The following is a 40,409-nucleotide window of genomic DNA, read 5'->3' as shown; positions in this document are numbered from 1 at the left end:
GAAAAAAGAAGCAGCCTAGCATTCAAAAGCTAGACTGTAGAAGCCCATTGATCGACACGTAGTGGCGTCGATGGGTAGTTCACAAAATGCTTACGAACTTTCTATCATTCAATTTTTGTCAAGTGTTTTAGGGCAATACAAAACACCATTTTTGTACTAAATGCTCTTTACACGGCAGCTAGTGAGTCCGTATAATACGCCACACATTTGACTCAGTGTTGTGTTATTTGTGTTTAAATTGTGTTTAAAAGATTCGCTGAAGGATTAGCATGAAAAAATGGTATTTAGTATTTTGCAAGCCTCGGCAAGAAGAACGAGCTAAAACAAACTTATTTAATCAAGGAATTGAAGCTTTTTACCCAAAATTAACCACCGAAACATTGGTTAGAGGTCGTAGGGTCGTCAAAAGCGCTGCTTTATTTCCAAACTACTTATTTGTTTGCCTAGATTCACAAAATGATAATTTTTCTTTTGTGAAAAATACACGCGGAATCAGTGGGTTTGTGTCTTATGGTGCAATATATCAGGTAGCTTCGGTAAAATTAATAAATATTTTAAAGACCAATTGTTCTCATACCAGCGAATCAAACATGCCAAAAGCAGGTGATGTAGTAAATATAAATAACAACTCATTTAACAGTATAGACGCCATATATAAAGAACCCGATGGTGACATGCGCAGTATTTTGTTAGTTAACTTACTTAATACACAAATAGAAATGAGCGTAGACAACAAAGAAATAAAAATAAAAAGTTAAACTGCTAAATAACAGTTAGCACAACATTAGCACAATCAAATTTGATATACGTAAGGTTACACCTTACCTAAAAGAGCATTAAAGCATAAAACCAGTACGTAGGAACTGCAACCTAGGGGCGGTAGCGTGCCTAAAACACTTGTAAACGCGCAGCTTGCCGGCGTGACGAGCAAAGCTCGTAATTTCTGCTTTTGAGTGTTTACTCACTTACTCGCATTAATTTTTTATGTAAAATATTTTAATTACATTTTTTATAAATATCTTAATGAAAATACTGATATAATTTAAGTGTTAATTAAAGCTCAGTAACAAAGCTTTTACAAAGCAAAGCCTATTGCTTCACAATGGTGCACATGTTTCAATTAACCTGTTAAAATACAAGTGCTCACCAAGGTAGGTGAGTAAGTGCAATATTTAAAAATAATTTTGGGATTCTACAATGGCGTTGAGCTATAAATCACTCGTTACTTCACTCGCATTTTTATCTATAACTGGGTGTACTATTATACCAGGTAGCCATTTTGAGGGGATTGACTCTGGCGAGCAAACACAAAATCTTGACAACGATCTCGAAAAAGTAAACATACAAATTATTGACTCATCACTAATAAGCCAACAAAAATTAACGCGTAAAGCGGCTAAACCATTATTAAATGCTAAAGAGTTAGACGTTAATGGTTACGAATATAAACTAGGCGTAGGTGACGTACTCACAATAGGCGTATGGGACCACCCAGAGCTAACTATTCCTGCGGCTGTACAACGTACGGCAGAATTTGATGGTTTCCGTGTTCAAAAAAATGGCACAATCACTTATGCATACGCTCCAAATATTGCTGCTGCAGGCAAAACGGTAGGGCAAGTACGCGAAGAGCTAGTTAAGCGCCTTGCACGAGTAATCGAAGACCCACAGGTAGACATAAAAGTAGTTGGTTTTAAAAGCCAAAAAGCTTACGTTACAGGTGAAGTAAACCAACCTGGTGTTTACCCTGTAACCGAGATCCCGCTAACACTTATTGATGCACTTAATCAAGCAGGTGGCCTAACGGCTGCCGCAGACTGGCGTACAGTTACATTTACTCGCGGTAATAAAACTGAAGTAATACAGCTAGAAGACTTTTATGCACACGGTGATATTTCGCAAAATCGTTTATTACAAAATGGCGATATAGTGCATGTAAATCGTAACGATCAACAAAAAGTATTTGTACTGGGCGATGTAAAAAAAGCAGGCTCAGTTACATTAACGCGTTATGGTTTAAATTTAGCTGAAGCATTAAGCGATACCGGTGGCTTAAATGAAGCAACTGCAGACGCCAACGGCGTATTTGTACTTCGTAAACGTAATTACGAACAAACAGGTATTTTAGCCGATGTATACCAACTACATGCAAAAAGTATTGCAGCACTCGTGTTAGCTGAGCAGTTTGAACTGCAACCACACGACATAGTTTATGTAACATCTGCACCACTAGCGCGTTGGAACCGTGTAATAAGCTTATTACTGCCTTCTATTGCTACTGTTGATAGCCTTGACGATATAAGCACTAATTAAGGGTTACAAGATGTTTGATGCTGTATTAGTGGTTTGTGCAGGTAATATTTGCCGTAGCCCAACGGGTGAGTATGTTTTAAAGCAAAAGCTTGATGGTAAAAATGTTAAAGTATCGTCTGCGGGGTTAACAGCACTTGAAGGTAAACCAGCTGACGCGACAGCAAAAAAAATTGCTCAGTTACATGGTATAAATATGGATGCCCACCAAGGGCAGCAGCTTACATCGAGTTTGGTAGCACAAAACAGCGTAATACTCGTAATGGAGCAACGCCATTTAAACGACGTACACGCTCGCTACCCAGAAGCACGCGGCAAAACTTTTTTATTAGGTAAATGGATTAATAACACAGAAATACCTGATCCCTACCGCCAAAGCCAAGAGGCTTTTGAACACGTTTACACATTAATCGACAGCGCCTGCAGCGCTTGGCAAAAGTATTTATAAGGAATGGCTAATTTAATGAATACCCAGCCGGATAACAGTTCTAATAGCGCTAGTAATAACAAAAATACAGCACAACTAACACAAGAAATCGATTTAATGGCGCTATTTGGCGCATTGCTCGATCGTAAATATTTTATAGTCGCAATTACCGCATTATTTATGTTTATAGGTATTGTATATGCCGTACTAAGCACACCTGTTTACCAAGCAACCGCGATGATACAGGTTGAAGACGGGAGTACCTCTGTACCAGGCTTTGATGATATGGCCGGCATGTTCGAAAGCACATCGGCTGCAGTAACCGAAATAGAGCTACTTAAATCACGCAGCATAATTGGCGAAGCAGTTGACACGCTAAATCTTGATGTAACAGCCGAACCTAAATTATACCCATTTATTGGTAGCCGAGCATTTCGTAAATTTGCCCCAACTGAAAACGGTGAGCTAGCAGAGCCAAGCTTTGGTGCTAGCAGCTATGCATGGGGTGGCGAAAGCATAAATGTATTTAGATTTGACGTACCGCGTTCAGCAATTAATCAAACATTTACTCTTGTAGTGCAAGTTAACAATAGCCTTGCACTTTTAAATGCAGACGGCGAGAAAGTGTTAGTCGGTAAAGTAGGTGAAGAACTTACAAACGGTAAGTTTAGTTTAACTATTCGTACTTTAAACGCGCGGCCTGGCACAGAGTTTACAATTACCCGAAGAGACCGCCTTAATACTATTTTAGATTTGCAAACGGCTATTAGCGCAAGTGAAAAGGGTAAAGATTCAGGTATTATAAACCTTAGCTTACAAAGCACTAACCCAAACTACGCTGAAAAAGTACTCGACAAAGTAGCCGCTATTTATGTACGCCGTAATGTAGAGCGTAATAGCGCTGAAGCTCAAAAGTCACTCGAGTTTTTAGAAGTACAATTACCTGAAATTAAAAAACAACTTGAGTACGCAGAAGAGCGCTTTAATAACTATCAAATAAAGCGCCAGTCAATAAACATAACGCTCGAAACCCAGGGTGTGCTTGAACAAGTAGTAAAGCTCGAAACCAAACTACAAGAGCTAAATTTAAAACGCCTAGAACTTGGCCGTAAGTTTAAAAAAGACCACCCAACATACCAAGGTATTTTAGAACAAATAGAAGCGGTTGAAAGCCAAAAACAAGAGCTTGTTGGTGAGGTAGGCAACCTACCCGAAACCCAACAAGAGCTACTGCGTTTGAAGCGTGACGTAGAAGTAAGTAACCAAATTTACACACTACTACTAAGTAAAACACAAGAGCTTGATATAGTTCGCGCAGGTACGGTAGGTAACGTGCGTATTATTGACTTCGCTGAGGTAAATACGAGTAAGCCAGTAAAACCTAAAAAAGCATTAATTGTAGTAATGGCAACTATGTTAGGTGGAATGTTAGCTGTAGCTATAGTGCTAGTACAAAAAGCAATGCACAAAGGGGTGGAAGATCCAGCCGAAATTGAAGCGTTAGGCCTACCTGTTTATGCAAGTATCCCGCACTCAGATTACCAAGATAAACTAAGTGGCTTTGCCGAACGAGCTCGTAAAAGCAAAACAAATAAACCTAAAAGTATACTCGCGATCGATAACCCAGCCGACTTAGCAATAGAGGCACTGCGTAGCTTACGTACCAGCTTACACTTTGCGATGATGGAAGCAAAAAATAACATTATTGCAATATCGGGCCCAAGCCCAAGTGTGGGTAAATCGTTTGTGTCGGTTAACTTGGCAAGTGTACTTGCACAAAGCGGTAAAAAAGTACTAATTATAGATGCCGATATGCGTAAAGGCTATTTACAAACTCAGTTTAATTTAAAGTCGGATGATGGCTTAAGTGACTACCTATCTGGTCGTTTAAACTTAGAGCAAGTTACAAAAACAACTAAAGTTGATGGTCTAAGCGTTATTACACGTGGACAAATACCGCCAAATCCTTCAGAACTACTAATGAACAGCAACTTTAGCAAATTAGTTGAAGAAGTAAGCGCCGCTTACGACATTATAATTATAGATACCCCCCCAATTTTAGCTGTAACCGACCCCGTAATAGTTAGTGCACAAACAGGTACTACATTACTTGTTGCACGTTTTGGCCAAAACCATATACGTGAAATAGAACTAACCCGTAATCGCTTTGAGCAAAATGGCATAGACGTAAAAGGTGTGGTTTTTAACGGTGTTGTTAAAAAAGCCAGTAATGCTTATGGGTATTATGGTTACTATAATTACGAATATAAAAGCGATAAATAGTATCCAATATATTTAAGGGCCTATTGGGCACTTTTTATAAAAAGTACAAAAACAAGCAATTACAATGAGATAGTTAAAACTGACTGTCTCAATTTAGAAAAAAGTGTCTCAGTGGGATATTAAATCACTGAGGTACTAAATTGCAAAAATGCAATTTTTTATAAATATTTAAGCTCAATTAAACGACATTTTAGGGTGTTATTTTGGCTAAAAAATGGATAATACGCCCCTTAATAGAACGGAAATGGATTTAGGATTCTATGTATCACATGCTCACATTGAGCCTTGCCTTACGTGCCTAATCATAGAACCAACTTCAATATTTAATTTGATAAGAAGCTTGAAGCTTTATCACTAACCAAAGAGAGTACATATATGCACGATTCATTAACGGACCTAAAAATTGGCATTATAGGTTTGGGCTATGTTGGCCTTCCATTAGCAGTTGAATTTGGTAAAAAATATCCAGTATTAGGGTTCGACATAAATAAAAATCGTGTTGATGCATTACAAAATGGTCATGATGCAACCTTAGAAGTGAGCGATAGCGAGCTTGCTGATGTGAAAAACTTAACATTCTCTTGTGATAAGCAAGAACTCGCTGAATGTAATATTTATATTGTTACTGTACCCACTCCTATTGATGACGGTAATGCGCCAGATTTAACACCACTTCGTAAAGCATCTGAATTGCTTGGTGAGTTTGTGAAAAAGGGTGACGTTGTTATTTATGAATCAACAGTATACCCCGGTGCAACAGAAGAAGTTTGCTTACCTATTATTGAAAAAGTATCAGGACTTATATTCAATCAAGATTTTTTTGCAGGTTATTCACCAGAGCGAATTAATCCGGGCGACAAAGTAAATACATTAACAAAAATAATGAAAATCACTTCAGGATCTACTCCAGAAGTTGGTCAGTTTGTAAATAATTTATATGGTTCAATAATTACTGCTGGTACACACTTAGCAGGATCTATAAAAGTGGCAGAAGCTGCAAAAGTAATTGAAAATACCCAGCGAGATTTAAATATTGCTATTGTTAATGAGTTTGCAAAAATATTTAATCGATTAGGTATCGACACAGAAGAAGTTTTGAATGCAGCCGGTACAAAGTGGAATTTCCTCAAATTTAAGCCTGGCCTAGTTGGCGGACATTGTATAAGTGTTGATCCATACTATTTAACTCATAAAGCACAAGAGGTTGGTTACCGCCCAGAAGTAATTTTAGCCGGTCGTCGTATTAACGATGGTATGGGTGAGTATGTTGCCACTCAATTAGTTAAAAAAATATCAAGCCAAAAAATACATGTGGATGAAGCAAAAATACTCGTACTCGGCTTTACTTTTAAAGGTGATTGCCCAGACGTACGTAATACAAAAATTATCGATATTGTTAAAGAACTGAAAGATTTCAACATGAGTGTTGATGTGTACGACGGTTGGGCAAATCCTGCTGAAGTTGAGCATGAATATGGATTATCATTAATTCACTCTCTTAAAGAGAACTATTACGACGGTATCGTTTTAGCGGTTGATCACAGTGAGTTTAAAAACATGGGTGTTGAAGAAATTCGAAAGCTCGGTAAACAAAAACATGTACTTTACGATGTGAAGCACGTATTTGGCCCTAAAGATTCAGACATTAGATTGTAATAAAGGATTTAAAATGAAAAACTTCGCACTTATAGGCGCCTCTGGTTACATTGCGCCACGTCACTTAAAAGCAATTAAAGAGACAGGCCATAATCTGTTAGTCGCAATGGATATTAATGATTCTGTTGGGATTATGGATAGCCACTTCCCCGACGCCGAATTTTTTACCGAGTTTGAAGACTTTACTGCCTTTGTTGAAGATTGTGCGATGAAAGGCCAGAAGTTAGATTATATTGCCATTTGTAGCCCTAATTATTTACACGCTCCACACATGAAGTACGCCCTGAAAAATGGCATAGACGTAATCTGTGAAAAACCATTAGTTTTGCATTCAGAAGATATGGATATTTTAAAAGAATATGAAGCCAAGTATGGCGCAAGTGTAAATTCAATACTGCAATTAAGATTACATCCTTCAATTATCGCTTTAAAAGAAAAAGTAGCAGCTGCTCCTGCCGATAAAGTGTTTGATGTTGATCTAACGTATATGACATCTCGTGGTAAATGGTACATGAAATCGTGGAAAGGGTTTGACCATAAGTCTGGTGGTATAGCGACTAATATCGGTGTACATTTTTACGATATGCTGCATTTTATTTTTGGTGATCTTAAGCATAATGAAGTCCACTTTAGAGATGAAAAAACCTCTAGCGGCTACCTTGAGTATGAACGTGCGCGCGTTAAGTGGTTTTTATCTATTGACTCTAACAACCTGCCTGAAAATGCGGTTAAAGGTGAAAAACTTACCTATCGTAGTATTATTATTAATGACGGTTCTAATACTGAAGAGCTAGAGTTTTCAGGTGGTTTTACTGACTTACACACTCAGAGCTATCAAAATATTTTAGCTGGCAACGGTTTTGGTATTGATGAAAACCGTGTAGCAATTGAGACAGTCGAAAAAATCCGTGAGATGCCTTTAGCTCAAGCGGGTAGCAAAACCCATCCATTACTTTCAAAGGTATTATAACCATGAATTATCATGTGCATGAAAGCGCTATTGTTGATGACGGCGCAAAAATAGGCTCTGACACACGTGTTTGGCATTTTGTGCATGTGTGTAGTGGTGCGCAAATTGGTGAAGGTTGCTCGTTAGGGCAAAATGTATTTGTCGGTAATAAAGTGACAATCGGTAATAACGTTAAGATACAAAATAACGTATCAGTTTACGATAACGTGCATATTGAAGATGATGTGTTTTGTGGGCCAAGTATGGTATTTACCAATGTATATAACCCGCGCTCATTCATTGAGCGAAAAACAGAATACCGCGACACATTAGTAAAGAAAGGCGCAACACTGGGTGCTAATTGTACTATTGTGTGCGGTGTAACTATAGGTGAGTATTCATTAGTAGGTGCTGGTGCCGTTATAAATAAAAATGTACCAGCATTTGCATTGATGGTTGGTGTACCTGCCAAGCAAATCGGTTGGATAAGTAAATATGGCGAACAACTGAATTTACCATTAGCTGGCAATGCCAGTACCACGTGTGAACACACCGGTGAAGAATATGTTTTAGAAGGGAATGTGTTACTTATTAAGTGACACACTTTTTTAAACATTGCCAATTATTAATTGTAGCTTGGGCTTTAGCCCATATTAAGCCATTAAATCTTTAGTGTTCAATGCTATAATTTAATAAGCTTATACAAATCAGCAATATTCCCTAATTTAAAGAATTTAAAATGACGATACAATTTATAGATTTAGCTGCGCAATACCAGCACTTAAAAACAAAAATAGATGCGCGCATTAAAACAGTTTTAGACCACGGTCACTATATCATGGGGCCAGAAGTACAAGAGCTTGAAGATGAACTTGCTAAATATGTGGGTGTTAAACATGCCATTACCTGTGGAAATGGTACTGATGCACTTACACTTGCCATGATGGTACTTGATATTAAGCCAGGCGACGCTGTTTTCTGTCCCACTTTTACTTTTTTTGCAACGGCAGAAGTAATCGCGTTTGAAGGTGCGACGCCAGTGTTTGTTGATTCAGATGAAGCAACATTTAACATTTGTCCAATTGACCTAGAAAAACGTATTCAAGCAACCATTACGGAAGGTAAATTAATCCCTAAAGCAATTATAGCTGTTGATTTATTTGGCTTGCCCGCGAACTACCCCGAAATTCAAAAAATTGCAGATAAGTACAATCTAAAATTGGTTGAAGATGCAGCGCAAGGGTTTGGTGGTAGCATCGATGGAAAGCGTGCTGGTAGTTTTGGTGATATAGCCACAACCAGTTTTTTCCCAGCAAAGCCACTAGGTTGTTACGGTGATGGCGGCGCAATTTTCACAGATAATGACGAGTATGCTGAACTACTAAAATCCTACCGTGTCCACGGCAAAGGTAAAGATAAATACGATAATGTACGCATAGGCATGAACAGTCGTTTAGATACCATTCAAGCTGCAATACTACTTGAAAAGCTCGCTGAGTTTCCAACAGAGCTTATTAATCGCAATAAAGCGGCGGACAACTACGAGCAAGCTTTATCTGCTAAATTTCAAACACCACAAGTGCCAGAAGGTTATATAAGCTCATGGGCACAATACACACTGGTATCAACAAATCGTGATGCAGTAATGGCAAAGTACAAAGAAGAAGGCATACCCACCATGATTTATTATGGAACGTGTATGCATGAACAGACCGCGTTTAGTTATTTAGGTCATCATGTTGGAGATTTTTTAATTGCCGAAAAGTTGGCTAAGTCGGTATTTAGTTTACCAATGCATGGATATATTTCGGAGTATGAAAAGCTTTGACTTATTGTGTGCCATTAAAAAGTAAGTATTGTTAAATGATCATAAAGAAGCTGCGTGAACTAAGAGATATCAAATTTGTTCGAAGTATTGGTATTCTTGTTGGAGGTACTGCTTTTTCTCAATTATTAGCATTAATCGTTTTACCATTATTAACTCGTATTTATACACCTGAAGATTTTACTATTTTAGCTACTTATGCTTCTCTTTTGGCCATTTTAACATCCATTGCATGCTTAAGGTTTGAAATAGGTATACCAATACCCGAAGAAAATGAGTCTGCAATTTATCTTTTTTTCTTATCTATAATTAGCGTAATTATTATATCTTCACTTACATTTTTTATTGTAGCCATTGGTGCTAATTGGATTAATAGTGTTACAAATAATCTCCTTAATGGCTATTTGTGGTTGTTACCATTAGGTGCTTTTTTTAGTGGGTCTTATAATGCTCTACAATATTGGATGACAAGAGATAGAGCATTTTCATTAATAGCAAAGACTCGTGTAAAACAAGCACTTGCTAGCAGTTCTGTGCAGTTAGGGGCTGGGTGGGTTGGTATAATGCCACTTGGGTTATTGCTGGGCCACCTCTTAAGTTCCTGCGCTGGTATAATAAGCTTACTAAATGTATTTTTAAAAGAGTTTAAATCATTATCTTTTAAGTTTAAATTTTCAAAACTTATAGATACGCTTAAAACCTATGATCGTTTCCCGAAGTATTCGACATGGGAAGCTTTAACAAATAGTGCTGGTGCTCAGGTGCCTATACTTATTATTGCAACATATGCTTTAGGTCCTGAAGCTGGTTTTTTGATGCTTGCTATGCGTTTAATTTCAGCACCAATGACTCTAGTTGGTAGAGCCGTAGGTCAAGTCTATTTAGCTGAAGCTGCACAAAAATATCATAAAGGCGAATTGAGGTTATTTACAACGAAGACTATCGTTATGTTGGCTAAAGTAGGTTTTATTCCACTGTTACTCGCTTGTGTTACCGCGCCTACTCTTGTTCCGATAGTATTCGGTTCAGGGTGGGAGCGCACAGGTGTTTTAATTTCTTGGATGGCACCTTGGTTTTTTATACAATTTATCACATCTCCTGTTTCTATGTCATTACACATTACTAATAACCAACATGTCGCTATGATGCTCCAAATCTCAGGCGTTTTAATACGCTGCATATCTATATGGATTGCAGTTAATTTTTTTAATGAATTTGTAGGTGAAATCTATGCTATTTCAGGGTTTATCTTTTATCTGTTATATTTGGGTGTTGTGTTTTTTACTGTGAAGGATAACTCCAGAAGTAGAAATTTATAATTAAGACTTTTACTGAATGTTAATAATTTTTCCGTACTGTAGTTGTGATTTATATTTGAGTTTCGAAACTAATTACATGTACCTATTGTTTTGATTTTGAAATAGGTATTCGATTTACTGTATATCTTAGGTGTTCTAAATTAAATGCAAAAATCAAATTTTAAAATTAATGATAAATTGTTTTTTATTTTTTTATTTTTTCAAATATTTTCTTTATTATATTATTTTTCCGTAAACATAAAAAACATCGGCGAAGGTGCCATATTAAATCAGGTTTTAATAGGGTACTTTTTATGTTCATCTTTAATTTTTATCTATATTTTAATAAAAAGTCGCTTGTTTTTTAATTTCAATTCTTTCTGTTTGTTTGTTTTTCTTATCTGGTTGACATTTAAAATTGTTTTTGATAGGCAAGATCTAGTCTATTTAAAAGAACATTTACTTGGTACTGGCGGTGGGATATTCTTTTTTCTTGCCTTAGGGTTTTCTTTATCTTTTAGTTTTGCAGAGCTTTTAAGAAGAGCAAGTTCAAAACCTAAATTCGTAGTGAGTTTTCTTCTATTTCTTTTTATACTAATTATTGCTGCCTATGTAGATATATTTTCTGCATTGATAAGTCGAAAAATCGAAGATCGTTTTATTATTAGCGGTCTAAACAATATGTATCAAAGACCCGGTGACTTTTCAACAGTCTTATTTATTATTTTTACCTCTATAACTTTTATAATAAATTTAATCTGTTTTTATATTTTTAATTTCAGGGCTGTAAGGTTGGTTGTTAACTATATATATCTATTTATGGCTCTAATGGTTGCTTTTATAGCTCAAATTATGGGGTCAAATAACTCATTTGTTATGGTTGCCGGGATTTCATTTATATTTTATTTAGTTAAAGGTTTTTTATGTACACAACAGTTGAAAGAATCTTTTACTAAAGATAATAATATACCGTTTCATTTTCTAATCATAAGAAAGTTTTTTAAATCTTTAGCGAAATTTACTTTCTTTTCAGTGATTTTTGTAAGCCTTGTTATTGCTTTGAGCGGTTTTGATTATACTAAGTCTAGATTTTTTAGCAGTAATAATAAAAGCTCAATAGAATCGAGGGTTGAAATTGTCAGGAATAACTTTTTGATACAATTATCTGATTCGCCATTAATTGGAAATTACAATGTGGATGTAGAAACCACAGGAGAGGGAACTTATACTCATAGTGTACTACTATTTGCACTTACACATACTGGTATTATTGGATTTATCTTAATATTTACCCTTCTATTTGGAGTGCTTAAAGGGCTCATAAAGAAAGATACTAAGCTTTACATTAATCAGGTTTTTATATTAGAGAGGCCCTTGTGCATATTTTATTTTTTTATATTATTATATGTAATTTTAATAGCAAATTTAGCCACAGCTTTACTTTGGTCTGTTTTGTGGTTTTCTATAGGTTTTCTTACATTTACAATAAGGTTTAAAAATAGTGAAGATAGCTAATGTCGTCTTGAATGATTTTACCAATGATAGTCGGGTTTTAAAAACATCAAAAACTCTAGGGCAATCCGGCTTTGATGTTACAGTATTTGCAATGCATAATATCGAGCTTCCCATATTTGAAAAATTATCATACTTTAATGTTGAGCGTATTCAGCTAACAACACGATATTGGATGAAATTCAAAATAATTCAGGTATTAAAGTATCTTGAATTTTTGATTAGAGCTGCTTTTAAAGTAAGAGGATATGATTTTGTCCATTGTAATGATTTATCGGCTCTGCCAATTGGTGTCATTGTAAAGTTGATGAGTAAAAAAACAAAAGTTATCTATGACGCACATGAATATCAAACGGAAATGAATGGTATCCATGGAATTGAAAAGTTTATCATAAAAATCATGGAGAAGTTTTTAATAAAATTCACTGATGATGTTATCACCGTTAGTGATTCAATTTCTAATGCCTATGTATCATTATATGGTATTGAAAAACCCAGTTTGATTCTTAATTGCCCTAACTACAATCAGGTAAGTAAGCAGAACATATTCAGGGAACAGTTAGGTATCAGTAAAGAACAGACAATTTTTCTTTACCAAGGAGCCCTAAATACTGGTCGTGGTATTGAACTATTAATTGAAGCATTTAATTCATTAGAGGGGAGCTCTAACGTTCTTGTTATTATGGGTTATGGTCGGCTAGAGTCATTAGTAAAAAATGCAGTAGCCAAATCGAATAATATTTTCTTTTTTCCAGCCGTAACTCCTAACGTCCTCCTTGACCATACATCCTCTGCTGATTTTGGAATATCTTTTATAGAAGACTCATGTCTCAGCTATAGATATTGTTTACCAAATAAAATGTTCGAATACTTAATGGCGGGCTTACCTGTGGTAGTTTCTAATCTAGTGGAAATGAGGAGTTTTGTTAATGAAAATCATGTTGGAGTTGTTGCCGATAACAATACTGTATCGGGTTTTATTCATGCGATAAATGATATTATAAAGAATGACTACTTATCGATGGAAGCCAATGTGAAAAAGGCTCGTTCAATTTACTCTTGGGAAAATCAAGAAAGTGTATTGTTAAATGTTTATAATAAATACAAATGAAAATTTTATTTTATTAAACCTTAAGGTTTTACATGATTAAAATATCCGTTTTAATGCCAGTGTACAATGAATCTAAATTTGTTAAGGCCGCTGTTAACAGCTTACTATCTCAAAGTGGAAATTTATTCATTGAGATAATTATAGTAGATGATTTTTCTACTGATGATACATTTGATTTAATTAGTAAATTTTCTTTAAATTACGATTGCGTAAAAGTGTTTAGGAATACTTCTAAAGGAAAAAACAATGCTTTCAATTTAGCTTATGAGAAATCAACAGGTGATTATTTTATTTTATTTGCTGGAGATGACTTACTCCCACAAAACAGTGTCTCCTTAAGGCTCGAGCCCATTATAAATCATAAAGGTCCTGCAGTCTCACTTTGTAAATTAAAGATGTTTTCTGAGGAAAAAAAATACGATGGAATAGTTTTGCCAAAAGACCCGAATAAAGGAAATGTTTCGGGTGGTACAATGTTATTTAACATTGAGTTTTCTCGTTTAGTTTTTCCTTTGCCAAATCATTTGGCTAACGAAGATATGTGGATACTTTGCGGGTTAAAATATTTCGATGGTATTACTTGCTTTCATATCCCCATGATCGGCATAAATTATAGAATACATGAAAATAACTCAGTTTCTTTTATGGATAATTTCGATAAAAAAAATATTAATATGCATAAACGAAATATTGTTTATTCCTGTTTCTTAGAGAAATACAGACTTATACTGAATGATGAAAAAATAAGAGAGCTATCAAACTTGGCAGCAATTGAGTCATTAAGGTATCAGGGGAACTTTTTAAGCATAGTATTCATGAAAAACTTAAGTTTTACTGATAAAGCAAGGTGTTTAGTACATAGTTCTAAATTTTTGTATTTTGTTCGGACTGTTTTTTTTAAACTTTTTAGTGGGAGAGGTTGATATGTCTGGTTTTTTACCAGTTTCAGTATTGATGTCATTATATCATGCAGAATGCCCTCTTAATTTAGATAAGTCGATGAGTAGTTTATATACTCAAACTCAGCTGCCTCATGAAGTCTTACTTGTGATAGATGGACCTATAGGTGATAAACTAGAGCTAATAGTTACGAAATGGAAGGCTTTTTTACCGATAAAATGTCTCTACTTACCAGAAAATGTTGGGCTGTCCTCCGCATTAAATATTGGCCTTAACGAGTGTGAAAATGAATTAATTGCTAGGTTTGACACCGATGATGTATGTTTTCCAGAAAGATTTCACACTCAATCTCTATTTATGACAAATAATCCAACGATAGATATTTGCGGTGGTTTTGCAAAGTTTATAGATTCGAATGGTTCCGAGTATTCTCAGAGGACTTTGCCAACAGAGCATGAAAAAATAAAAAAATTAATTTGGGCGTGCCCTATGATACATCCATCAGTCATGTTTCGTAAAAGTAGTATACTAGGTATTGGAAGCTATTCTTTAAGCGCACCTTATAGACAAGACGATTACGAATTGTGGATAAGAGCTATAGATTCAGGCCTCATATTTCATAATTTACCAGAATACCTTATACAGTACAGATATAATATTGATGATTTTAAAAAGAATACGTTTAGCGTAGGTTGGAATCGTTTTAAAATAGGGCTCAAGCCTTGGTTTAGGTACGATAGAGGAGGGATAGCTTTCCTTGGCCTTCTTTACCCGCTGATAAGGGCTTCTTTACCGAATATTATTGCTGTTAAACTGAGTACTTTAGTTAGAAACTATGATCCAAGAGTAAAAGGTTAATTTATGTTACTAATAACTGGCTATTCTGGTTTTGTAGGTTCACTCCTAGTTCAGGTATTGAAAAATGAATATTCTCTTAATTTGTTAGGTCGCGAAGACTCGCAATTGGGAACTTTTTTTAAGCACGATATTGATGGTGTATCAAATTATTCGAGCGCTTTAAATATGGTGAATACAGTAATTCATATTGCTGCTCGAGTTCACGTAATGAATGAGAACTCAAAAAAATCTTTAGAACAATTCAGAGCAGTAAATACTGAGGGTACTTTAAATTTAGCGCGTCAAGCGGCCGCCGCAGGAGTCAAGCGCTTTATATTTGTAAGTTCAATAAAAGTTAATGGAGAATCGACTTCAGATGAAGATCCATTTACATCTGCTAACTTAGCTAAACCCGTTGATTCTTATGGTTTGTCTAAAGCTGAGGCAGAACTACTGTTACTGGAACTTGGTGCGAAAACTGGGATGGAAATTATTATCATAAGGCCACCACTTATCTACGGCCAAGGAGTAAAAGCAAATTTTGCATCCCTAATGGGATTAGTTGGAAAGGGCTTACCTTTGCCCTTTAGATCAATAAAACAAAACAGACGTAGTTTAGTCTCAGTTTATAATCTTATTGATTTAATAAAAGTATGTATTGGACACCCAAATGCCGCTAATCAGATATTTTTAGTCTCTGATGACTATGATTTATCAACAGCTGAAATGGTGGCATTAATGGCAAAAGTGCAAGGCAAGAAAAACCTAGCTTTTCCGATTCCTGTTTGGTGCTTTAAATTAGTAGGAAAGTTACTAAATAAAACGGAGGTGATAGATCGACTTACAGGTTCTCTCCAATTAGATATTACTCATACAAAAAATACTCTTAATTGGATACCACCATACTCAGTCGAGCATGGTTTTACACTTGCTGCTAAAAAGCCGTCAATAAAATAATTACTGGATTTATAGATGATACGTTTATTAGATTTTTTGTTTTCACTTTTTGGTTTGCTATTTGCTATGCCATTTTTAGTAGTTTTATATATTATAGGTTTGTTTGACACAGGTTCGCCGATATTCAAGCAAGAGCGTATTGGGCGAAATAAAAAACCATTCACATTAGTTAAGTTTAGAACTATGACTGTTGATACAGCATCGGTCGCAAGTCACTTAGCAAGTACAGCATCTATTACCTCATTTGGTGGGTTTTTACGTAAGACGAAGCTAGATGAAATTCCACAGTTGTGGAATGTTTTAAAAGGTGAAATGAGTTTAGTTGGCCCTCGACCAGGTTTGTTTAACCAAGAGGAGTTAACTCAAGCACGTGAAGCTAAAAATATTTTTGCAGTGCGCCCTGGGATTACTGGTTTAGCTCAAGTAAACGAGATTGATATGTCTACCCCTGAACTACTTGCTAAAACAGACCGTGAAATGATTGATACACTCACAATTAGTAATTATTTTAAATACATACTAATGACAATTACTGGCAGTGGTAGTGGAGATAGGGTTAAATAGCACATACTGTTTATAATGCTAGATTATGCCAATCGTATGGACTATTAGGCCTATTTTTTTCGCTATTTTAACACACTAATTTTTAACCTTTTTTCTTAAAAAGTGTCTCAGGGTGAGACAGTATTGAGACACTTTTTTCGTCACTTTTCCCGCCCCAATAGCCGTATTCCTTCTTCATTTCAATTAACTTAATTAAATGTGCATCCAAATTCCTTAGCAAATAGGGATTGCACATACTCATTAAATATTTGCATAATTAATTTCTTTTTTAACTACTTACAGTCGTCTATTCTTTGTTATAATCTGAGCTTACATTAATATAAAAATACAATATTGGACTTACCCAATATTAGAACCGCAAAGGAACTTGCCGTGGATAGTTTCATCCGTTCTGTTTTGAGTGCTTCTAGGGCTAGAAAACGCCTTATTACGCTTTTTATTGACTCGCTTTTTATTTTTATCGCTTTTTGGTTGGCCCTTATCGTACGGCTTGATAGCCTAACCCCCCTAAATAATAAAGAAAATTGGTTTTTACTAGCCTTACTTATCCCTATTAGCTTATTCACGTTTATTAATTTAGGGTTGTACCGAGCGGTCCTCAGATACATGAATTCGCAAGCAGTGTGGGCTATTGTGCTCGGTACTGTGATCACGACTGCGTCGTTGGTGATTATTGCTTTTTTTACTGGCGTAGAGATACCTCGCACTATGCCATTTATATTTGCATGGCTATGCTTATTGACCGTCGGTGGCGCACGTATCCTAGTGCGAGCCATTATTAGTAAAATGACGATGCATAAAAAGGAATCTGTCATTATTTATGGCGCTGGCTCAGCTGGGCGACAATTGGCCACCGCCTTAGGTGCAGGCCCGAATTACTACGTGCGTGCTTTTATAGATGATGATACGACTAAAAATAACTCTGTCATACAGGGTATCCCGGTTATCAGATTTGAAGATATTTATGCCTTAATTGCTAAGGGTCAAGTGACTAAAGTACTGCTTGCTGTCCCTAGCGCTCCGCGTTCGCGCAGAAAAGAAATACTTGCCCAATTAGAGCCTCTCACTGTCAAAGTACTCTCTATACCGGGTATGGCCGATGTTGTTGAAGGTAAAGCCAAGCTAGCTGAAATGACTGAGGTTGGCGTTGAAGATCTATTAGGGCGCGACCCAGTTACACCAAAAGCTGATTTAATGGCGGCTAATATCGCAGACAAAATAGTGATGGTAACAGGGGCGGGGGGCTCAATTGGCTCAGAGCTGTGCAGACAAATAATTAAACAAAAGCCAAAGAAACTTGTGTTATTTGAGCAAAGTGAATATGGCTTATATATCTTAGAAAAAGAGCTTTCAGAGTATATTGAGCATAATAGCTTGGCTATTAAGCTGGTACCGATAATGGGCTCTGTTCAACGCATTAACAGACTCGAAACCGTAATGGTCACGTTTGGTGTACAAACTGTTTATCATGCAGCGGCTTATAAGCATGTACCTTTAGTTGAGCATAACGTAGTCGAAGGCGTGCGTAATAATGTATTTGGTACTTATTATGCTGCGAAAGCTGCCGTTAACGCAGGCGTTGAAAAGTTCGTACTGATTTCAACGGATAAAGCAGTGCGCCCTACTAATGTTATGGGCGCAACCAAACGTATGGCGGAGCTTGTGTTACAAGGTTTAGCACAAGAGCAAGGTAGCAAGCACAAGACGCGTTTTTGTATGGTGCGTTTTGGTAATGTTCTGGGTTCTAGTGGCTCTGTAGTTCCCTTATTCCGTAGACAAATTAAAGAGGGTGGACCCATAACACTTACTCACCCTGATATAACACGTTTTTTTATGACTATTCCTGAAGCTGCCCAATTAGTGATACAAGCGGGAGCGATGGGGAAAGGCGGGGATGTGTTTGTGCTCGATATGGGCGATCCTGTTAAAATTAAAGACTTAGCCACGAAAATGGTTAGGCTTTCAGGGTTAAGCGTTAAAAGCGATACGAATCCACATGGTGATATCGAAATAAAATGCACCGGATTACGTCCCGGTGAAAAACTTTTTGAAGAACTACTTATTGGCGATAACGTTGGTGAAACAACGCATGAACGTATTATGACGGCAAAGGAGGTGATGCTCCCTTTACCTGAACTAAATGTTTTCATTGAGGCGTTAGATATTGCGTGTCATAATTTTGATAATGAAACAATTCGTCAACTACTGCTCGATGCCCCAACAGCGTTTAACCCTACAGATGGTATATGTGACTTAGTGTGGAAAGCAAAAACGAAAAAAATGAGTGATGAAAAGCTTGTTGATAATATTATTAATTTAAAGCGCTAAGTTCAGATCAGAAGTTAACTCTAAGTTTAGAGATTTACGCTATGGGCTTATGTTAACGTTATTCTTATTTTTAGGCGCGGCTCAAAAGCCGCGCTTTTTTTCATTTTGTAATATAGTTTTTTTATAGTAATCGAGAAAAATAAATTATAAGGATTGCTCATGTTACGTAAGTATTTCGGTACCGATGGTGTTAGGGGAAAGTGGGTACGTTTCCTATCACGCCTGATTTTGCAATGAAATTAGGCTGGGCAGCATGAACCGCTTTAGCCTCAAGTGGCAAGAAATCGGAGTTTTTCAGATAAGTTGTGGCATTTTTAAGTTTTGTTAGGGGCAGGTATTGTTACTTTATACACTATAAATTTGCTCTATTCGCAGATAATATCAATAGTGAAGGTGTATACGCTGAAGGAAAAAGTTTAAAAAGTGGGGCTACCCTGTGAAATATATGATCTCTACGCCATCTGCATCCAGAGAATACACAACGAGTAAATAACCATCCTAATGAAATATACTGGTTAATTATAAAAAACATAGACTAATGGGTTGGTTTTTGTAATATTGAATGAACTTATCAAGGAATGATTAAGGGTAGTAATACTATTTAAAACATTTATTGATGAGAAAATACGTTTAGGCTGTGAAAGATTTAGCTTAAATTTAAAATATTCTATAACAACAATAAGTGCTAGATATTAAATAAGGAAATAAAATGAAGAAATTAATATTAACTACTGCAATCGCATCAATCATGTTAGCAAGTGGTTGTACTTCAATACCAGCAGAACAAAAAGACTCTGCTGGATATAATGAAATTCTGCAATTCACTCCTCTGGAAGACAAAGCTGTACTGTATGTTTATAGAAGAATCGATTCAGATCATCGTGGTCAAATCACGACTATTGACATTGGAAAAGAGGAGTTACCTACAGTGAGCGATTGCGTGATTAGGCATATCGTCGACGGAGGAGAGTTCAATATTGAGCCAAATGGGAATGGCTTATTTGCTATTGAAAAAGAACTCGATCTATCATCTCCGAATGGCAGTGTTAGTGTCATCGAGTTGAAACACAGTTTTCGCATCGGTATACCAAATGTTAGTGAGCTCTTTTTAAGAAGTAAAGATGAGCTGCGACGCGCTATCGAAGAAGACAACTTATGTGTAATAGATGGAGTGAACTTATAAGGGGCTGTTTGTGAGCTTAATTGTAGGTGATAGTTACAGTGATTAAAGAGATAGTTTCACTTTTGAAAACATGCCGTATTGAATAGGGATATGAAGCCTTTTAAACTCAAAAGGCTTCATAGAATGATTAACAGATTTTACGCTCAAGCAATCCCACGCTCTACCATCATTTCACTAAACGCAAACCCATCTTGTCTAGAGGCATTCGCAATATAAGGCGCATAAACCTCGAATAATAATCGAGTATCACTGTGTCCGAGCATATGCGAGATATATAACGGGTTTTCATGCGCAGCGATATGCAATACAGCAGCTGTATGGCGAGTCTCATAAGGACGCCTATGTGATAGCCCCGCATTTTTCAATGATGGATACCAAAGCTGTTTACTCACAAAGTGGTTATCGAGTGGGTTGCCATTGTAGGTAAACACAAATTCAGTATCAGCTAGGTCTTTTAAGCGGTTAAATAGCGCGTATAAAGTATCGCACATTTTTAGTTCGCGCCGTGATTTAGGGGTTTTTACATCACAAAGCTCACCATTAACCCAGTTATGGCGAATACGAATAAGGCGATGATTAAAATCCACATCACCCCAACGCAAGCCATGAACTTCACAGCTACGCATCCCAGTCCAAAAGCGCAGTTTAAAGTAATCTTTCCATTCAGTGGGTGCTGCATCTAAAAAGCGCTGTACCTCATCAGCGGTTAGCGGGTTTGAGTCAGCACGTTCTTCTTTGAGTGTTTTATAACGACGCATAGGGTAGGGGAAATTATGCTCTTCGGCGGCTAAACTCAAAATAGCGATGAGCGGCCATAATATTCCATTGATGCGTTTATTTGTAAGCTTTCGACGGCCATTCTTTTTTATCAACGTTAGGCTTTCACGAAAAAAATCTACATTTGCCAATGTGATTTCGCTGACGAGTATATTTCCAAATTCAGGTGTCAAATAAGTATCGAGTATATTGCGCACTACACTTTGATAGCTATTTTTCCATTTTGCTTTTTGACGGTCAAACCATTCATTCGCGTAATCATTGAAAAACGGATACAGGCGATCGGGATCTTTGGTACGTTGTAGCGTCTCAAACTTCGCCACCTTCTTACTCTCAGGGAAATAATCACGATACTGAAAGGTTTCTAAAGCAATTTCTGCATTGATTTTTTTAAGCGTCGCATGGGCTTTTTTTAAATTAACAGGGGTCGCCATGAGCTTAGTGCCTTCACGAAAGCGCTGCCCGTAAAGGTGTAAATCATATTGAATACGTCCGTTAGGACGAATGCGAATGTGAGCCATAATGGCCTCCATCAGTTAGTGGATCTATAAATAGATCTATCCCTCACCAATGGAATTCGTTAGAATTAAGCCATCGGCTGGGGTGGTTTAAACGTCGCGCAGCCGATACGGGGTAGAGAGGTTCCAGCCTCTTTACCCCAACTGCTTATCTTATTTCTCAATTGTGCTGATACTATATACTAAGTATTAAAACGCGCCACTATCAAAATAATTACTCATAAATATAGCAAGCACTGTTTATTTGTCCAGTATATTTCAGGATTAATACTCTTCCTCTTTACCCATAATGTACCCGAATAAATCTTTTTGTACTTCCTGCTTTTTGTTCAGTGTATTTGTATCAGCTTGACTTTGATTTAACTCTTCAAGTAGCGCTACAACTTTAGGAAGCTGGCTCTCATCTTTCTCAATCGAAATAGTGCGATGTGGTAGTGTGTTCTCAAGTGAAAAATACACACCTAATTTACGTTCGTCGTTTTCGTACTTAAGAATGTCGACGCGCGTACTTGCCGCTTGGGTTAAGTCGCTAATGTTAATGCCCAATAGTGCTTTTAGTGAAAAGCGATATAATGACTCACTATTTTTTGTTTCGCTACACGTTTCAGTTACCGTGATTGGGTGCACAAATTCAAATGGGGGCATAATAAATGCTATAGCGGCTTTATCACCGCTTAAGTATAACAATGCATCATCCGCCTTTTTAATGGTTTTATACTCAGATGAGCAGTGTCGAACTTCATTTTTAACTGCAAGGAAATCTACTACAACATGTTTTTCGTTAATGAATTTAAGAGGCTTCTTTGCGAAAAACTCTTCAACGCCGGCCAATGAATAAGTGAGTGTGGTTTCAGGTGTTTTAAAAGTGAGTAATTCACCCTGCTGGACGAATTCGATTACATCGCTCTCGGTATTCTTACATAAATAATTAAGCTTACGGCTAATCTCCTCTGTTAAAACCATAGAATCGTGTAATTCTAGGTTGTCAGGTAAGTGCACTTCTTCAACATCGCCATCTCGCTGTATTCGACAATGCTGTTTATCTACGTTTATTTCTAAAAATTCAAAAGGCATTAGTTCAGATGACTCGTATATCACGCGCTCTAAAGAGGCTTTAGGAACGGGATTAGTTGGGCGTTGTGAACTTTCTTTAATGTAAGTTAAATGCCCTTCATATACATCGACACACTCACATCGACGCAGTGCATTTTCGTTGCTTTTCATGTCATTATGGATTAATTCAATTGAAGCCGCACTTGAGGGTAAGGTATTAATACTTAATTTAATGTCTTCATTTGAACTAAAGTAATTTGGCAGCTGCTTTGCAAAACTGCCGTCAATTGAAAACTGAGCGTCTTCTAAATGTGTAGAGGACGTATCCAGTATAAGTGTACAATATGAACATAAAGGAGGTTTACCAGCTATGAATGTCATGGAGCCTTCCTTTTTACTTATTAATACGGTTACTAGGCTGTCTGCATAGCGGGTATCAATATTCTCAGTTATGCTCTTAAGCGGTGCTGTTTTGTTACTAGAAATATTAATTTTCATGATTTTACCTTATTGCATTGAAATAATTGAATAAATTCTTTTGCGAATTTGAGTGTTTTAGATGATAGTGTTGTTTTTGGTGTTAAATTAATCGTTAATAGTGATTCTCCTTTAGCATGTTTAGCAATTTGAATGGCTTCATCTTTTTTAGAAAATAATGTTTTAAGTAATACTACTTGCCGTTCGCCGTTGATTTTCTGATTAACAGAAAGGGTAAATGCAATACTCAACCAGTCCCAGTCGGTATGCCTAAACACAGTGGTAAATGCCCGTGCATTTTTGCTGTTACAGGCAAGCGAGATTTGTAATGACTGTTCATCATCAGAAAGTAGAATGGGAGGTAAGTTGTTTAGTGCTGTGCGCTGCTTTTTACTAATTGGTTTAATGTGATGCTTACTACCATTATCCCATATAAAGCTCAGCGCACTTAAGTCAAGTGCTTTATGTTCAAACATGGCTTCAAAAATAAAACTCAGTAACGAGTGTTCGCTACTATGAATTGATTTTTTCCACATTAAGGCAAGGTCAACAGTTGTACTCGTTTTTTCCGCTTCATTCTTTTTGCCAAGTACGACCTCTCTGAGCTGCTTATCGCTCAGTTTTACTGGTTGACTGCGTTTTTGTCCCAGTGTTTTATTGGCGTATTCAGGGCTAAGCCTAAGTAGTATTCTAGATAGATCGTTAGATTTAGGGCTTAGTCTTAATAAATAGCGCAGCTCACTGTGAGTATGTTCATGAAGTACATAAGGTGCATGGGCACGACTAATGATAGGAAGTAGCCATTCAATATCATGTAAATACGACCAACGTGTTGTGTCATAGTAGATGTGACCAATTTGCAAACCCATTTCATCTAAAAAAGCAGCATCATTCACTTCGTGAACAGCTCTACCTTCAAACCAATAATCGAAACGAGTAGTCACCGAGTTGTTTGAAAGCACTTCTTGCTCTAATGGGGTTTTTCCTCGTTGTTCATCTGGTGTAACGCTCACGAAATACAGTGTTTGCAGCATAAATAGATGTACACCACTGTGGCGAAGGTGATGAAAGTTAAGATGCTTACCAAATAAACACCTCAAAGCACGCGACACAGGTAATAAATAATAAAGCTGCCGCGAATGATACTTTTCACCTTCAAACCCCAATAAAGGTTGCTCGCGAGGTATGTTCTTTTTTATTTCAAATAGATATATAAATAACTGGCGGTACTGCACAGGAAGTGTGGTGTACACCGTGCGAGTGGTGTTGCTTTTGGTGTTGCCTTCTGGTGTATTAGTTACCGTGATTGTTATAAGGCCATTACTTGGCTTAAATCGAATATCTTTACGGCGTAACCTTAGGACTTCACCACGGCGCAGCATAGCGTAAAACCCTAATAACGCTGCAATCGCACCAAATAAACTACGAAAAGGGTTGTTAGTTTTACTTGATAAAAGCACTTCAAGTAGACGGTCAAATTCGTCAACAGTTAATCGACCAGGACTCACCGATGGCGCTACCAGAGGCGAGCTAAAGCTAGATAAATCGAGTGTATCTGTTTGTTCTTGGTAGCTTAAAAAGCGTAAAAAGTTATAAAAGGTGCCTTTTACTATATCGGAGTCTATCGAGTCATAGACAGTTTGGGCCCACCCATTAATAGCCTCTTCGCTAATAGCATCTGCGTAACACAGAGGGTAGGGCTCAAGTTTACTTTTAAGTGAGGTGTAGTTTTTAATCGATCCTAGTGCAAGGGACGCTTTTTTTACTCCCCCATACACAAGCAGCTGTTTTGTGTAATCAAATAACAAGCGCGGTAGAATATTATTAGCATCCCACGGCGGTGTTTCGACAGTGCTGAAATCTTTTGAGTGTTTGAGTAAGGCTTCATGAGGCCAACGCACTTTTTTTTGTAATTTAGTTAATGAATCAAACCACTTGGTATCCCAATCGATAGCATAAATCCCGGCCTCTTTTATTTTTGGTAGTGAAATGGGTTTTGACAAGCCAACATGCCGCTCTGGATTAGCTAAATCCTTAATGAAGATAGGCGGTAGTTGAAAGCGAAGGTACCAACTTATCTGAAATCGTTTCGGCCATGTCTGCTTTATACTACAGGCAGGTAACCCATTTTTTTCCACCCAACTTGATAAGTCTACATACAAACATTTGGAGCTTATTCTTGGAGGTGATTGTGCATAATAATCCTCTAAGAAACGATAGCTTTCGATTGATAAATAATAATGAGTTGCTCTTAATTCATCTGTCCCATACCCCATGTGAGTAATAGCAAGGCGTGGATTATCTTCTTTATCTATAATCGAATTCGGATTATTTAAAATAGCGCTGATATGCTCAAGCGATAAGGGGGCTACCTCAAACCCTATTATTAATGCCATAAAGCACGGTGTTAATGGCTCCCTTGTATCAAAAAAATACGTTTTTTGTTGTTGGTAACATGCAAAAATTTTATGCGCATGCGCTGCACCTTTTGCAAGCTCTTCAAAATATTGATGGTTGGTGTCACTGATTGTGTTTTTTATAAGTTCTGGTAATTGCCAATGACACGCTTCTCCTAAATAAAAAAGAATTCCCTCAAGCGCCTGCTTATATGCTCGTTGCTTCCCAGACGGAATAGCATTGATCTGCTGAGTGATTTTCCTTAGAACGGTATTATCGACAATACGCGTTTTCTTTTCTGTTATTTGCCAATACGTTAATACCCAGGAAATATCATCTTCTGTGGTCTTTAATGACCAAAATTGGGTCAAATAATCAGAGATTTGTTTTGTATGCTGATGTATTAATTTTTCAGACATAAGTTAAATCCTTGAGTCCTAGGCGCTTCGGTAGTGTATTTAAAAAGCTTTTGATTACTTCGAATCGAGCTGGAAAAAGCATATCGCTTCCGAGGCGCTCTCCCAGATTTTCATGCCCCATCAGCCGATCAATATCGTTGTCATATAGCTTGTCTGAAAACATATGGCTATTAGCACAGTGACTAAAAAAGTGGCGCAATTGATAAGGCACTACATTGGGCCAAATTTGATGCATGAATAAACGAAGTTCGCGACTTGTTAGGGCTTTCGGGATGTTTTTCTCACTACACGTATACCAAAGATCATCTAATTCAGTATGTATGCTGAGCTGTGTACGAATAACTGATTGTAAGGATAAGTACTGTTTAATTTCTTGCTGCAAATAATCACAGAGTATGAGTTGCCTAAGAACACCTTTATCTTTGATAAATACAACACCAGAACCTGAGTAATAAATCGATAAAATACTGATGCTATGTGTAGGCCTTGCGCCAGTAAGAACAATAAACAACAATGCAATTCGATAGGTTGCTTTATTATAGTAATCTCGCAGCGCCGATTGATTTGCTAAATATGCTTTTGAATGAGAGCCTTTAACCAAGACTTTTTCTTTAGCATTTACAACTAACGTATGTACCTTTTGGAAAAAGTGACTGACGTGGTTATCTTCAAGTGACCGAACACTGCCTATTAAAATAGCTGGAATGCGCTTTTTATCACTACTGTTTTGTGTGGTATCGAGTTCAAACTGACTTATCCCATCAGATTGCAATAAATAGCCGGCCTTTCTTATTGACGCCTTAATAAGGTTTGCAGAATACTTTTTTAGAAAGAGCTCAAAATATACGTGGAGTTCAGCCTTTCTTGCTGCGTTAATAAGGCGTGATAAGTAGCGGTTATGCGCATCAAATATTTTGCTGCGGATACGATCAGTATTTAACTGTTGGTAATATATCGCGCTAGAATGATGTGCTCTATCATCAGTTATTAGCTGCGATCGAACAATTGCACCTAGAGTGTTATCCGCCTGAGCACAATTAATAAAATAATGCTGGAAGGTATTTTTGTTAACGCGAGGGTTATTTTTTAATGTATTCGGTGTTTTCCATGCTGCCTTCATTAGCTCGAATAAATGTGCTTTATTTTTGAGATTTAAAAAAGGCGTACCGTAAGTTTGATCGCTAATAAATTTTTGAAAAAATGCATTTAAATAGGTCGGCATAGGTTGCCATAAATACACAATACGGTTTTTGTATTTACAGGGTCTCGCATACTCAGCCCATGATATTGTGCCATCATAAAAAGTGCGAAAAGTGTGTTTTTTACAAGGTTTCGTAGCAGATATTTTTATAAAATCAGGAATATCACTTGCCGAAATAATGTGCTTCCAGCCTCTTATTAACCACATGAATAGTGCTACTACAGTCATAGCAGGGCGTGCTTTAGCATCAACTCTAGCTAGCTTTATCAACATAATAGCTAATGTTGTGCCGTGCGCTAATGCATTAGGGTAGCGACCACCGGCATTACTCAAACGGTTACTTCTCGCAATATGCTCTGATATGCCCATGTTTAGCACTCCATTACCGAAAAGTAGAGGGAGATGTATTAGCTAGATTTGCCAATACATATTGTTTAGGTGTCGCTATTCCTTGCTCTTTAATGCAATTAAGACGGTGTTTAATATTTGTACTTAAATTAGTTTTTGAAAAAAGCGTTAATGCACCGTCAAAGAGTAGGGTTGTCAGAAGAACTTGCTCGGTAACTTCTTGCGGGTAAATAAGCAGTCTTAAGTTTAATTTCGCTTTCAGTGGATGTGCTTTAAAGCGTTCAAGTATGCTGCTTGTTGTAAGCGTTAAATAACTATTATCGTCAGTATCAATAATCGCGGCTAATGGGTGCAAGTCTAATAATAACTGTACTACTTCTATAGGTAAGCCATCAATGCTTTGGTTCGCTCTTAGCTGTATCACATCATTTTTGGTTGATTCAATCAGTAGCGGATGAGGTTTTAATTTAGCCTTTATAAGTGGAATCGATTTCTGTTTGTATTTCATAATTACTCTCCTAAATTCATTAAACTAACAACCTGTGTTAGGTTGCTGCTTCGTTTTACTCTCATTGAAGATTCACTTAACAACCCTTTCTTGAAAAAAGCTTACGTTTGTCCATTAATATGAGTATGTGTTTATTTGTACCTTTTTCATGGTGTAAATACAGATGTAGTTTTGCATTGCCTAATATGTAATTGCTGCGGTAAAGATCTGAATTCGGGTGCAAGTAGTGCCGGCTTTATTAACACAAGGGTAGAAATTACTGGCTCAGCTTCATCATAAATAATGAGGTATGCATTTAGCTTATGTGATACGTCATGACTGCGAATAATCTCAATCAGAGGCATAGCTGCTAATAAAATATACAGCCCTTCTTCTTCCGTTTTAAGTACGGGGATGGGACAAGAATCAAGCATACATTGAAGTTGCTCAATTGAGAGAAACTGAATGTTTGGAAGTGTTGACTGCGTAAACTTATCATCTGAGTGTAAAGTCATCAGCGTTGGATGTTGTTGCAATTGAAGTGAGTTTAACGGCAACTTTTTTGTCTTTTGCATAATCGTAATTTCCTAAAAATATAACTTTAAGATGATAAATAAATTTTTCTATCATCAAATGGAATTGCTCTTTTGTTTATTAAATCACGGGAATTAAGGGGTCACTGTCAAAAAAAAACGCTAAAATCGACATTTTTTGTCCACTTACCACTTTTTTGCTGTTTATTTCGAAATTAAACGCCAATTTCTGTTTTTCAAATCTAATTAACATCACCTTGATGCCCACCTTATTTCTCCGCAGGAAATCAAGCGGATGCTTCAAAAGAAAGGCTAATGAAAGAAGCTGCATATTTGGAAGTTCTGACTGCGTTAACTCATCGTCTGAGTGCAAAGTCATCATTGTTGGGTGTTGTTGCAATTGAAGTGAGTTTAACGGCAACTTTTTTGTCTTTTGCATAATCGTAATTTCCTAAAAATATAACTTTAAGATGATAAATAAATTTTTATATCATCTAATGGAATTGCTCTTTTAGTTATTAAATCACGAGAATTGAGGGGGCACTGTCAAAAAAAAACGCTAAAATCGACATTTTTTGTCCACTTACCACTTTTTTTGTTATTAAAATGTAAAAATATATCTTTTTCTAGTGCGCACCACATTTATGATAAAAAGGATAAATGATGAATAACGTTAAAAAGATGGGTACTTTTTCAAAGTGATTCAGCTGTAAAAGACACGTCAATTGACAAGATACTTATGTTTTTCAATTTAAGAATTGATCAGGTTAACAATGTTGTGGGTAGACATATTAAATTTGATTTTAAAAAAGTAGATTTACGCCGTGATATGTATTTTGCTTTTGTGCTTAATTAAAGTGGAAAAGACTAATTGTATGCAGGGTAGGTGTTGCGAAATATTATATTAAATAATGGCACATCTAGATTCGCAATTTGCGTGACAAATAGCGCTAATATATCCCTATAGTTAATGTTTACTCGACATATTAGGGGGAGGGTAATCATTCCCAGCAGGATCCTATTAAGCTTAATAATCTAAATTGACAATCATCTAGCGTCGATTAACTTGCCTAGCTACCGGTATTAAAATTCAAACGGATAGATGATATGAAATGTATTTTGTTTTATGATAGTCGGGAATTAGTAAAATTCTTTAAAAATCATATGAGTTCAAAGGGAAGTTGGATGTTTGACCACTACTAGTGGCAAAATGTATAGCTTAATTGATTATTCAACTTGTCCATTACTTCCTTAGATCTAATATTGATTATTTTAGGCACCATGTGCCTTATTCCAGCGTTAAATTTATAAGCTAAAAAATTAGGGAAGTATCAATGAAAAAAATAATTGCAGGATCAATCATTGCGGGTGTTTTAACTTTAGCGGGTTGTGCATCTTCAAGTCCATGGGATGGCATGCCTTATCAAGAAGCGAGTGCTTGGCAGGGGATTGGCGTCCAGGCTTATGATGCTAGAATTTTGCGAAGCAATGGCTTCACACCAACAGACACTAAAGAGTGGGTACAAGCTGGGATCAAATCACCACAGACAATAGTTGATTGGAAAATGGCCGGTTTTACGCCTCGAAATGCATCAAAGTGGATAAGTAAAAATTTCACATTAGAAAAAGCAATCGAGTTTAAAAAACAAGGTCTGACAGTACAGTAATAAGTCGCTATTCGAATTGTAATTAAAATGCCTTGCTGTGTTAACACAGCAAGGCATTTTTTGTTTGTAGATAGAAGTAAGCGGGTAATAACGTTAATGCATAGAAATATCACTAGTGTAAACCTCTATTTATACTAGCTATCGTTATGTTAAATAGAGCATTAAATTAAATCCCGTATGGAATAACCTGAAATATTGACTATATTTTCTTATATTGAAACTAAAATAAAAGGAAATAATATGGCTGGCTTAAAGGTCCTTGTATTAGAACCTGCAATTTACTTACCATCAGATACCCATAATTTTAAGCAAGATAAAACAGTCAAGCTAATGGGACTTTGGATAGAACACGCTAGTTTTATAGAAGAGGTTGATTTAAATAAATATAATTATAGCCAGAGGTATATTGAGGGAGTTGATAATTTACTAATGTTTTCTGCTGTGGATTCGACACCGGTCTGCGTTGATGTAGGTCGATTCGTTGATAAAGATACAGCGATTGTCATTAAAACTCAATTTATCGTACCTTTTAAAGGTAAGGAAATAGAGGTGCTACATGAGCATGCAATTTCATTCACTTCAGGGATGAAATGCGTTTCAGATAATTTATTTTTTACTACATCTCTCGCTGTACCAGCACTCTTTCGCTCTCATGGCAAAGAAATCGCTGATTTAATAAATAAGCCTTATAATGAAACTAAAGAGGACTTAACAACTTATAGCAATTATCCTAATGAATATGTGGAAACGCTAGCTTTAGTAAGTGAAGATGAGAAATTTGAAATGTGGTACAGCACCACATATACCGCACTTACGCCTAATCGGACAGGCTCCGTTATAGCGTTTAAATAATTAATTTCAGTACTTGTATGAGTTATAGAGTGAACCATGTTTTAATAAACTTGCTACGGTAATCCCCCTGAAAAATAATAGAAGCCAAACGTAGAATTTTCTCTTATTGTAAACACAAGATAAAATTATAAAAAAGCACATTTTACAGAATATGAGGTCATACTTTTAAGTTAAGGTAAAGTTCGTGATCTAAAAATCCCTTTTCTATATTAAAAATGACCTAATATTATTAAAACTTAGGTCATATATTTTTAAGGAATTATCATATCATTTTTATATAAATGATATTACCACCTTCTTTTACTTCGTATATTTCCTTATGTTTTCTATATTTTTCATGCTCTAATGTTATTTTATACTTCCCTACTGGCACTTCCATGCCATAAGTATAATTTTCGAAACCTTCAACACTAACTTTAACTCTGAATTTATAACTAGGCAGTATAAGTAAACTACCTTTCCCTGTGCCAGTTAATCTTTTATCATCTTCTACTTTCTTTTTTGTTGGGTCATAACGAGCTGAAATTATTTCTTGAGAATAATAAGTAAAACCTTTTTCGTTCATACTCATCTCTTTATACCGTTCTTCTCTTAATTTATTTCTTTTTTTATTTTGTATAATTTCTTCTTTTTCTTTTCTAATATCCTCTTTTTTCTGTTCAATATTTTTTTGAACTTCTTGATATTGCATATAAGGAGGAATAGAACCTAATAAAAAAGCAAAAATAACAGCAAATATAGAATAACTATTTTTATCTTTTAATGTTAAAAAAATAGATGTTAAAGAAACCATTATAGGTAATATGTAACCAGAAAAGATAAATAAAGGAACAAAAAACAATGAAAAAATACCATCTTTAATATTTTTACTATCTCCCATTTCTAAGAAGTCAATTTTGTATAAATATACCGTTATAGCTATAGAAATGGCTAAACCAACAAATGATACAATAACAAATGGCAGTGATGATTTGTTATTATTTAAATGTTTTTTAAAGCTTTCACTAAATAATAATGATGCTGTGCCAGCAATACAAAGTGGTAGAAGAAAAATAACACCTGTTTCTAAACTAGCATGAAATACTTTAATACAGGCTTCTATACCTTTATATATAAAATATATGCCTGCTCCTGCTATAAAAATACGTATCAAATTACCTGATTTATATGTACTTGAAAGCCCTGTTTTATGTATGCCATTTTCAGAATACCTAACATATGTTTTATCTCTACTATCTTCCTCCCCAAGAGAAAAAATAAAAGACATTAAAAGTTTCATAACAAACCAAAAAAAATACAAAGAAGAAAGTATAGGTATAGTAAAAAATATATACCATTTGGAATAGGTGTCTTCTGAAAAATCCTGTTCTTCAGTAATTTTTTCTTCTTTCATTGTAGCTCCTAGTAAAGATTGATTTTGAATTTATTTTTATTTTAAAAAATGTTTAATTGATAATTGTTTTTATTAAAAAACATAAAGATCTTCAAGGGAGATACCATTCCTTTATATGGTTTTCATCGCTTTTAGATATAATATTATAGTTAAATTTTGATTGGTATAAATTAATTTTTAATGTGTTATTACAAATGTAATACTCTTTAATTAATTGATATGTTTGATATCATAATTGATTGTACTTTTGAATGAATTAAATATTTATTCGAAAATAACTTCAACTTTTTCTTTGTAGCTTGAACAGTTTTTTATTTAAAGTGGATTATTCAAGTGCAACTTATTTGTCAAGAAAATATTTCATTAAATGTATACCAGTTTTTATATTCTTTTGTTTTTTGAAATGTTTTCAATATTATTTAATGTCCATCTGTAATCTTCTGATAATGATTCTTTAGAACTCAGGGCAAAAGCATTAAAAAGCTATGCGTAGTACAGCCTACCTTGAAAAGGTATTGAACTAATAGACTTTTTTCATGTTCTTGCCTTGTATTTTAAGGTAGATACGCAGTAAATAATTAATCTATCCTTTTAAGCTCGTCCTCGCAGCGCAGAAATACAACTGGCAAGAATTACAAACCCTAGTGACACTGTAAACGCCAATGAAATCGTACTCATTAATGCGTGGCCATTTTGTGCTGAAAAGGTGCTGTCACCAAGGTAATAATGCACAATTAAGTTGATTATGCTCATACCAAATAAATTACCAATAGTGCGCGATAAGTTCATTGAGGAAGATGCGACGCCTAGCTCACTTTTATCTATAGCACCCATAATGGCATTATTGTTTGGGGTCGAAAATAAGCCAAACCCAACCCCTAATAATAACAACGAGCCGCTAATGTAAACTGTGCTTGAACTAATGGATAACCGGGATAGCAGAAAAAAGCCAACGAGAACAATTATACACCCTAATGTGGCAAGTAAGCGTGGCTGTACTCTATCGGCAAGTCTACCTGCCAGTGGTGCCATGATAGCCATTGAAACCGCTTGGAGTAATATTATTTGGCCAGCATGAGCAGGGCTTAATCCTTTGATATATTGCAAATACAAACTTAACAAAAAGGCGAGTGAAAAATTACTAGCATACATTAGAAATGAAGTCGTCAACGATAAGCTGAACACACGACTTTCTAAAAACATTTGTACTCTAATTAAGGGGCGCCGACTGCGACTTTGGTGAACAATAAATAGCATTAAGCAGGTGATTGAAAGCACTGTTAAAAGCCACCCAGCTATATCAGGCAAATCACTTAATCCTAATACTAAGAACAGTGCAAAGAGCGAGAAAATAATCGTGCCCCACCAGTCAAACGGCGATTTTTTATCATTTTTCCACTCTCCATGTAAAAACAGTTTAATGGCAGCTAGTAGCAAAAGCACAAGAGGGATTTGTGAGTAAAACACGGCCCGCCATCCCCACATTTCAGTCAGCCAGCCACCGACCGCAGGTGCAGCGCTCAGCCCTATGTACACACACGCCGCAGAGGTCCCGAGTGCCATCCCGCGCTTATTATCAGGCGTGACAGAAGTAATGATGGCAACACCAATACCAAAAATCATGGCACCAGCAGCCCCTTGTATAAAACGCCAAAAAAGGACCCATTCAATAGAGGTCGCTAACGCACACATCAGCGAGGCCACTGCATTTAAACCTAAACCAAAAGCATACACACGTTTACGGCCATAATTGTCTGCCATTTTCCCGCACGGAAGCATAAACATTACGCTGCTGAGTAAATACAATGTAGGCATCCACGCGATCATTTTGGCATTAGCGTGTAAATCTTCGGCAAGATTTGGAATAGCGATATTAACGCCTGCCATACCAAGCGGTCCTATAATAGATCCGCTGCAAATGATAATAAGTGCAATAGTAGTAGTGGGAAGTTTAAACAAGCTGAATCCTTCTATTTCCGAGCCTTAAAATGATACGTGAAGATACTTGGTTGTACAGGGTTTTAAGTTGCTGAGGATGTCCAAAGACTACATGAACTTGAGTATATATAAATGTCGTTAATTTAAGAAATAACCTTAGCCACAACTTTCAATATCACAAAAAATCCACAAGGCTCTAGCACCTTTTTAATGGGTGGCCAAATTAACTATGCCACTACAATCTACAATGCCGAGGGGTGGGTTTTAATGGTCAAGAGCAATATTCGGCTGTAGTTGGCAATAATGCTAAAACACTAGGTGAAGCATGCAAGAACGTTTTTTTTCGTGCTGTCCGCATGACTGAATATCAAATAAATATAGCGTCTAACTTTACAATAGAAGCTGAGTTTTCTGATTTAGATGGTTATGTCGCTATTACACGTGGGACAAGCTTTACCAGCTTTATTGAAGGTTAATCAAATCTATATGGGATTTTAGAAGTTGGTCGGCAGTACCCTATAAACTTACTTTACTCATTCTTGAATGGCTAACCTAATCCCCGTGAATAGAAGGAAGTGATGTCACGGGGAAGCTTACTCGAGATCGCCAATGAGATAATCAAGCATATCTACTGTCTCTTGAGAATATTGTTTTTGCGCCTTTATTGCACTAGCGAAAAAACTTTTAGTATCATCAACCTTGCCATTATCAGGGTTAAGCAGTAACCAAATTTTATGAAGCCTGTCACGCTGCTCTTCACTGGATATAACGGCTATCATGTCTATGATTGGCGTAATACTCGTCATTTTAGTGTCACCTAAATATAAAGTTTGACGAAATTGGATGCGCGAATGCTCTTTAGTTAAACACCAATACCCTGAAGAATAGGTCTCATTTTCCTGTAACATATACTTTAATAGGGTGACGATGTCGGGCTCTTGGTAAGTAACACCCGTATATTCAAAAAAGTCACATTTATAATCCGCGACGACATGTAAAATTGTGCCGCCTTTCTCTAGGTATATGCTTATCGTATATACATTACTTTTTTCAGGACTTATGAATACATCGTCTTCCTCTGAGTATACGTAAGATAAGTAATAGATGTTGAGATATTGAGCAAGCTCATCGTGCGTCATTGCCATTACGCATCCCCTAATAGTGTTAAAATTTGGTGGCCCATCAAGGACTCTTCATCAATCAACTTTTCAGCAACGACTTCGAGTAATGAATAGTGTTTAATAAGTAACACTTCCACTTCTTTTTCTGCCGTTTCAATCCATCTTTTTACTGCATTTTGCGCATTCGCAAGTAAGTCACTCTCTTCAAAACGTGTGAGTAGGCCAACATTTAATGGCCCTACAGATGGCTCTATTCCCCCTTGATAAACTGCATGCATCGCTAATTGTGTGGCTTTTTCAATATCGTTACTTGCACCCGTGCTTATTTCATCTGCAGAGCCTGTGCACAGTTTTTCTGCAATTCTTCCGGCAAGGAGCATTTGTAGTTTGCGCATTATAGTAATTTTTGAGTAGCTCTCATATTCATCAGGCTGTCGTGTGGCGACAAATCCAAGGGCTTGATTACGAGGCTCTATAGTAATGAAGTCAATATGTTGTTTAGGGAATAAAAGGTGGTGCGCTACTAAATGACCGGCTTCGTGATAGGCTGTTTTACGTTTTTCGTCTCCGCTTAAAAATAAATGTTCAGAAGGGGAGCCATACCTCACTCTGATCATTGTTTTTTCAATAATCTCTTTAGTCAGCTGAACATCATTTGATACCGCAAACTGTATCGCTTCTTTTAATACCTGCTGAATTTCAGCAGGAGACATCCCTTGTGAAAGTGCAACCAGATTAAGTAGTTCAGCATCAGTCCAGTTTAAATTATGCTGTGAGGCGTATTGAGTGAAAAAGAGAGTACGTGCTTCTTTATTGGGTAAATCACAATATATAGTCTCGTCAAACCGCCCAGGGCGGGTAATTGCACGGTCGAGTTTTTCTGGGTGATTTGTTGCAGCTAATACAAAAATTTGGCATTTATCATCAAAACCATCCATTTCGGTTAATAATGCATTGACTGTTTGGTTTGCATCTTGAGCGGCTCCTGAAGTGCCTGCGGTTCTCGCTGCAGCAATAGCATCTATCTCATCAATAAAAACAATAGCGGGTGCATATTTCCTTGCGGTGGAGAATAGTTTTTTAATATTTTGTGTTGTTCCACCATGATGTGAAGCTGAAAGTTCAGCGGCTGATACACTGAAAAAAGGTAAATCACATTCACCGGCGACAGCCCTTGCTAGAAGTGTTTTACCTGTCCCAGGGGGACCTGCAAATAAGTAACCTGCGGGTACTGATATGCCAAAGTTATTCAGTTTTGATGGTTGTTTTAACCATCCAATAACATCATTAAGGCGATTCTTAGCACGCTCGAGTCCAATTACATCGGATAGTTTGTCAGTGGGAGCTGATTGAGAGAAAAAATCACTTTCACGTAGATCATTGGAATAAATAAGTTGTTGGGTATTTAAGTCATGAAAGGTCACTTCAATACCATCTGACGACTTCTCAACAGAGATGTTATATTTGAGCATTTGATTTTGATTACACATGCGAGTTAGCGAATATTCAGTATCAATGTAGAAATTAATCCGTTTAAACATATCTACCAACGCTTGTGTGACAGATACCGCATCTAAACTAAAGTGCTCTCTGACTTCTTCGTGATTAGCACTGTATCTTTTTTTCGAATCACTTATTAATTGATAAGAAAATAAAATTAGCTCAGGGTTTTTACTAGACATCTCATCAACTAGTTCAGCAAATCTATTTGCATCCAGTGAATCAACATCAATTAACAGGCTCTGAGGTCTTAGCTTTTCAAGAAGGTGGGGTATGTCGTTTTTATTAGCGCACAGGGTGATGCTTTCACTACTTAATGATTGGTTTATAGCGTCATAAACACGCTTATCATCATCTAACACTAAAAAAACATTTTGACTCGCTTGGGCTAAATCATCACTGACATTCACATTAATAAAAATATTACTTTGTTCTTCGTCTAAGTATGAAATTGATTTTTGTAATATGTTTGCTTGTATTTCAGGGAGTGAGTGCTCTATTTGTCGCATGGTAATTTCAGGCGCTAAACTTTTAAGTAAGAAACGTGGAAAACTCTCTGGCCATTTAAACGTTATGCCACCCATGCCGAGGGTGTCATGAATCAATACTTTTTCGGCAGCCTTAATAAAGTGATTTACTTTTAAACCAGAAAATAAAGCCGAATAACCTTTTGATAGTCGGTTCACAAATTCAGGCGCTAGACTTTGTCCCGTCTGACCATTCTTAGATGTACGAAGTACATCAAATACGTTTACTTGATGATGTTGGTTATTTTTATTGAATAACTCTTGCCCTAAGTTCGTCGTAAAAATAATAATAGACTGAGTAAAGTCAATTTCTTCTAAGCTGGTCGCATCTTCTGTATACCCAGAGTCTAGAATGGTTAACAACGATTGAATTACATTAGGGTGTGCTTTTTCAACTTCGTCAAAAAGTAATACTTGGCGAGGATTTATCCTCACTAAATTGGTAAGTAACCCAAGCGAAGCATCAGTATATTGGTTACCCGCGCCAACTAATTTTTTTGGATCGTGCTCATGGGTAAAATGTTCCATATTAAATACATTAAACCCGTAGCCTGAGCTTTCAACATCATTGAGTAATTCAGCAAAACGAGTGGCAGAGTATGTTTTACCCACGCCAGAGGGACCAGCGAATGTATAAATCATTCGAGGACCTTCACTACGATGCAGGCATGATGATAAATATCCTTGAGCGATGCCTTCCATTGCCTTTTTTTGACCAATGATGCGATCACTTAACGCGTCTTGTATTCTTTTTGATGTTTTTAATGATTTTACTGAGCGATTCTTACTGTTATTAATTGCTTTGAGCTCGTTAATAAACTCATCGTCTATCTCAAGTATTGATTTAATTAACAGGTTAGTATCGAGGGCATTACCATCAAACGCTTTATTTAAAGATGATTCAATCGAAGAATTGAATCTAAGGTTAAATACAGGGCGCTTAGCTTCGGCATACCAGTTTGTTGTACTGCCCTTTTCAGAATCGAAAGTGCGCACATCGACTACATCCTCGATGTTCTCACGGTAATCATAAGCTTGCTGTGGAAAAATAACTTGATAATGAAAGCAATTTAGCTCTGCCGCTAAGGTTTCGAGCATGAAAGGGACGCTTAATATGGCTGAAAAAAAGATATCTGGCGAGACGCTATCTAGCTTTAATCGGGCATATTCATTATTCGAAATACTCAAATCTGAGTTTTTTAAGAGATGGTTCGCCGTTGAAACAATGGTTATTTCATCAAATAATTCTCTAGTCTGTTTTGATAGTGAAGAGTAATGCTTTTTTATATCAAAAGGAGGCGGGGGGGTGTGTTTGATTGTTTCAATAGCACTCGCCGTGTGTGTCTCTTTGTCAAATAACCGAATTGTTTCATAAAGAGCAGGGACAGGGGCTTTTCCATCGTATTCCTCAGAGAAAAAACATTTCATCACCTGTTCAACAGATATAGTGTCTCCCTCTTCGGCGGCGAGTTTACTTTCATATCGATGAGTAGTAACAAACTTAGTTATGCATAAACTATCATTCGGTTGTAATGACGTCATAACTTTATACATAGGGAAGCCAGTTAACAATGAGTTAACACAATTAGGATGATGAAAAATGATGTTTTTAGCTTCGAATCCGAATAATGAATCTTCCTGTAAAATGAGTTCAAACGTCACAATTTTATTTTCTAGAACGGTGTCTTTCAATGACCAGTTCAACATGGTTAAAATAAAAGGTATTAAGCTGTCTGTACCAGACAAATGATCATAGTCTAAAATCTGTTCGTTATATGTTACTTTTTTACCGTGAAAGAAATCGCCTACTACATTATTAAAAGACATAACCACATTCCATTTTAGTTAAATTAAAGTAAGTTTAAGGTGATTTACTACCACTGTGTATTTATAACGGAATGAAAAATATAATGAAACCTTTATTTTTCAATATTTTTTATAAACTAGATTCAAGTTGAAAAATATAATCACCTGAACTCGGAAGAAAAATATGAGAAGCTCAATTTTCATTTAATTGATAAACACGTAGAGGTAGTAGTCTTTTAAAAAGTCAGTGTATTTAAAAATGATGATGGGATTGAGTCCAGATTATTTGGTGGGTGATTAGTGGTGAATTTTTATAGATAGCGCTCTGGATATATACAAATGTTGACGCATTTTTATATACACTCATAACACGAATAACGTTATTACAAATAGTATGATAACCACGGTTGAATTTAGAGTCTAATTCACCGTGGTCAAATTTAAGCGTTATTCGCCCTGATTAGGCTCTGCAAAATACTGAACAAACAATTGATATTTTTCGCTATCAAGTGGTTTGTTAGATTTTGATAACTCAATATAAGCAGAGAAATCCTCATTTCCGTGTAATAAGATATCTATTTGTTTTTTATACTGACTCGCAAATTTCTGCAGCATTATTGTATTGAAATCATTTGCGGCTTTATCGAAATCAAAAGGTATTGGTTGTGATGAATGATTTGATGCTTGAGCATACTTAACAAAAGGATAAATAAACTCAGCGCATTGCTCAACCTCTTCGATAGAGTCTAGAATAAACAACTTAAAGTATTGATTCAAATGTTCATGCACGGCTTGATATTGCTCTAAGCGTAATTGATAAGTCGCTATTGAATGTAATGTGTTTAAGTATCCTTGTAAGCCAGAAACGTGGTTAGCTTTATATAATTCAGTCGTAATAGTTAATTCTTTTTCACTAAGTTCAATGGCTGCTGTTAACTGGTTATTGTCGCTATAACTTACAGCTAAGTTATTTAGGCTGGTAGTGTAATCCTCGGCCCACGCGGCCTTATTTTCAAGGTAAAGGGCTTCACGGATCGCTAATGCCTTTTCCTCAAGCTCAATCGCCTGTAATAGCTGGTTATTAGCGTAATAGCTCGATGCTAAGTTGTTTAGGCTGCTGGTGTATTTTTCGGCCCACGCGGCGTTGTTTTCAAGGTAAAGGGCTTCACGGATCGCTAATGCCTTTTCTTCAAGCTCAATCGTCTGTGGTAGCTGGTTATTAGCGTAATAGCTCGATGCTAAGTTATTTAGGCTG

32 protein-coding genes are annotated in these 40,409 nt (G+C 36.4%); 20 read left to right on the top strand and 12 right to left on the bottom strand.

Annotation, left to right across the window (positions count from 1 at the left end; genetic code table 11):
- Positions 1 to 269: 269 nt before the first annotated feature.
- From rfaH to GQR55_RS14665, 17 genes are all read left to right on the top strand, one after another.
- Entirely contained in the window at positions 270 to 758 is a 489-nt protein-coding gene (gene rfaH / locus GQR55_RS14745; protein ID WP_166421198.1) for a transcription/translation regulatory transformer protein RfaH, read from the top strand.
- A 439-nt stretch (positions 759 to 1,197) separates the two neighbouring features.
- Positions 1,198 to 2,313, top strand: a complete 1,116-nt coding sequence (locus tag GQR55_RS14740) for a polysaccharide export protein (protein ID WP_166421197.1) — start codon at positions 1,198 to 1,200, stop codon at positions 2,311 to 2,313.
- 10 nt (positions 2,314 to 2,323) lie between these two features.
- Positions 2,324 to 2,758 (top strand): low molecular weight protein-tyrosine-phosphatase, encoded by a 435-nt coding sequence (locus GQR55_RS14735; RefSeq protein WP_166421196.1) that lies wholly within the window; start codon positions 2,324 to 2,326, stop codon positions 2,756 to 2,758.
- A gap of 15 nt (positions 2,759 to 2,773) precedes the next feature.
- Entirely contained in the window at positions 2,774 to 5,020 is a 2,247-nt protein-coding gene (locus tag GQR55_RS14730; RefSeq protein WP_166421195.1) for a polysaccharide biosynthesis tyrosine autokinase, read from the top strand.
- A gap of 375 nt (positions 5,021 to 5,395) precedes the next feature.
- A complete protein-coding gene (gene tviB / locus GQR55_RS14725) occupies positions 5,396 to 6,676 on the top strand; it encodes a Vi polysaccharide biosynthesis UDP-N-acetylglucosamine C-6 dehydrogenase TviB (RefSeq protein ID WP_166421194.1) in 1,281 nt (426 codons plus the stop codon).
- A gap of 13 nt (positions 6,677 to 6,689) precedes the next feature.
- Positions 6,690 to 7,646, top strand: coding sequence for a Gfo/Idh/MocA family oxidoreductase (locus tag GQR55_RS14720; protein ID WP_166421193.1), 957 nt, complete (start codon positions 6,690 to 6,692; stop codon positions 7,644 to 7,646).
- A gap of 2 nt (positions 7,647 to 7,648) precedes the next feature.
- Positions 7,649 to 8,224, top strand: a complete 576-nt coding sequence (locus GQR55_RS14715; protein ID WP_166421192.1) for an acyltransferase — start codon at positions 7,649 to 7,651, stop codon at positions 8,222 to 8,224.
- Between the two features lie 146 nt (positions 8,225 to 8,370).
- Positions 8,371 to 9,453 (top strand): DegT/DnrJ/EryC1/StrS family aminotransferase, encoded by a 1,083-nt coding sequence (locus GQR55_RS14710; protein WP_166421199.1) that lies wholly within the window; start codon positions 8,371 to 8,373, stop codon positions 9,451 to 9,453.
- Positions 9,454 to 9,488: 35 nt separating this feature from the next.
- The gene (locus GQR55_RS14705; RefSeq protein WP_166421191.1) at positions 9,489 to 10,769 is read left to right on the top strand and encodes an oligosaccharide flippase family protein; all 1,281 of its coding nucleotides are present in this window, start codon (positions 9,489 to 9,491) and stop codon (positions 10,767 to 10,769) included.
- 144 nt (positions 10,770 to 10,913) lie between these two features.
- The gene (locus tag GQR55_RS14700; protein WP_166421190.1) at positions 10,914 to 12,263 is read left to right on the top strand and encodes a hypothetical protein; all 1,350 of its coding nucleotides are present in this window, start codon (positions 10,914 to 10,916) and stop codon (positions 12,261 to 12,263) included.
- Complete coding sequence (locus GQR55_RS14695; RefSeq protein ID WP_166421189.1) at positions 12,250 to 13,371, top strand: glycosyltransferase family 4 protein; 1,122 nt, start codon at positions 12,250 to 12,252, stop codon at positions 13,369 to 13,371. Before GQR55_RS14700 ends, GQR55_RS14695 begins: the two co-directional genes overlap by 14 nt.
- 32 nt (positions 13,372 to 13,403) lie before the next feature.
- Positions 13,404 to 14,294 carry a glycosyltransferase family 2 protein gene (locus tag GQR55_RS14690; protein WP_166421188.1) on the top strand — a complete coding sequence of 297 codons (891 nt, stop codon included), beginning with the start codon at positions 13,404 to 13,406 and terminating at the stop codon, positions 14,292 to 14,294.
- A 1-nt stretch (position 14,295) separates the two neighbouring features.
- Positions 14,296 to 15,129, top strand: a complete 834-nt coding sequence (locus GQR55_RS14685) for a glycosyltransferase (protein ID WP_166421187.1) — start codon at positions 14,296 to 14,298, stop codon at positions 15,127 to 15,129.
- 3 nt (positions 15,130 to 15,132) lie between these two features.
- Positions 15,133 to 16,065: an NAD-dependent epimerase/dehydratase family protein gene (locus GQR55_RS14680; RefSeq protein WP_166421186.1), complete on the top strand. Its 933-nt coding sequence runs from the start codon at positions 15,133 to 15,135 to the stop codon at positions 16,063 to 16,065.
- A gap of 15 nt (positions 16,066 to 16,080) precedes the next feature.
- Positions 16,081 to 16,629 (top strand): sugar transferase, encoded by a 549-nt coding sequence (locus GQR55_RS14675; RefSeq protein WP_166421185.1) that lies wholly within the window; start codon positions 16,081 to 16,083, stop codon positions 16,627 to 16,629.
- A 372-nt stretch (positions 16,630 to 17,001) separates the two neighbouring features.
- Positions 17,002 to 18,957: a nucleoside-diphosphate sugar epimerase/dehydratase gene (locus GQR55_RS14670; protein WP_166421184.1), complete on the top strand. Its 1,956-nt coding sequence runs from the start codon at positions 17,002 to 17,004 to the stop codon at positions 18,955 to 18,957.
- Positions 18,958 to 19,666: 709 nt separating this feature from the next.
- Entirely contained in the window at positions 19,667 to 20,140 is a 474-nt protein-coding gene (locus GQR55_RS14665) for a hypothetical protein (protein ID WP_166421183.1), read from the top strand.
- Between the two features lie 143 nt (positions 20,141 to 20,283).
- On the opposite strand, the gene GQR55_RS14660 is transcribed toward GQR55_RS14665, so the two are convergent.
- The 7 genes from GQR55_RS14660 to GQR55_RS14630 all read right to left on the bottom strand — a co-directional run bounded on the left by GQR55_RS14660 (position 20,284) and on the right by GQR55_RS14630 (position 28,789).
- The gene (locus tag GQR55_RS14660) at positions 20,284 to 21,438 is read right to left on the bottom strand and encodes a DUF3596 domain-containing protein (RefSeq protein ID WP_166421182.1); all 1,155 of its coding nucleotides are present in this window, start codon (positions 21,436 to 21,438) and stop codon (positions 20,284 to 20,286) included.
- Positions 21,439 to 21,699: 261 nt separating this feature from the next.
- Positions 21,700 to 22,986, bottom strand: a complete 1,287-nt coding sequence (locus GQR55_RS14655; protein WP_166421181.1) for a hypothetical protein — start codon at positions 22,984 to 22,986, stop codon at positions 21,700 to 21,702.
- Positions 22,983 to 25,781, bottom strand: coding sequence for a site-specific integrase (locus tag GQR55_RS14650; RefSeq protein WP_166421180.1), 2,799 nt, complete (start codon positions 25,779 to 25,781; stop codon positions 22,983 to 22,985). The genes GQR55_RS14655 and GQR55_RS14650 overlap by 4 nt, the downstream gene beginning before the upstream one ends.
- Positions 25,774 to 27,210: a hypothetical protein gene (locus GQR55_RS14645; RefSeq protein ID WP_240916868.1), complete on the bottom strand. Its 1,437-nt coding sequence runs from the start codon at positions 27,208 to 27,210 to the stop codon at positions 25,774 to 25,776. Before GQR55_RS14645 ends, GQR55_RS14650 begins: the two co-directional genes overlap by 8 nt.
- Before the next feature lie 154 nt (positions 27,211 to 27,364).
- Positions 27,365 to 27,838: a hypothetical protein gene (locus GQR55_RS14640; RefSeq protein ID WP_166421178.1), complete on the bottom strand. Its 474-nt coding sequence runs from the start codon at positions 27,836 to 27,838 to the stop codon at positions 27,365 to 27,367.
- A 146-nt stretch (positions 27,839 to 27,984) separates the two neighbouring features.
- Positions 27,985 to 28,332, bottom strand: coding sequence for a hypothetical protein (locus GQR55_RS14635; protein WP_166421177.1), 348 nt, complete (start codon positions 28,330 to 28,332; stop codon positions 27,985 to 27,987).
- A gap of 139 nt (positions 28,333 to 28,471) precedes the next feature.
- Positions 28,472 to 28,789 (bottom strand): hypothetical protein, encoded by a 318-nt coding sequence (locus tag GQR55_RS14630; protein WP_166421176.1) that lies wholly within the window; start codon positions 28,787 to 28,789, stop codon positions 28,472 to 28,474.
- A gap of 895 nt (positions 28,790 to 29,684) precedes the next feature.
- On the opposite strand from GQR55_RS14630, the gene GQR55_RS14625 reads away from it, so the two are divergent.
- On the top strand, positions 29,685 to 30,017 hold the full coding sequence (locus GQR55_RS14625) for a hypothetical protein (protein WP_165725293.1): 333 nt from the start codon (positions 29,685 to 29,687) through the stop codon (positions 30,015 to 30,017).
- A gap of 240 nt (positions 30,018 to 30,257) precedes the next feature.
- On the top strand, positions 30,258 to 30,869 hold the full coding sequence (locus GQR55_RS14620) for a hypothetical protein (protein WP_166421175.1): 612 nt from the start codon (positions 30,258 to 30,260) through the stop codon (positions 30,867 to 30,869).
- 262 nt (positions 30,870 to 31,131) lie between these two features.
- On the opposite strand, the gene GQR55_RS14615 is transcribed toward GQR55_RS14620, so the two are convergent.
- Both GQR55_RS14615 and GQR55_RS14610 read right to left on the bottom strand, forming a co-directional pair.
- Positions 31,132 to 32,262: a hypothetical protein gene (locus GQR55_RS14615; protein ID WP_166421174.1), complete on the bottom strand. Its 1,131-nt coding sequence runs from the start codon at positions 32,260 to 32,262 to the stop codon at positions 31,132 to 31,134.
- A 591-nt stretch (positions 32,263 to 32,853) separates the two neighbouring features.
- Positions 32,854 to 34,221: an MFS transporter gene (locus GQR55_RS14610; protein WP_166421173.1), complete on the bottom strand. Its 1,368-nt coding sequence runs from the start codon at positions 34,219 to 34,221 to the stop codon at positions 32,854 to 32,856.
- Between the two features lie 236 nt (positions 34,222 to 34,457).
- Here GQR55_RS14610 and GQR55_RS14605 point away from each other — a divergent pair, with 236 nt between their 5' ends.
- Positions 34,458 to 34,676 (top strand): hypothetical protein, encoded by a 219-nt coding sequence (locus GQR55_RS14605; protein ID WP_166421172.1) that lies wholly within the window; start codon positions 34,458 to 34,460, stop codon positions 34,674 to 34,676.
- A 117-nt stretch (positions 34,677 to 34,793) separates the two neighbouring features.
- Here the strand turns inward: GQR55_RS14605 and GQR55_RS14600 are convergent, their stop codons facing one another.
- The 3 genes from GQR55_RS14600 to GQR55_RS14590 form a co-directional block, all read right to left on the bottom strand.
- A complete protein-coding gene (locus GQR55_RS14600) occupies positions 34,794 to 35,345 on the bottom strand; it encodes a hypothetical protein (protein ID WP_166421171.1) in 552 nt (183 codons plus the stop codon).
- Positions 35,345 to 39,175 carry an AAA family ATPase gene (locus GQR55_RS14595; protein WP_166421170.1) on the bottom strand — a complete coding sequence of 1,277 codons (3,831 nt, stop codon included), beginning with the start codon at positions 39,173 to 39,175 and terminating at the stop codon, positions 35,345 to 35,347. The genes GQR55_RS14600 and GQR55_RS14595 overlap by 1 nt, the downstream gene beginning before the upstream one ends.
- A gap of 426 nt (positions 39,176 to 39,601) precedes the next feature.
- Positions 39,602 to 40,409 (bottom strand): tetratricopeptide repeat protein (locus tag GQR55_RS14590; RefSeq protein WP_166421169.1); only part of this gene is annotated, 808 nt, incomplete at its 5' end.

The organism is Pseudoalteromonas sp. Z1A8, from assembly GCF_011378855.1.
GTDB lineage: Bacteria > Pseudomonadota > Gammaproteobacteria > Enterobacterales > Alteromonadaceae > Pseudoalteromonas.
This window is presented reverse-complemented; position numbering and strand designations above follow the sequence as displayed.

Coding starts and splice junctions, on each gene's coding strand:
- GQR55_RS14645 (WP_240916868.1), bottom strand. CDS start 27,210: ATGACTGTAGTAGCACTATTCATGTGGTTAATAAGAGGCTGGAAGCAC.
- GQR55_RS14720 (WP_166421193.1), top strand. CDS start 6,690: ATGAAAAACTTCGCACTTATAGGCGCCTCTGGTTACATTGCGCCACGT.
- GQR55_RS14735 (WP_166421196.1), top strand. CDS start 2,324: ATGTTTGATGCTGTATTAGTGGTTTGTGCAGGTAATATTTGCCGTAGC.
- GQR55_RS14705 (WP_166421191.1), top strand. CDS start 9,489: ATGATCATAAAGAAGCTGCGTGAACTAAGAGATATCAAATTTGTTCGA.
- GQR55_RS14665 (WP_166421183.1), top strand. CDS start 19,667: ATGAAGAAATTAATATTAACTACTGCAATCGCATCAATCATGTTAGCA.
- GQR55_RS14595 (WP_166421170.1), bottom strand. CDS start 39,175: ATGTCTTTTAATAATGTAGTAGGCGATTTCTTTCACGGTAAAAAAGTA.
- GQR55_RS14650 (WP_166421180.1), bottom strand. CDS start 25,781: ATGTCTGAAAAATTAATACATCAGCATACAAAACAAATCTCTGATTAT.
- GQR55_RS14635 (WP_166421177.1), bottom strand. CDS start 28,332: ATGACTTTACACTCAGATGATAAGTTTACGCAGTCAACACTTCCAAAC.
- GQR55_RS14685 (WP_166421187.1), top strand. CDS start 14,296: ATGTCTGGTTTTTTACCAGTTTCAGTATTGATGTCATTATATCATGCA.
- rfaH (WP_166421198.1), top strand. CDS start 270: ATGAAAAAATGGTATTTAGTATTTTGCAAGCCTCGGCAAGAAGAACGA.
- GQR55_RS14675 (WP_166421185.1), top strand. CDS start 16,081: ATGATACGTTTATTAGATTTTTTGTTTTCACTTTTTGGTTTGCTATTT.
- tviB (WP_166421194.1), top strand. CDS start 5,396: ATGCACGATTCATTAACGGACCTAAAAATTGGCATTATAGGTTTGGGC.
- GQR55_RS14715 (WP_166421192.1), top strand. CDS start 7,649: ATGAATTATCATGTGCATGAAAGCGCTATTGTTGATGACGGCGCAAAA.
- GQR55_RS14630 (WP_166421176.1), bottom strand. CDS start 28,789: ATGCAAAAGACAAAAAAGTTGCCGTTAAACTCACTTCAATTGCAACAA.
- GQR55_RS14730 (WP_166421195.1), top strand. CDS start 2,774: ATGAATACCCAGCCGGATAACAGTTCTAATAGCGCTAGTAATAACAAA.
- GQR55_RS14600 (WP_166421171.1), bottom strand. CDS start 35,345: ATGGCAATGACGCACGATGAGCTTGCTCAATATCTCAACATCTATTAC.
- GQR55_RS14700 (WP_166421190.1), top strand. CDS start 10,914: ATGCAAAAATCAAATTTTAAAATTAATGATAAATTGTTTTTTATTTTT.
- GQR55_RS14660 (WP_166421182.1), bottom strand. CDS start 21,438: ATGGCTCACATTCGCATTCGTCCTAACGGACGTATTCAATATGATTTA.
- GQR55_RS14680 (WP_166421186.1), top strand. CDS start 15,133: ATGTTACTAATAACTGGCTATTCTGGTTTTGTAGGTTCACTCCTAGTT.
- GQR55_RS14625 (WP_165725293.1), top strand. CDS start 29,685: ATGAAAAAAATAATTGCAGGATCAATCATTGCGGGTGTTTTAACTTTA.
- GQR55_RS14615 (WP_166421174.1), bottom strand. CDS start 32,262: ATGAAAGAAGAAAAAATTACTGAAGAACAGGATTTTTCAGAAGACACC.
- GQR55_RS14620 (WP_166421175.1), top strand. CDS start 30,258: ATGGCTGGCTTAAAGGTCCTTGTATTAGAACCTGCAATTTACTTACCA.
- GQR55_RS14640 (WP_166421178.1), bottom strand. CDS start 27,838: ATGAAATACAAACAGAAATCGATTCCACTTATAAAGGCTAAATTAAAA.
- GQR55_RS14655 (WP_166421181.1), bottom strand. CDS start 22,986: ATGAAAATTAATATTTCTAGTAACAAAACAGCACCGCTTAAGAGCATA.
- GQR55_RS14690 (WP_166421188.1), top strand. CDS start 13,404: ATGATTAAAATATCCGTTTTAATGCCAGTGTACAATGAATCTAAATTT.
- GQR55_RS14740 (WP_166421197.1), top strand. CDS start 1,198: ATGGCGTTGAGCTATAAATCACTCGTTACTTCACTCGCATTTTTATCT.